Consider the following 42,982-nt stretch of genomic DNA (forward strand, 5'->3'; position numbering starts at 1 on the left):
TGAAAACCCCAAACGAGGTGCATGAAAAAGCCAGTTGGGAGTACCAACTGGCTTAATAAAAACCGTCAACCTATTTTAGGACTAGACACAGTATTGGTTGCAAAGCTTTATAAAGTCGCTAAAAACTGAAAATTTAGTACAAACTGAGGCGCGATTACACTAGCCAAAGCAGGTAATTCAGCTTAGGATCTGAGCAATAACAGATCTCGACTATTAGAATAACCAATCAAGTTGAATCAGTGCGATTGGTACAATGTACATTGCGGAGTGAGCAAATATTATGGGTATCAGAGCCATTGTTGTAGATACAGCCGGTACGACGACTGATCTTAACTTTATTGAAGATGTACTTTTTCCTTATTCAGCTAAGGCATTAGCCGCCTTTCTTGAAGAAAATCGACATAATGTACTTGTAGATAATTGCATTTGTGACGTGCAAGATATCGCCCTTGAGCCTGATGCCGATCTGGCTCGCGTGACTGAAATTTTACTACAGTGGATTGAAGAAGATCGCAAAGCCACACCACTGAAAACCTTACAAGGTTTGATCTGGAAACAAGGCTACGCCAAAGGCGAATTTAAAGGTCATATTTTCCCTGACTTTATCGAAGCTTTAGATGGTTACAAGCAACAAAGCTTACGCGTTTATAGCTTCTCTTCGGGTTCTGTCGATGCGCAAAAGCTGCTGTTTAGCCACAGCGATGCAGGCGACTTAACTGATAAGTTTAACGGCCACTTTGATACCCGCACCGGTAATAAGCGCTTTAAACAAGCCTATTGTAATATCGTTAATACGATTAGCTTAAGCCCGAAGCAAATTCTATTTGTATCTGATGTGCTAGAAGAGCTAAAAGCCGCAAGTGAAGCAGGTTTGAACGTAGTACAAATGGTCCGAGATGACAGCCAGCGTACTGGCGACTTTAGAACCATTAACAGCTTTAGTGAGCTAACTATCGACTAACATTGAGTCGATATAAAGCTAAAAAAAGGGCCTTTGCGGCCCTTTTTTAATGCATTTTATTGAGCGGGAAAAGCGGGAGAAATACACTTCTTCACTTCAAAACGAAAGCCATTTTTTTCGGTATCATCGCGAAAAATTTCAACTATTTCATAGTCATTCAATTCAACGACCCTTGAGCTAATATCCTTTTGGCAACGTGATTTACTATCCGCTTCAAACTCAAATGCAAACAAGGCAATCATTTTCCTTACAGATGATTGATATTTATGGCGAGTTTGCAAATACTCATCTTGAAAATCTGACTCCGCACTACCTGCATCAGCAGTAACCGTAATCAAAGGTTGCTCAATGCCGACTGAAACATCTGAAGTTAAGTTTTTCTTTAACACTTGCCCCTCAAGCTCAGGTAAAATATACAAAACTAAATGCACCAATAGGCCAGTTGCTAACATTAACCTCAGTACCCAAGTGGTTTTTCTAAAATGGGGATTTTCGGTTAACTTTGGTAACGCCACTCCCAAAGGTTTTAGCATAATAAATAGCAAAAAATAAAAAGGGACTAGCATTTGCGCAGCTAAAATCAGCAGCGCAGTAATAAACACAAACCATACTGGGATATACAGCAAAATCGCCAAATTATGGGTGTAAGCAAAGTGTGCGGCCGACACGCCAATAACATCATTAACAACACCGCCAGCCCAGCTCAATGCAAAATTAGCCACTACAGCATAAAACAGTAACAACACAGCCTTACCCAGTAAGCTATGCCAAATACGCTCAAATAGCGGCAGTAACTCTATTGCTAGCGCCAACACTGTTATAGCGGCTACCCAAGAAAAAGAGTCGGAGAAAATAGCGATTAGAAATGCAAATAAATAGAGGTATTGAGCAAAGGTCAATATTGACAGATTTTGAGCAAAACTCTCCATCGTTTGCTGATAAAAGCGCTTAAACGAAGTCGCTATCGTTATTAGTGCCGTTGGCATTTTTATTATTTTTGTTGCCGTCATAGAAGCTGCTAATCCATGCAATTGAAACAGCGTTTTACAATAAACGCTTTTTAACAATTTACCAACACTATCAAGGCGAGCTTTAACTTAAGAGCCCGCTTATTGAGTCAAATCACTGCTGGTTAACCTATCCCAATTGTCGCTTTGACGGCCATACTCTTGCTCGCACATTGCCGCCCTGTCTTCTCTCTGCGCTGAATCCGCCAATAACCCAGCATACTTCTGAGGATCACTGCCGTAAATCAAACATAATGTTGCATGGTAGCGCTGTGCATCTAGGCTATGTTCATTACTAAAATCATCTTCAACTAACTCGTCGATCTCTTCATCTTCAAGGGCAAACAGATCGGCTGTACTCAATGCGATTTCAGTGCCATTGTCGAACGCATTAATCAATAACAATGTTGCTAAGGTATCGACTGCATCTTCTTCACGACCAAGCACTATCACCTCGTTGGCATAAATATAAGCGTGGCCATACTCATGCCCCAATGTGTGCAGTAAAGCATCTTTAGTGGCTTGCTTTGGAGTAACCCCAGTTTGTTGATATTGATCCTTGGTAAAGCGGTTCAGTACCTCGCTGACAAAATGGTAAGGCACTTGGATCTGCATCAGTTCAGGATCAAACAACGGTCCGTCTTGCGCACCATAAACCACAGTGAGTTTTGCTTGCATCGGCAACGCTAAATAAAGCTGCTGAATTTGCGGCTCAATAGTTTTAATTAATCGATATGCCTGCAGCTCTTGGCGAGTTTCTGGCTCAATGAATTTATTCACTGTAGCGGCTTGGCTCTGCTGAGCAAAAATAAGCAGTAACCCTATTATCAAGCTTGTTGTCATTTTGTACATATACACAGATTTACCCTTACCTTGTTGCCAGCCAGACATGCTGTTATGCTGACTAAAAGTTAAACACTCGTTTAAATAACTGCAAACCTACTAGAGATTATTATGGACAACTTTCTCAAGCAATTCCCGATTAACACCCAAATTGTGGTAGCGTGGGGAGAAATGGATGCCTTACAGCACGTTAATAATGTGGTTTATTTTCGCTATTTTGAAACTGCACGTATCGATTTTTTCAATCAAATAAACCTACTTGATGACCTACAAAAAACCGCCGTAGGTCCGGTCATCAGCGAAAACCAAGCCCGCTATAAACGACCGGTGACCTTTCCCGACACCTTGACAATCGGCGTCAGTATTAGTGATATTAAAGATGACCGGTTTATGATGCATTACAGCGTGTATAGTCAAAGCCAGCAAGCCGTAACAACACTTGGTAGCTCGCAAGTGGTGATGTTTAACTTTAAAACAGGCCAAAAAGCAGCCCTTACACCCGAACTTATCGATGCCTTAAACACTTATCAGCAAGCTTAAGGGCAACTCAATTAATTTTGCCGAACAATTGGAGTGTTCTCGATATGTCTGAAATTATCCACCTAGCAGATGAAAGCCGCTTTGTTATTAACCTAGATGGGGCTCAAGCCGTGCTCGCCTACGAGCTTTATGATGATAGCTGCAACTTTAATAATACCTATGTACCGCCAGAGTTACGTGGCAAAGGGTTAGCGGAGAAGTTAGTACGCCATGGTTTCCAATGGGCTAAAGCTGCCGATTATAAAATTGAAGCAAGCTGCTGGTACGTAGAAAAATTTTTAACTAAAACCTAGCAGCTCGCATTTAAGTGCTCTTTTGAATGAGTTACTCGCCAGTAAGCAAGGCTAGCTGAGCTTTGATTTCAGCACTTAAAGGTTGGCTTTTTTCATTGGCGTAATCGTAATGCACCATAGTGGTTTGTGCTTCAGCGGTTTTTTTGCCGTTTTGCCAGCAGCTTTGGGTCAGCTCAAAGCTGCTATTGCCGATACGACTCACCCAAGTTTTCACCTCTACATCGCTAGCAAAGTATGTCGGTGCACTAAAGCCGATGGTGAACCCAGCCACAATCAAGTTCCATTTAGACAAGTCTTGCGTCGGATTAAATATCTTAAAGATCGGCTCCCGAGCGGCCTCAAACCAAACTGGGATCACTGTGTTATTTATATGACCTAAGGCATCAGTTTCACAGAACCTTGGTTGTAGAGTTAAGTTAAATGCTGTTTCAGACACAGGTAACGGTCCTTATTGTTATTATGATCAACTTGTCTTGTCATCATTCTACCGATAAATGACAGCCTTAAAAGCGCTATAAGTTAATTACTAATGATTAAACTGGAATACACCTGCCCCCAATAATTCCTCTAGCAGAATGCATCGACTCCTGTAGAGAGCAGACCTTCAAATAAAAACATGCCAACCTCAAGATTAAACCACCTCATTATTACTAATAAGTAAAAATCATTTTCAATTTAAGCTAATTATCATTTCAACTGCAAAGAGTAAACTCTCTTTATCGGTTAGGCACTACACACTAACTCGTTATCTAAACCCTTTATTTTATCCAGCAATTTTTATTTTTAACTTTTTAACTTTTTAACTTTTTAACTTTTTAACTTTTTAACTTTTAGGAAATTATTATGAGCAGCGTATTTTACATGCCTCCAGTGACTCTTATGGGTCAAAACGCAATTCAATCTCTAGGCGCAGAGCTAGCAAACAAAGAGCTAAGCAAAGCACTTATCGTTACCGACAGCGTATTAGTTGAAATTGGCTTAGTTGATCGACTCACTGATGAACTAAAAAAACATAACATCGACTTTGCTATTTATGGCGGTGTTAAACCAAATCCTACTGAACAAAATATCGAAGATGGCCTTGCGCTACTTGCACAAGAAAAATGTGACTTTGTTATTTCATTCGGTGGTGGCTCTTCACACGACGCAGCAAAAGGTATCGCATTAGTTGCTGCCAACGGTGGCCATATTCGTGACTACTCAAAAGGTGTCCACACATCTAAGAAGCCACAATTACCACTGGTAACCATTAATACTACCGCAGGTACTGCGTCTGAAATGACTGTATTTGCCATCATCACTAACGAAGCTGATGAAACTAAATACCCAGTAGTTGATAAGCACTTTACCCCGATTATTGCGGTAAATGATTCTGAGCTTATGGTCGCTATGCCTAAGTTCCTGACTGCGGCAACCGGTATGGATGCACTCACTCACGCTGTTGAAGCTTATGTTTCTACTGCAGCAACGCCAATTACTGATGCCTCTGCTATCAAGGCTATTGAGTTAATCTCACAGAACTTAGCGACTGCTGTTGAAAATGGTGAAGACCGTCAAGCTCGTGATGCTATGCAATACGGTGAATACCTTGCTGGTATGGCCTTCTCTAACGCTTCACTGGGTTATGTGCACTCTATGGCGCACCAACTCGGTGGTGTTTACGACTTAGTACACGGTCTATGTAACGCTATTCTTCTGCCTGAAGTATCACGTTTCAACGCTATAGCAACACCTGCTCGTTTTGTTGATATCGCTAAAGCTATGGGTGTAGATGTATCAAACATGACCCAAGAGCAAGCTATTGAAGCCGGCATTGCCGCTATCGAAGCACTTTCTCTACAAGTTGGCACTGCACAACGTCTAGCTGACTTAGGTGTTACAGAAGACAAACTGGCATTTATGGCACAAAACGCCCTAAACGATGCATGTTCTTTAACTAACCCACGTAAAGCAAGCCTTGAAGAAATCATCGAAATCTTTAAAGCGCGTTTATAACTAACACTGATACAAACACAAACAAGCTAAGGGGAGAGCATGGCCTTCCCTTAGCCAATTATTTAAGGATTACCATGACAACATTAACTGCTCAAAACAACAAAATTACACTGATCAAATCGGGTTCATTCGCACTGAATGATCTAAGCCAGGTATTAAATATTGAAAACCTAAAAAGTGACATGGCTGAAGTGAGTGTCACTAACAACAGCAATGCACTGACTATTGGTCACTTCACTATGGCGCCAGGCACTGAGTTTGAGTACTTCTATGATTCAGTAGAGTACAAAGTGATCACCAAAGGTAAAATCGTCGTTCGCGATACTGACAACGTTAAATACGTTGCTGAAGTTGGTGATGTATTACTTTTCTCTCCTGATGTCACTGTTATTTTTGATGCAGAAAGCGATGGTGAAGCGATCTACACTGCTCACCGCCTAGCTGCTGCAGACTTTGCACCAAAAGCGTAATTGATCAGCTTAAGCACCAATCTTTGTTTTAAATTAGATTGGTGCTTACCTCCTCACAATAGAGCAATAAAGCCCGCTAACCTTCCTCTTAGCTGCGCAAATCTAAGTTTCGTTATCAAAACTACATTGATACTTAAATTGAAACTTAATCAATCTGTAATGAATTGTTATCTAAAACAAATATCATTCTTACATCAATCAGTATAAACATTTAAATACCTATCGCGCTGAAGAAAGCTTAGCTTTACCTCATTCAAAAAAGAGTGCCCCCTATGACAGAGGGATTGGGCAAAGCTCACAAGTGTTAAGCCAGAGTGAAATGGTATTACAGCTTCTGACGAAAGTCGTTTAGCCTAAAAATAAAAAAGGGATGCAATGCATCCCTTTTGTCGTTTCGCTCGCTTAGTTAGCGGCTGTACATCTTGTCGATTTCACGTGCGTATTTGTTGTAAATAACTTTACGACGTAGCTTCATGGTAGGCGTGATTAAACCCGCTTCCATTGAAAACGCATCGGGTAACAAGGTGAACTTCTTAATCTTTTCAAAGCCAGCAAGCTCACTTTGTAGCGTCTTAAGGCGTTGCTCAAAATGTTCAACTACATGAGAGTGGCGCAGCAATTCAATTTGCGACTCATAGCTTAAGCCTTTCTCTTTAGCCCACGCCTCTAATGACTCAAATGCCGGTACAATCAGTGCTGTTACATAGTTACGCGCATCAGCAACAATAGCCACTTGCTCGATGAATGGGCAACAACCCACTTTACCTTCAACACGTTGCGGCGCAATGTACTTACCATTTGAGGTTTTCATTAGCTCTTTAATGCGGTCGGTAATAAATAGGTTACCATTTTCATCCATACGACCGGCATCACCGGTCTTTAACCAGCCATCTTCAAATGCTTCAGCGGTTTCTTGTGGGCGATTGTAATAACCACGCATAACGGTGTCGCCACGGACTAAAATTTCATTGTCTTTGCCAAGCTTAATTTCCACTTCAGGAATAGCTTGGCCATTTGAGCCCGGAACACGGTTGCCCAAAGTATTACAAGTCGCAGTCGCAGTGGTTTCGGTCATGCCGTAACCACATAAAACTGGCACATCAATGCTTTGGAAGAACGCGCTTACGTTTGGATCCAATGCTGCACCGCCACAAGGCATAAACTTAAGACGACCACCTAATACTTGCTTTAACTTACTGAATACAAGTTTGTTTGCTAGCTTCCACTGTAAGCTCAAGCCGATTGAGGCTTTATGACGCCCTTGGCCAACTTCAGACTGTTTATGGCCAACAGACATCGCCCAAGTGAACATCTTCTGGCGCATTTCCGGCGCTTTGATCACTTTATCTTGTACCGCGCTGTACACTTTTTCTAAGAAGCGTGGCACCACACACAGTGTATGCGGACGCACTTGGACAATAGCCTCTTTAACTGCCATTGGATTAGACAGATAAACGTTATGGCCACCACGCGATAGCACGTAGAAGCTCCAACCACGCTCAAATACGTGGCTTAACGGTAAGAAAGCTAACGACACATCGCCTGGTGTAAATGGTAAGAAGTTATCGTGCTGACGCACCATAGAGGCAATATTGCGGTAATCCAGCATGACGCCTTTTGGATCGCCCGTAGTGCCAGAGGTATAAATAAGGGTTAGCAAATCATCTAAATTAAAGGCTGCTAAGCGCTTTTCAAGTTCCGCGTCTGCTGTTAAATCCGTTTCTTGGGCAAGCAAGTCATCGAGATAGAAGTGATTTTGTGGATCGGTTAACTCAACAGATTTATTGAACACCACAACTTTGGTCAAACTGTCACACTGACTGATTAAATTACACGCCATTGCGTAATGGTCAGCATCACCAACAAAAATCAACTTAGCCGCGGCATCGTTAACAATGTAAGACGCCTGTTCAATTGTGCTAGTTGGGTAGATAGGCACAACGACAGCTTTAGCTTTTAATAAGCCTAAGTCAGCGCAAGTCCACTGTGGGCAGTTTTGCGACAAAATAACTGCACGGTCTTGTGACTCAATACCAAATTGAATCAACACTCGTGCAATTTTTGAAGTAATCGTATCAAATTGAGCCCAGCTCACCTGGTGCCAAGGCGCTAGCATTTCGAAGCCTTCAAGTGCAATCGCATCGCCAAGTGCTTGGCTCTGTTGCTGTATTAATCGTACTACGTGATATTGCTCGAGCGACATAAAATAGCTACCTTTTAGCTTACAAGTGTTCCGCTTTGGCGCAAGTTTACTCGAAGAATCTCTAAACACTAAGAGTTTTTGCTCTATTTTTGTTAACTCAGGCACAAAAAAAGGCCGTCCTGAGAAGTAGGCGGCCCATATTTAACAACTAATCTTTTAAGCTAAGTATCTTAATTAAACAACAAATAATTTATTAACAGCTGTACATTTTGACTGCGATTACTCACGTAACAACTTAGATTAATTTTTAGCCATCTTAGCTTTTCACTTATTTGTCATCGCTCACCCAGCCATCTAGCAAGTAAATTTCCACACCACTAATATTCACACTAGGCCTCTCTATTACTCTAATAAGCGGCCCACTAGAGGAAAAGTTAGCCTCTACATAAAGACATTGATACAGTAATAAGTCTCATTGTTGATACGCTAAATTGCAAAAAGGAATCAGTATCATGCTTCATGGAATGTACTCTCAATTACACGCTCGGGTTGCACCAGCGTTATGGCGCCATAAACGCGTTGCCATTGCTGTGCTGCTTGGAGCAGGCTTTACCATTCCAGCGGCTCACGCTGACTCAGCAACACTGGCAACGACCGCTAGCAATCAACAAGCTTGCTATGTTGACGGTCTATCAGAGCAGATGCAGTGTGGATCTATCTCAGTTCCTGAAAATTACGCCAAACCTAATGGTAAGCAGATCCAAATTCATTACGTGGTAATGCCGTCTACTAAACCAAACAACAAATCCACAGCACTCCTCGCCATTGCTGGCGGACCAGGGCAGTCGGCGATTGAAAATGCCAAAGGCTTTGATCGCATGCTTAGCAAAGTGCGCCAAACAGAAGATGTCATTCTTATCGACCAACGCGGTACCGGCCAATCAAATGCACTGCAATGTGTCGGTGATGCATTTGACAGTGCGCTAGCAATTGATGAAAGCCTTTTTGATACCCGAGTCGAAACCCAAAAGTGTTTAGATGAGCTTGATGCCGATGTCACTCAATACGGCAGCCTAAATGCGCTGAAAGATTTTGAAGCGGTAAGAGCACACCTTGGCTACCAAAAACTGAACCTATACGGCGTATCTTACGGTACACGTATGGCGCAGCTTTATATGCGTCATTACCCGCAAAGCCTAGCAACCGTCACTCTTGATGGTGTCGTGCCTATGCAGCAAAGTGTATTAGCCATAGGGAACGCCATTGCTCGTGCGTTCGATTTATTGATTGAAGATTGTAGTAATAACGAGTTGTGCCATAAGCAGTTTCCAGACTTAAAAGCGGATCTTGATAAAGTTGATGCAGAATTAACCCAAGCGCCGCAAATTAGCCTAGTACCGGACCCATTAACCGGTGAAGCCACTAAGCTCACCATGACTCGTAGCAAATTTAAAGGCGCACTGCGTATGGCCTTGTATTCGCCTGCCACACGTTCGCTTATTCCCCATGCAATCCATCAAGCGGCTAATGGCAACTTTCAACCGATTACCGGTCTGTATGCCATGAGCATGGATAACGTAGGAATCGCAATGGGTATGCATGCATCAGTGGTATGTGGTGAGGACTGGCAACGTCTAACCCCGGAACTACGTGAGCAAACCAATCAAAGTTACTTTGGTCATGAAATGCTAAAAACTTTTGCTCAGTCGTGCGAGGTGTGGAATATGCCAGCGGTTGATGCCAATTTTAGCGATGCAATTGCCAGCGATATTCCAACCTTGCTGCTATCGGGTGAACTCGATCCCGCTACGCCTCCAAGCTGGGGCGAGCTAGCCATGGAAAAGCTGACCAATGCTAAACACTTTGTAGCGCCTTATGCGACACATGGTGTGGCTTATCAGTCTTGTGGTAATGACTTAATCGCTGAACTTGTCGACAAAGGCTCTGTAGCTGACCTCGATGCTGAATGCCTAAGTGAAGATATTCGTCGTAATTTTTATCTTAACGCCAGCACAGTTGAGGCGATCCCGAGTGATGACTCTTCAAAGCCAGACGAACAAACAGCCCTGAATCAGTAAGGAAACCCAAATGATACAAGTATCAAATCTATCAAAACGCATCGGAGATGTGCAGGCGCTGAATGATTTAAGCTTTTCAGCTCTTGATGGCCAAATTACCGGGCTACTTGGCCCTAATGGTGCAGGTAAAACCACCTGTTTGCGTACCGTATTTGGCTTACTAAAAGCCGACCAAGGTAACGCTGAAATCGATGGTATCGATATCGCCGTATCACCAGTCGCAGCCAAACAACAGCTAGGCTTGTTCCCTGACCCTTTTGGTTTATATGAGCGTTTAACCCCGCGGGAATATATTAGCTATTTTGCCGAGCTCAATGGCTTATCACGCAAAGACGCCAAGATTGCCACCAGCAATGTGATCGATAAATTGCATCTGGCCGATATTGCCGACCGTCAATGCAAAGGCTTTTCACAGGGTCAGCGAATGAAAACCGCATTGGCACAAGCCATAGTGCATCAACCAACCAATATCATTCTTGACGAGCCAACCCGTGGTTTAGATGTTATGAGCACCCGTGTGCTACGTGATATTTTGCGCGACCTGAAAAACCAAGGTCACTGTGTATTATTTTCCAGCCATGTAATGCAAGAAGTGGCTGCGCTTTGTGACCAAGTGATAGTGATGGCAGAAGGTCGAGTGGTGGCAATAGGTAGCCCTGATGCGCTTTGCCAACAAACTGGGAAGGACTCGCTTGAAGATGCCTTTATTCAATTAATTGGCACTGACGAAGGCATTGCAGCCTAATAGGGCTGCTAAAAGGATTTTAATATGAGTAATAAAATAATCACCATGGTCCGCAAAGAGCTGATCGATGCCGCTCGCGATAAGCGTTCGGTTATGGCGGGTCTGTACTACGCCATAGGTACACCATTGTTAATGTGTGGCATGTTCTTTTTGCTGATCGGTCAGCTCACCAGCCCAGAAGATCTTAATATCAAAATTGATAATGCCAAAGGCGCTCCCGATCTAGTCAAGTTCCTTGCAAGCCGTGGGATCAGCAATGGTGACAGCGAAGCCAAAGACACCAAAGAGATTCAACTGATAATCAGTGATGACTACGCAGCGAATATGGCAAAGGGCCTAAGCGCAGAGGTAATTTTAGTTGCCGATGCCTCTAATGAAAAACTGCAAAACTCGATTCGTCGTTTAGAAAGAAGTTTGCAGGAATACAGTGGTGAAATGGGCAGTTTACGCCTGATTGCACGCGGTATTGATCCGCGAGTGATGCAACCGATCAAGGTCAACGTCAAAGATGAAGCCACCCCTGATTCTAGAGCTGGCATGATTTTAGGTATCGCCACCATGACCATGATTTATGCGGTATTCATCTCAGGTATGAACCTCGCAATCGACACCAGTGCAGGCGAGCGTGAGCGTAATTCACTGGCATTACTATTAAGTCACCCAGTCTCGACTTGGGAGATTGTGATTGCCAAGATCACCGCGGTTACCATTTTTGCCATGGTTGGCTTAGTGCTCACCTTACTTATTTCGAAGCTCGCCTACAGCTTTGTGCCTTGGCAAGAGCTGGGGTTTGCCGTTAGCGTGAACATGAACTTTATTGCGATGATGCTAATCGTCGGCCTACCCGTAGCCATTATGGCCGCTTGCTTACAGCTGTTTGTTTCCTTTATGGCTAAGAGTTTTAAAGAAGCCCAGTCGTACATCACTATCGTGTTAATGGTACCTATGATGCTCGCCATGGCAGCAAGCTACAACATCGCGCCAGAGACCATTCAATGGTTGCCTATTTCAGGCCAATTACAGGCGTTAATCGAGTTTATTAAAGGCCGTGAACTACCGCTAACTCAAATCGCAGTGTCATCGGCATTCACTTTAACCATTGCCATTGGCCTTGCTATTGGCATGCAAAAATCACTCAAGAGCGAGAAGATAGTGTTTGGTTTATAGCTAGGCGGAAGGGCTTAATCACTCGTTAAGCCCTTGCAAATTTAAATCACTCTTTAAGGATTAAGGATTAAGATTATGGAATTTATCGATAAGATTTTAGCTAGCGACAACACTGGTTTTATGGCGCTACTTGGTTTAGCTGTAGTGGTCATTTGGTTTTTACCTGCGATGCTTGCTTTGGCGTTTAACCGTAAACATTTCAAACTGATCTTGCTGGCATGTATTCCGGCAGGGTTTTCATTAATTGCTTGGGGCGGCGTGATGGTATGGGCGACAACGGGTAAAGCCGTTGATAAGTATGCTAACCGCGCTAATACCTAAAGTTAACTATCACCAATTTTGAATAAAGGAGTATCACGATGGACTTACCTATGATTGTTTTAATTGTCGCTATCGTTGCTATCGCCACAGCAGGAGAAGCGTTTAAGCACTACTTAAAATCACGAAAAATCACCAGTTCAGAGATCACTAACAATGAACTTGAACTGCTGCGTAAACAAAATCGTCATCTTGAACAGCGAGTTGAAGTGCTAGAAAAAATCGTCACAGACAACAGCTACGATCTAAAATCGACCATCAACGCATTGTAAATGTTAGCAACACCGCCTATTACCCATAGGTTAATCAAAACGTGATAAGTAACTGACATCGCAGCATTAACAGCAGTCATGGGTATTAAATTTTTGCCGGTAAGCACTCGGTGATAAGCTCGTCGTTTGTATAAACAACTTTCTGAATGAACTGACATCTTCATAACCCACCTCAACCACGATTTGCTCAATTGCCAACTCTGTAGTTTCCAGTAATCGTTTCGCCTCGTCCACTCTTAGTCGCTGAATATAGCTTGCCGGCGTTTCATTTATCGCCCTTTTAAAGCGACGGATAAGCGTACGTTTTCCTACCGCAAATTTGTCGGCTATATCATCTAACAGTAAATTGGATTTAAGGTGCAATTGCATCCAGTCTTGAATGCGATTAACTAGCTCATCTTTATGTAATGGCTCTGTGTCTAAGGTCATAAAAGCTTGCTGTGAAGTGCGATTAGGGTCAATTAACAGCACTTTGGCCATTTGAGTGGCAATTTGTTCACCAACTAGGTTTTGCACCAACAATAACGCCAAACTCAAATTCGCAGTGGTCGCGCCAGCGGTATAAAACTGACCATCATTAAGTACCACATGCTCACTACACAAATTCACTTGCGGAAAGCTTCGTTTAAACAATTCGGCTAGCCACCAAACACAAGTGGCCTTTTTACCATCTAACAGGCCTGACGCCGCCAGCAATAAGGTACCTGAACAATAAGCCGCTATCGGTTTTTGGCTTTGGGCAAACCTTCTCAAGGTTTCTAGGTGTGGCTTAAACTCTTCCATGTAAGCGTTGAACTGTTTGCGGTTGGTGATAGTTGCAGAGGCAACAACTACCGCGTCAGCGTGACTAAGATAATGTGCTGCATCATCATGAGCGACCACTGGCAACTGCACATTATGATCGCTTTTTATCGGCTCTCCATTCGGTGAAATAACTGCGCATTCAAATAAGAGCTCATCGGCATCAGGATGCGTGATCTGCCAGTAGGTATTACAGAAACTAAACACATCCATAAAACTTAAAATGCCACCAGCAACAGCATTGTCTGCGGCCAATACGACTATCCGTTTCATATTTCCTTGCTCCCAACTCTGTCACTTATCACCTTTATTCTGTCAATAATGACACTTAACGACTGTTTGTCCACTTTTTATACTAATCAGCATTGGAAGCATTATTGATACCGCGCATTGTCTATGTTGCAGGAATAAAGGAGTACATCAATGAAAAACGAGATTCATTTTGAGGTGAGTAATAAGATAACGGTAACCAACCGACTTTTAAGCGTAAGTTACTTACTGCTTAGCTGGAGCCTGCTTATCTGGCTTAATTTCAATATTGAGCCAAACCTATTTGGTCACTTTATCGTGATACCTAGCCTAGGGTTATTAAGTGGTTACAGTGCCTATTTGATAGCAGTTAAAAACAATAAAGCCGCAAGCATTAGCTAGCGGCTTTATTAATGGCAAACTAAGTAAACTATCGCCAGATTTTAAGCCCCTGACTTTGTGTAATTAGCTGAGCACTAGATTTTAAACTCTCGTACCAGTACTGATAAACGCTGCGCCATTAAGGCCAAGTTTTCGCCCTCTTTAGAGCTAACACTGGTACCTTCAGCCGTTTGCTCTGCTGCATTACTAATATTGACAATATTGGTATTTATCTCTTCTGATACCGTGCTTTGTTCTTCAGCAGCTGTGGCGATCTGAGTATTCATATCAGTAATAGTAGCAATCGCAGTGGCGATACTTTGTAACACCTCTCCTGCACTGCGGGCATGGTTTACACTGTCATCAACATATTGGCGGCTATCTGACATAGCATCGGCGGCAAGCTTAGCGCCACCTTGGAGCTTTTCAATCATACGTTGAATTTCTTCAGTCGATTCCTGGGTGCGACTCGCTAATGTTCTCACCTCATCGGCAACCACTGCAAAGCCACGCCCCTGTTCACCCGCTCGCGCAGCTTCAATAGCCGCATTCAAAGCTAACAAGTTAGTTTGCTCGGCAATACCTTTAATCACATCGAGAATTGAGCCGATTTGATTGCTGTCATCTTCCAGATCTTTTACCACCTGTGATGCACGCTCAATGCCCACTGCTAAACCTTCTATCGATTGAACAGTATTATTAACCACTTCCAACCCAGCTTGTGACTGAGTGTCCGTTTGCACTGCCGCATCTGCTGCATCGTTAGCGTTTTTAGCTACTTCAACCACGGTTGCAGTCATCTCGTTCATCGCTGTAGCAACCATTTCCAACTCGTCTCGCTGCATTTGCACTGAAACAGCTGCATCAGCAGTTATCCCCGCCATACCTTGTGAAGATTCAGCCAATGAAGACGAAGTTTCAGCTACGCTATGCAAACTTGTTTGGAATTTATCTAACATTAAATTAAATGAGTTAGAAAGCTGCCCCAACTCATCTTTAGAACCGATATCAATTCTGCGAGTAAGATCTGAATTAGCTTCAATGGCCACTACGGACTGCTGCATGCTTTCAATAGAGCGCAGAATTGCACGCGATACAAAGAATAAAATCAGGCCTGCCAGACCAAATGAAGCTAAGGTAATAGCAAATAGTTGCTGACGGGTGTTTGCCAATGCACTTATCGCTTGTGCTTGAATTTGAGTACGCAGCTCTCCCTCTACTTGAGTTAATTCTCTAAAGGTGGTTCTTGCCTCATTAGCAAATGGACTTGCTCCGACACGGTACTCAGCCCAAGCTTGCTGCAATACTTCTGGTGTGCGCTCAATAGATTTAAGCGCCAACATACGGTTACGGCCATCTTCTAAAAAGGCCTGAGTCGCTTGCTGAGATTTATCAGCCAACTGACGAATATTACGTCTTTCAGCATCATTAACAATGGCATTTATCGAGGTGTCTAACCCTTCAAAATGGTTATAAATATCTTGGATACGTGTATCAAGCAAATCGTAATTTTTACCGAAGTCGTCACCCAACATAATGCTGCGTGATAAACGCGATACATAATTCATATCCCGGTTAATCGACAGTAGATATTTTTGGCTACTTACTGCCGCTTGATCATACTCATTAAAACGCTGCTCGACCTCGGCAGTGGTGTAAACCACATCAACCAAAATCGCGCCTCCAGCTAAACCAAATACCAACATAACTGCCATTAGCTTTCGCTTAATGCTTAAAGAAGCTAGCCAATCCATTTTACTACTCCGAGTTATTTATCAGCGCCTAGCGCAATTTCGAATCAGAATAGATCATACCATGTTAAGTTATTGAGATATAAATGCATATTCGCTATAAAACGTTGTGAAAAAATGTAAAAAACAACTAAGGCAAAAGTTCTGCTATGTCGGGTTACTAACGGCAATATCAGCTTAAAATCAGCAACTTATTATGTTTTAGATCTAAATGGCGTCATTATTGACTCATCTCATTATATGAAGTGCAGATCCCTAATGACTAAGTAATAGGAATCACTGAAAAATTGTTAGCTATAAAACGAGAAAGAACATATAAAACACTCTAAAAACCAACCAAAATATGAGTAAAAGTTCTGGCTTAATAACTGGACTCGTCGCACTCTAATTTTAAGTGAGTAGACCACCCATTAGGTCGATGTAATATCGAATAGGTTGAGTCATTTCAGCTAAATAAAAAGAGCGCATAATGCGCTCTCCAAAACCAATCAAGATATAAGTAAAAATAATTACTTAGCTTTAGGTCTAAATGGCTTGATAACCGACTCATCGCACTCAAGGAACGGTCCGTCCATTAGGTCGATACAGTAAGGGATGGCAGGGAACACTGCGTCTAAACATTCACGAATAGATTTTGGCTTGCCTGGCAAGTTTACAATTAGAGAATCACCACGTAGACCAGCAGTTTGACGTGACAAAATAGCCGTTGGTACAAACTTTAATGATTCAGCGCGCATTAGCTCACCAAAACCTGGCATCATGCGATCACACACAGCTTCAGTCGCTTCAGGTGTTACATCACGCTTAGCTGGGCCTGTGCCGCCAGTTGTGACGATAAGGCTACAGTTTTGCTCATCAGCCATCTTAATTAAGGTTGCCGAAATCACGTCCTGCTCATCAGGGATCACCTCATAGATAGGCTCCCACTCAGATGTCAGGTATTCGTTCAGCACATCGATAATTGCCTTACCAGAAATATCTTCGTAAACACCAGCGCTGGCTCTATCACTTACCGTTACAATACCGATTCTAGCTTTGCTCATTTCTCTTCCTTCAATCTGATCTTAGATAAACTGCTTAATTGAGAGTTTATCGTCAACGTTAGCGTCTCTATAGTCTGGCTTTAAAGTAGCATAAAGTTAACTATTTGGATTTGATTATTGTGGTGTTCGCAGTAAAAACCAATCACAGGCTATTTTATGATCATTTGCTAACCAACCAAGTCTACCTGCGCAAAAAACACACTGAAGTGACGACATTTGCTGCAAACACGATATAGCTCGCATTTTTTTTGAAGTTCCCGCCTCTAGCAACACTTGTTTTCGACAAATTCTACCGTACTCTTGCGTCTTCTCGAATTCAGCTGAATTCACACCATATCAGGGGACAATAATTGAACAGCACATCAGGCTTATGGCAAGCAAGCTTAGCCTTAATCGCAATGCTTTTTTCAACGACGAGTATTGCCACTTCAAGTCAGCAAAACTTACCAACCAAAAGCAGTGAACAGCCTTTTTTCAGCAGCCAACAGCAAGCTGAAGAACGCAGTAAGGCTTACGATGATGCAATTGAAGAACTCGACGCTCAACAAGATAACTGCGCCACAGAACAGGTTTGTGATGAGCTTGACGCTGCAATCACTGATCTTGAGTACGGCAAGCACAATCATATCGCTAAAAATGGCCTGGCCATGTTCGATATTTTGGGCGGCCCAGCCTTTACCCCTGAAAACGGTATGATGATGGCACTCGGCGGCCTGTACTCCTTTAAAACCGAGCGCGAGCAAACAAAATTACAACGCTCGAGCGTGTCACTATTCGGTATTGTAAATAAAGGCGACGGCGATGTGGGTTATAGCATTCGCTCAAAACAGAACCTGTTTTTTGATAACGATGATATTCGTTACAACGGTCTATTTGTATTAGCAGACCAAAGCGAGAACTTTTGGGGAGTCGGTTACAACGCAGGTAAGCAACAGCCTGCATCTGATGACACCTTGCTAAATAAAACCGCACTGAGTTACCACGCCAATTTAGACTTTAACAGTGGCTACGGCTTCTACTTTGGTCCAGCGCTGCGCTTAAACTACTTTAAGCCAGATCAAACTAGTCTGCCGCAAAGTGCGATTGATGATGAAAACTTCCAGCAATACAAAGATAAACCTTTGTCTATTGGTTTAGGCTTTTCGGTCAGCTACGACAGTCGCGATGTGGCGGTTAACGCCTGGCAAGGCCAGTACCTTAACCTAGAGTACATCAACTACAACCCAAGTTTTGGCAGCGATAATCGCTATCAAAAGGCGCTTATCGACCATAGATATTACTTACCGCTGGCACTAGGCAAGGTATTAGCATTTTACAACGTCTACCAATGGAGTGACGGCGATGTATCTTACTATGACTTACCGACTCTAGGCGGCCAAGCATCGCTACGCGGCCTTTATCAAGGGCGTTACCGCGACAGCGAGGCGATTGAACACACACTTGAATATCGCCATACATTTTTACGCCATAACGGCGAATTGTCAGCTCACGGTATGACGCTGTGGGCTGGGGTTGGCTCTATTGCCGGCACAGATACTCACCTTTACGAAAAACTTTTATATAGCTACGGCATAGGCTACCGCCACGAATTACAACCAAGAATGAACGTGCGCGTTGATCTCGGTTTTAGTGACGGCGACAGCGGGTTTTACCTGACCTTTACCGAAGCCTTTTAATTAATACCTTGAGAAAACCTAAATGAACAAACACCTTGTAATTGCAATGCTATTGGCGACGATGGGCCTAAACGCGTGGGCGGACGGCAGTAGCGACACCAGTGATATCGAGCGCAAGCAACCAGCTCATTGGAGTCACCTGCCAATTTGGGGCGACAAGGCACGCGAGCTTGGTTATGAACTCCCCATCCCTGTCGGTTTTAATATTTATTACAACAAACAGTCGGTGGCGTACGACGCGAAAGACAACTTCAACCTAGGATTAACAGGTAGTGGTTGGCTAAATAATATTAATGCCAATGTGGTGATCCCGGCTGAAGACGTGATCATTACCGGTGAAGATGAAAGCATTCAACTAAGAGCAGATGCTTGGGTATTACCGTTTTTAAATATTTACGGTTTAGCGGGTTACACCAAGGGCCATAAAGATATTTTGGCAGATCTGAGTAATGCTGAAGGTTTAGGCCCTAATGGTATCGATATGGTGCTACCGATTCCTATCGAGTACACAGCCTACAACTTAGGTGTAGGTGCTGTACTTGCTGGCCAAGCAGAAGTGATTCCGGGGATGCATCCGTTTATCTTTACCGGTGTAGCTGCATTCACTAACTCTTGGACCACCACCACTGACAGCACGATCCAAACCTATATTGGCTCAATCCGTATGGGACAAAGATACGATGTTGGCGGCGATAAGTTAGCTTTCTTATTAGGCTATAACTACCAGATGATCAACCAGAAAATCGGTGGTAGTTACGACTTCAATATTCCACTCTTTAACAAGAAGGGTGGCCTTGCTATCGATTATGACGTGCACTTAGTCAGCGCAGAAAGCCACAATATGTCGGTGAGTATGGTGTATGACTTCGGTCCTAAAAATGAGTGGAACGTATTTCTCGAGTACGGTTTTTTAAACTGGGACCAAGTATTGTTATCTGTCGGTCGCCGCTTCTAATCGACTTGTAACCTCAAGGTGCTCATTGGCACCTTGAGAGCCTTCTTTAAGGTCTTCTCGACAACCAATATTTTTGTTTCCAGTAGCTGTTATTCAAGCTTGAAATCATCACACCTTGGCTAGTCGAGGCGTGTAAAAACTGCGAATCACCAAGATAAATCCCCACATGGCGCGTACTCCAACCTGTTTTAAAAAACACTAAGTCACCTGGGCGCAACTGGCTTTTACTCACACTATGACCAATCTCTTTCTGCTTAGCCGTGGTTCTCGGCAACTGCACCCCAAACCGATCATCAAAAGTAAGTTGCACAAAACCGGAGCAATCAATACCGGCTTTACTTTTCCCACCTAAACGATAAGGCACGCCTTTCCATTCGCGATGCATTTGTATTAATTGAGTTTTTGTTGCCACAGCACTAGCTAAATCCGCAGTTTTACCGGCATCGCTTGGTGTAGAGGGAGCGCTGGAGCAGGCACTTAATAGCGCTGTTAAAAATAAAACAAATAACAATCTCATCTTTAATCTCGGCTTTTAATAATCAATTGATATTAACTTACTGTTCTAAAAATAAAATTAAAAATCAAAAATAATCCATTTATTACACTTTTAAGCTAACAAACTTTTATTTTTAAACTATACATAAATATACGCGCGCAATAACTTGAAGGACGTGATGATGGAAAGTTATCTATTTAACAAATTTAGTCAAAATGAACTTAAACAAGCTCAAACCAATGAGGAGGAGTCAGCAACCATCGAGGAGCAGAGCAATACTGACGAGTTGGAAGATGAAAATTCAAGCTATATTCTTGGCTATAATTGAGCACTATGCCGCTGTTTATGATCAAAATTAATTACGGCGGCTAGCTTTCAGTTAAATTAATAACTCTGTGTGATAATACCTAAACAGCCTCTTACTATTTAATATCTCAGCTTTAAATAAATGCCTTAAAATAAAAAACCACCTTACTGATAGCTTTATATAACACCACTTCCCATTTGCCTAACAAGCTATTTATTCATCATTTATGCAAATAGCACCAACAATAATCACCTGCAGCCAATATTAATTCAATAGTAACGCTATTTAACCTAAGTTCTTCTTAAAGCGCATTGACGCAATAATCAGCCCAATTACAGTAAATGTGGCCAACCAAGTAACATCATAAGTCATGTCGATAACCTCTACATCTCTTAGCACCACACCACGTATCAAGCGGATAAAGTGCGTCGCAGGTAAGGCTTCTGCAATGTACTGCGCTTCTATCGGCATACCGTCGTACGGGAACATAAATCCAGAAAGTAAAATGGATGGTAACAATACAAAAATCGTCATTTGCATCGACTGTAACTGGCTCTTAGCAATCGTTGATATCACTAAGCCTAAGGTCAGACTCGCCATAATAAACAGTAAGGTCGCCGCAGCAAGTTGCAACAAACTGCCGTTAATTGGCACATTAAAAATGCTATAACCGAGACCTAATATGATGATGACCTGAATAACACCGATAAACATATAGGGAATAATCTTGCCCAGCATTAGCTCGATGGAGCGAATAGGCGTGGTGATCAGCATCTCCAGATTTCCTCGCTCTCGTTCGCGTACTATCGCCGCAGAGGTAAACATAATCATGGTCATGGTTAAGATTACGCCCACCAGCCCGGGGACAATATTCACTGCGGTGCGCTGCTCTGGGTTATAAAACAGTGCCACCTCAAAGGTCGGTATTATTCGATTTGCAGGTAAGCCAAGTAGCTCAGTTAATGGCATAGCTCTAAGCCCCTTAATTGCCGCGGCAATCATGGTATCGGAACCATCAACAATCCACTGGGCAACAGGCCGGCTGGTTTCCTCATCACTGGAAGCCGGCGTACCTAAGCCAACGGCTTTATGCCTGACCAAGCGCTGGCTAACATCCTTGGGGATCACTAATACCGCACGCACTTCGCCTCGCGCAATGGCAGATTGAGCGTCCTCAACATTATAAAAATGCTCAGTAAATTTGACCACTTGAGTTGCTGTGACCGTTTGAATCAACACACGGCTTAAGGCTGTTTTACTTTGATCCACCACCCCTACTGGAATATCGCGAATATTGGTATTGATAGCAAAACCAAATAACATCAACTGGATCAGCGGGATCATTATCACCATGCCAAAGGTCATTCTATCTCGTTTTAGCTGGGTCAGTTCTTTAAGCACAATGGCTTGTAATCGATAAAGTGCTTTCATTGACGCCCCCTGCCGGTACAAGTGACAAATACATCTTCAAGGCTGGGCCTTACAATATTAAGTGCCCCCAGAGGAAGCGAGGCTTGCTCTGCGAGCAAACCTATAGGGTCCTGACAGCTATTTTTAACCAATACACGCAACCGCGAACCAAGTTGAGCAGCACTGATCACCTCGGGCAGTGCTAGCAACAACTGTTTTAATTGGCGCAAATTATTAGACTCCACCTCTATGACCTTTGCGCCCATATTTTGCATTAACTGCTCAGGCGAACCATCGGCTCGCTTAACGCCCGCTTCTAGTATGGCAAGTTTATGGCAACGCTCTGCCTCATCCATATAATGGGTCGACACTAAAATCGTCGTTCCCTGCTCACATAGGTCAAAAAGCTTCTCCCAAAAGTCACGCCTGTTTTCAGGATCAACAGCCGAGGTTGGCTCATCTAAAAACAGTAACTCAGGTTTATGCATCGTGGCCGCAGCCAATGCCAACCGCTGCTTTTGGCCGCCACTCATGCTACCTGCTAACTGATCGGCTTTTTGATCTAAACCATAAGTGTTGAGCAATTCTTGAATTCGCTCGGCTTGATCGCGCCGAGATAGGCCGTATATTTTTGCAATAAAGGTGAGGTTTTCTTTAACCGTTAAATCATCATAGAGTGAAAATTTCTGGGTCATATAACCAATTTTAAGACGTAACTTTTCAGCATCACGTGGCAAGGTGAGCCCGAGAATTTCAATCTCACCAGAGGTGGGTAATAACAACCCTGTTAGCATACGAATAGCCGTGGTTTTACCGCAGCCATTAGGCCCGAGAAAGCCATATATTTGGCCCTTTTCGACTTCAAAATCAAGATTGCTAATCGCTTTTAGGCTACCAAAGTCACGGCACAATTGCGTTGTTTTAATAACAGGTTGATTGCTGTTGAGAATAGTCTGACTCATGGCATAGCAACCTGAGCTGGAACCCCGCTAGGCAAAGATACCGAACTATCGGGCAGTTGCACTTCCGCTAAATACATTAAACGGGCACGCTCTTCTTGGTTGAGTGCATAGTAAGGGGTGAAAGCAGGTTCGTTAGCAATCCAGGTCACACGCCCTTCTATCGGTTCATCAATGCCATCGACATACACCCATAAGCTATCATCAATATTGATTTTTACACGATATGGCTCAGGCACATATACCCGAGCAAAGGGTGCCTTACCAGCAAGCACAACAGCTAATGGGCTGCCTTGAGTCACTCGCTCGCCTAGGTTCCAGGGTAGGTTATCTAAAATGCCATCGCGAGTCGCACGAATCGTTAAATCATCGAGCTTTTTTTGCTCACCAAGCAAAACAGCTTCAGTAGCATCAAGGTTAGCAAGTGCAAATCGAATATCTTCTTCTCGAGATCCCGCCACCAGCTCTCGTAACTGTTCTTGGGCACTTTCAAGGCTAGCTGCATCGGCATCTCGACTGGCTAAAGAACGGTCTAGATTGGCTTTGCTCGCAAGGTTATCTTTGGCCATGCTGGCTATACGGCGGTAATTGGCTTGGCTTTCTTGCAGCGTCGCTTTGGCCCCTGACACTTTTGCTCTAGCGGCAGCAATTTCTTCTTCACGCGCCCCTTTTAATAACTTCTCATAATTGGCGTTAGCCTGCGCGACATCGGCTAATGCCTTAGTCACATGTGCTTTTTGCAAGGTGTCATCCAGTTGAACTAGCACCTCGCCTTTACTGACCATACTGCCTTGGGCTACAGGCAAAGCCACCACAACTTCGTTAGTCGTTGCCGTGAGTGCAATACGTTGTCGCTCAAGGCTTCCTAACGCCATCGACGGTGCACTGTTATCGCAAGCCACTAGCAAAAATAAAACAGAAATAATCAATAGTATGCGCACAGTTACCATCCTTTTGAACTTGTACAAAACCGCTGTTTATCTATCCAAGATACGCTTAATTAATGATTAAGTCATTGAGTGAGTGCAGTGCTCCGCACTCTAGTCATGGTAAAACCTTATCATCTTTAAATTCTGCGAATTTACCAAAATAACTCACTGCTTATTGATAATTAACGCTGGACAAGCAAATGAGTTCAATCACTAAAATTCATCCCAATATGCTGTACCGTGTCCTAGCTTTTCAATCATATAATCCAAAAACACCCTCACCTTCTCTGGCAAATATTGCCGCTCGGGATAGATCGCATGAAGGTTTTTACTCGGCATGGCATAGTCTTTAAATAATGCGATTAACTTTCCCTTTTGAATTGCCGAATAGGCCACAAATGTAGGTAATCGTGCAACTCCCACTCCTGCAATAACAGCCTCTCTAAGAGCAAAGCTATTATTAACTCGATAGTTTCCTGCTACTTTAACCTTGAATTCGCCACCATTTTCATCGTTAAACTGCCACACATCAGCATTTGGGGAATAGCTATAAAGTATGCAGTTTAGCTCCGCTAACTGGGAAGGTGATTTAAGTTGTTCTGTGTGTTTTTGATAAAAAGAAGGAGATACACAAACAACGCTATGCAGCGGAACTAACTGTCTAGCGATTAAGCTCGAATCAGCTAAATCATCGGCACGAATAGCCAAATCAAAACCTTGCTCAATCAGATTTACTTCACCATCGTCCATCAAAAGGTCAATCTTTATACTGGGATAACGCTCAATAAACTCAGGGATAAACGAAGCCAAATGCATTTGCCCTATTGTCATTGGCACTTGAACTTTTAATAAGCCTTTAGGCTCGCCTAGTAGTTCACTCACCGCATCTTCTGCCTGTTTCGCTGCGCGATTAGCTTGAGACGCATATTGATAGTAATGCTCTCCGGCCTCAGTCAGGCTCAGATTACGGGTAGAGCGATGAAATAATCGAGCTCCCAGTTGCAGCTCTAACTGAGTGATACGTTTACTTACTGCCGACTTTGAAATGCCCAATATACGAGCAGCACTCGAAAACCCCGCACTATCAGCCACAGCAACAAAGATCGGAATAGCATTAAAAGTGTCCATCTCGCCTGTCATTGTTGAAAAAAACTCAACTCAGAGTCTACTTGTTACTATATTGTTTATCAAACTCGATGCTCTAAAGTAATACCCTCAAATTTTCTACTGTAATCAACAGGTAATAAAGAGGTATTTATGGTTCGCTTAGAGCATGTAAATCTAGTCGTAAAAGATATTCAACCTACATTAGCGTTTTTGCTAACAGCCTTTCCTGAGTGGCGTATCCGTGGTGAGGGAGAGATGAATTGGGCAGGTGGCGAGCATACATCAAGCCGTCACTGGCTACACATTGGTGACGATGATTATTACCTCACCTTAAACAATGGCGCTATTGGACAAATAAGAGATATTAAAGGCATTGAGCCAGGTGTCGCCCACATTGGATTTATCGTCGATGACCTGCAAGCGGTAATAGACCGTTTAGCGGCTGAAGGGATTAGCCCTGATATTAAAGGTCGTTTACATCCGTTTCGACAAACCGTTTACTACAACGACCCCGCAGGCTTTCAGTTTGAGTTTTTGCAATATGCTAGCGATAAGCCTTCCGAGAAAAATATGTATGGCGGCGAGTCGGGCGAATTGCAGAAAAAAAATTAAGATTGTATTTGTAGCAATTAGGAGATTGATGTGAACAATCAAGAAATCAATAATCTGGTACACCAGTTGTATCAAGCTGTGGATAACAAAGACCTTAACTATCTCGATAGCCATCTCGCTAACAAGGTTCGTTTCCGTCTTGGTAATAACCCTGTAGTCACAGACAAATCCGATATTTTGGAGGGGAATAAACAGTTTTTTAGCAGTATAGAGTCGATGAGACATTGTATAGAAGACATTGTTTATCAGCTCTGCGATCGCTCAGGTACTATTAAGGCAAGCAGCTATGGCACTGTGGATTATGTTCGTTTGGACGGGAGCGAATACTCGATTGTATTCTCTACGTTTTTAAAAGTGCAAAACGGCCTGATTACGGATTACTTAATCTTTGCTGACCTATCGGGTTTGTAAAAGACACTCCCTTCATCAGTTAGAGATAACCCCTATTGAGCTTATATTCCCCCAAAAAACTTATTACTCGGTAGGAGACTAGAAGATAGCGATTCATTCAATGAAGGCAATTAATTCAATTTTAGAAAGAGAATTGCCTTCAATTGAACGTCACAAAAACACCTAAATGTGCAGCGACAAAAGAGTTGGCCCGTAAGAAGAAAACGAGACAATAAAGTTGGCCCGTTAGCAGTCTCACTGTACCGCATTTAATTGTTTTATTACTTTTCTAATCTTCGTTCACAAAACTTTCCAACTCCTGCCAGCTAACCCCGTCACCACTCCTAATAAACATTACTCTAACCATTCCTGCGAAATCACCACTTTCATTCCCCAAACTCAGAATTAATTTCCCAAAAAATCTAGCACTTATATCATCCTCGGCTCCAGCAAAAGCATCGATAGCAAGCCTAGCTGTTTTAGCAATATTAGCTCTTGATTGAAATAAACTCGGTCTATCGAGGCCGCAAGTTCTTATAGTTTCCTTTCCAAATTCACTATTTTCAAAAGGTTCAACTAAGCCAACATCGTTAAGCAATTGAGTCTCGGGTTTATTGGGTGTAAAAAGTGTGGAATTTCTTATTTTTTGGGTGCAAAAAGTGTGGAGACTCAGCTTTATTTTTCATCAATACCTTAGCGCCTAAGGACATTCAATAAAAAATACTCACCTTTCAATCAAGTTGTTTTCGCCAAAAATAAATGAAAGTAGCTTTACTGTATTCAGAGCATCACTTAACGCTCTGTGGTGAGTACCTTCAATACTAATACCTGATATCTCTAAGGCTTTCTTTAGCCCTATCTGAGGCTTAATCCTTTGAGTTTTAGCGAAGGCTTTCTTCAAATTAACTACAGTTGAAGGCTTATATTCTGGAAGTCTATGAAAATCACAATCTATGTTTATCTGTGTTAAATCATAAGATCCCCAAGAACAAAAAACATAGTCATTATCTGCAGGCAACCACGTCTCAAACAGCCGGAAAGCCTGACTAAAAATATCTTGGTTAGCTAGAAGTGATTGTGGTATTCCCGTAAAGTTAGTACAAAACGCGCTCAGTTCTGGATGCCTTACAGGGTGCACTAACCTATTGAACTCTTTAACTATACATAGAGTATCTGTGGAAACTAACACTGCTCCAATTTCTATTGTCTCCCTTTCGTTGGCGGGAACGGAGCCGTCTTCTGTGCAGGTATGCTCTATATCTATAATGAGTAGATACTTATGCTGGCTCAGCAGTCCTCTTAGGCCACCTCTTGTATATTCAAACTCCAATGCAAACACCTGTAATGTCGCTATATGAATAACTAAAGATACTCGCTGTTCCATGCCACTTCAATCTACACTGAAAATGGTTACTTATAGTCTATTGCAGTTAAAAAGAGACCATCCCCCCTAACGCAACAAAACTTGTGTTATCAGACTAGGGAGGTAGGCAACCAAAAAGCGTTAAATATCATACTCATTACTACTAAAAGCTCACATGGTTAATTAGAGTTACTTCAAAACGTGAATCTATCAGCATCCAAAAAGTCTGTTCTACTTCTAACCTTAAATTCAACTCTACGATAGTCTGACCTGCGATATGCAGCATTAACTCTATCGCAATAATTCCCCTCACTAAGATCGACTCTCTGAGGGTTTAAAAATATGCCAATGACTGGAGATAAAGCACAATGCTTATTACTGACAGTACACTTTTTACAATCTCTATCAGTTGAGGTAAGAGCCGGAAATCGCATTGAACCAAATGACTTTATTCCCATAATCCCTTGAGTGATTTCCACTGAATCATTCAAAAATGCAATAACAGGCGCATACTCTTTTTCCTGTAATTGTCTAAACCCCTCTGCAACATCTCTAAACTTTGCTTTCTTAGGTTCTCCAGTCGAATAAAGTAACCTTTTCTCTAAACGCGTCATTATTGAATTTAGTATTGCATCAAACAAACTTTGATCCGCTCTAAAGTAATCAGCAACAAAAAACCTTAACTTGGCTGTTGCTAATTCCAAAAGGCAAGGGGTTGTATAACTATGAAAAATATCATCAGAATATAGGTTCATCTCTTTATGCTTGGCCTCAGCCACTGCGTGATTGGGAGGGAGATATCCTCTTATAATCTGACGGAAAGCACCATTATTTTCGATGCGATTTGATGTATTCATTATGAACAGTGGCGTGTGATGCACACCGCAAACAATGTCGTAATACCAACTTGATTTGAAGTATCCATAACCATATTTAGAAAGACTATCTTTTAGGCACTCGATACAAAATTTGGCTTTGAATTTCTTTCGTAGAAAAGACGCTTTGGCCCCTGACACTTTTGCTCTAGCGGCAGCAATTTCTTCTTCACGCGCCCCTTTTAATAACTTCTCATAATTGGCGTTAGCCTGCGCGACATGGGCTAATGCCTTAGTCACATGTGCTTTTTGCAAGGTGTCATCCAGTTGAACTAGCACCTCGCCTTTACTGACCATACTGCCTTGGGCTACAGGCAAAGCCACCACAACTTCGTTAGTCGTTGCCGTGAGTGCAATACGTTGTCGCTCAAGGCTTCCTAACGCCATCGACGGTGCACCGATATCGCAAGCCACTAGCAAAAATAAAACAGAAATAATCAATAGTATGCGCTCAGTTACCATCCCTTTGAACTTGTACAAAACCGCTGTTTATCTATCCAAGATACGCTTAATTAGTAATGAATCAAGTCATATCCAATAACTGCGTTTAGCGATTAAGTGGCAATAAAAAAGAGCACCTAAGTGCTCTTTTTACATTCATTTGAGTTCGAGTAGCTGGCTGATTTCGCTCCAAGGCACCCACTTAAAGTTTTGGTTTTGATCAGGCATTCGATTACGACCATCTTGCACCACCATCATACCTTGCGCCCAACGACCATTGCCCACAGCTTGCGAAGTGACATCTAGGCCATCGGTTTCGGCGCTGCCATCGTGCCCTTCGCTACCATTAACGCCAATGCGAAAACGACCGACATACTCATAAGGTGCTTGGCTTTGGTATAGCAAATAGCTGTCGTTGCCTTGGCTAGACACAACTAAGTAATCATCGTAACCGGTTTGGTATAAAGCAACGCCTTCAATATCTGCCACCAATGGTCCGCCTTCTTGAATAATCATTTCACCGTTAATTTGCGGATAGCTAGCAGAGGTATCGCCAGCAAGATCAAACAGCCAAATACCACGATTCTCTTCACCTAGAAACAACCGTTGCTGTTTATCGTCAGCCACACAACCTTCGGGCTGACTAGGTACAGTGAGACGGCGAACTTCGGTTGCAGTTAATTGACCACCTTGCCAGCGAAGCGCCATTTGACTGACTTCTCCAGCCTTATTATTAACAAAGGCATACAGCTCATCAGCATGTGGTTGATACAAGCATAAGCCGTAAATATCGGTTAAAGGCGTAGCTTGCTCCGCTAATTGAGTCAGTTCGCCTTCAGGGTTTAACTCAAACAAACTCAAGCTATTACGGTCTCTATTGCTTGCCACCGCAATATCTCTAGGCTTGCCACCTAAGTTAACGCCTTGGCGGATATCAACATTATTCACCCGGCCAACTCCCAAGGCTTGAACTTGTTCGCCTTGCATATTAAAACTGAGTAAGCCCCAACGCTTGTTGGTACCTAAAATTAGGCTTTTTTCTGGTGCCGTTGGATGAACCCAAATTGCTGGGTCATCCATGGTGTCGCCAGCTCTATCAGAGATGGCACTTTCAACTGCAGTTGGCACCTCTTTAATCAATTCTGCAGCGGCTTTTTCAGTCGTAACACTATCGAGCCATTGCCCTTGATAAAAGCGGTCATATTCATCGGAATACGCTTTAATTTGCTCGCCGGTAACGTAAACACTTTCCAGGCTTAAGTCTGCAGCAAAAGGCGAATTTAACTTGGCCCCCAGCTGATTATAAAGCTGACCCGATTCATCTAGCATAACTGGCGAGTCAGATACTAACGTCAGCCCAGACAAGGCATTATCCGCTAAACTGACGACTAACTCAGACTCATCAGGGCTGTTAGGCGCAGCAGGGTAACGCCATAGCCCTTGGCCATTATCGATGACATACAGCTGCTCATGACTGTCGACGCTACATTTTAAGGCGCCCATAGCAACAGACAACGTACGTACCAATTGCGGCTGCCACTGTTGTTTGGTGGTTAATAACCATTGTTCAGCGTGGCCTGCATCATCACCAATCCACGCGTATAGATTTTGGTCAGCAAGCCGTGGTTGCAAGCACAACCATTCCACTTGAAAGCTGCGCTTAGGTAGCAAGGGGAAACGCTGCATATTGCCCATATCGAGTTTAATCCCCTGAACTTGGTCGACTTGGGTGTCGTAGGTCAAGGCAATATCTTGGTAAACCGCTAAGTACTCAAACTGGCCCGGAACTAAAGTCGTTAGCTGTTGCTTATCGGCAAAGACAAGCCCGTTTTTCTCACTGGCATATAACCATTTTTGTTGCCATTTGGCGGTTTCACTGCCACCAGCAAGTTGTGGTCCCATCTCCGCACTTGGAGCCGCACAGCCCACAGAGCTCAGCAGACTGAAGCCTAGCACCGAACTCACGCAAATATGTTTAAAAGTCATTGGCTAGTCCTTAGAAATTAATGTACTGGATACCCAGCTGGAAGGTACGGCCATACTCTTCATACTGTGCGTTGTAACGGTTTTGCCCGGTATAGGCATAAAATGGCTCATCACTCAGATTGATTGCTTTAAAGTAGACGGTGAGATCTTCCGTGATAAACCCCTTGGCAACAAAGTCATATTGCGTGTGTGCATCTTGGTAGATATCAAATGCAGCATCATCTAGTTCGGCAACTTCTAACAGATACTCAGATTTATAGGATGCAGAGAATCGAAAGCTGACATACGGGTTTTCATAGCCAAATGATGCGTTGGCTGACACTTCTGATTGGCTAGGCAGCGGAACATCGCGGGTCTGAGTGCCTTCATCTTGCCAATTAATTTCAGCGGTTGAATCACTCAGGGTTAAGTTGGTGGTAAATATCAACCCACGCCAGCCTTCTGGCATAAAGCCAAACTCTTGCACATATGCCAGCTCCATACCGAGAATGTTGGCATCATCACCGTTGACGAAAGTTTCAGCTTTATCAAAGTCTTGATATTTGCCGTAGCCACCTAAGTCAGCCTCATAAATAAAGTGGCTAATATCTTTATAAAAACCGCTGACTGACACGACGCCTAAACCGCCCATGTAGTGCTCAATGCTGACATCCCAGTTCATTGACTCCAAGGCTTGAAGATCTGGATTACCAAATGCCGCTTCGAGCTCGTCATCCTTTTGCTCAATCAAGTAGCCCGGTGCAAGCTGACCAAATGTCGGTCTCACTATGGTGTTGTTCCAAGAAGCCCTCACTACCGTTTGTTCGCCCCATTTATAGTTAAGGTGTAAACCCGGTAACCAGTGTTGGTAGTCTCTATCGTAGGTAGTTGCCAAGAAGTCATCTAGGCTTTCATCAAAGCCAGTGCCTTTAGAATACATATCGGTATGTTCAAAGCGCACCCCCGCTAAAATCCGTAAATTGTCGATATCGATATGGCCCATTACATAGGCTGCGGCAATATCTTCATCAATATCAAAATCATTAATTTGCGATTCAATATCGTCTATCGCCGCATCACTATCTAAGCTATTGACTAAGTCCCATATGGCATTAGCGTTAATTGATGGTCCGAACCGGCCTAAGTTATAGTCTGGCTCTGCACCGGCAAAGGCCGCCATATTAAGTTGTTGCTCACTAAAACCTAGCTCGTCAAAGTCTTTGTAGATCCATACATCTTCACGATTGCTTTTCTCTCGGCTGCTATATTTAGCACCAAACTTCAGCTCTAACGGGCGAGCATTAATTAAAAAGGTTTTACTAGCATCAAACTTACCCGACACCATGCTATCGTCGGTGCTTGAGTCTGCTATTTCTATCTTATTAAGCTGGTACTCATCAGCGCTATAAAAAGCTTCAGAGGCTGCAATATTAGGCACTTTTGAATCTTGATAACCCACCTCATCAAAGCCCGCTTCAAAGTCAGCCTTGCCAATATACATCGGCTTATCTGCTTTAGCGCGACTCCAACTCGCTTGGTAATTTAAGATCCATTTATCAAAACGTGACTCACCACCAAACACCAATGAAATTATCGACTGGTCTTCTTCACGAGATTTTAGTGAGCGTGTCGCTTCTGCAGGGCTAAGCTGCTCAGGCAAGGTCGCTGTATCCCACTTAATTTCATTCGAATTACGGGTTTCTGAGTCGACAAAGCTGCTATATAAAGTACGCAAATACAGGTCATTATTATCGTTTGGACGATAATCAAAGTTGGCGCCAATACCCACTCTCTCACGATTAATGGCGTAATCTCTTTGCTCTACCTCTTCTAAACGAGCCGGTTCATCAAAGCTCCACTTGCCTCCAGTCTCGACATTATCAGAGCCAAAGTCCCTGTCGTACCAACTTGCGGCAATGGCAACACCGAGTTTTTCTTGGTAAATATCGCTAAAACTGGCGGCTAACTTAGGGTTGGTACTTTCGGTCATCGCATCATAACTGCCCTCGGCACTAACATTGACGTACCTTTCATCTCGGTCAAAAGCAGATAAACTTTTAACTTCAATCGCGCCACCAAGTGAGTCGGCATCCATATCAGGAGTTAAAGTTTTAGTCACTTCCACCGATTGCAGCAGATCTGCTGGTACCACATCTAAAGCAACTGCACGACGATCACTGTCGGGCGAAGGTAAACGGGTACCATTCATCGATACAGAGTTGTAATCAGGTGCCATACCGCGCACTCGCACAAAACGCCCCTCGCCTTGGTCTCGCTCAATCGACACCCCAGGTACTCGTTGCAGCGCTTCACTAATATTGGTGTCGGGGAAATTGCCCAGTGCGTCAGCACTTAATACACTCACCAAATTATCCGCAGCCCGCTGGCGATTTAGCGATTTACTCAGTGCACCGCGTTGACCAATCACTTGAATATGCTCAACACCGTCGCCCCCCAGTTCAATTGCTGTCTGAGTAAGGCTAATTTCACCCACTTGGATCTGCTCTCTATAGGTCTCACCACCAAGATATTGCGCAATTAGGGTGTAGCGTCCCTCTGGCACTTCTTGAAAAAAGAAGCGCCCATCTCGATTAGACTCTTGCTTTAGATTCAGCTCTTCAATGCTGATCATGGCTCCCTCTAGTGGGATTTGAGTGGTGATATCTTTAATTGAGCCCTCAACTCTGCCAGCCCACGATGTATTAGGCATACATAAGCTAGAGGCGAAAAGTGCTAAGTAAAGCGGTGAAAGCGAGCCAGGCTGCTTCATGGTTTCCGTTCCTATTCTGCTAAAGGTGATTTGCAGACAAAACTAGAATAGATAGATGACATTTACATGACGGAGAAATTTACCACCATTTAAAATCAACAGCTTACATAACAACTTGAAAAGAAGTGAGCTTGAATACCTGTACTTAACAGCGAACTGAACGCGATAGTACCTTTAGCCCTCTCTCAGTCAAAAACAACTCAAGCGACTGTTTTTAAAGAATATTGATTTAAGCTACATATTTGCTTTTCGTTGGTTTGTTGCAGAAAAAACGATTAATTGGCAGTGATTGGACTAATCCCTTGAGCTAATTTGACTGCTTTTGCATCATAAATTCGTCATCAAAATCACGTAGCGTGTTCTTTATATTGCAACAATTTTGCTATCAGCCGCGATAAACAGAGGTGTTATGGATAAAAAGATGGCGAACACTAGGCTATATCAAGCAGGTATCACAATTGCGGTAGCCTTTAGTGTATTACTGAGTGTTTGCTTAGCCCAAGCACAAACTAAGCCTTATCAGCTGATAGATGGCTTTGATATTGCGACCGAAGGCGCTCTCCTGTTACTAGGGTTAAGTTGGTTAACCTTAGTATTGCAGGCTCGTCCCGATGGCAACGTCACTCGCTTACTTATCGTCGGTTTACTTGGCTATAGCTTAGGCTGTTATATGGATTTACTGGATGAGTTTTTTATCAATAGCAGCTTACCCGGCTGGTTTAGTTGGCTAGAAAAACTGCCCACCCCCATAGGTTTGCTCACCTTAACCTTAGGTTTATGGCTTTGGCGTGAAGAGCAGAAAACCGTTAATGAGCAATTACGTACTAGAGAGCAATTTTTTCGTCAGCACCAATTGGTTGATCGGGTGACCAAAATATATGACTCGCGGGCAATTAGGCAGCAATTAAACCTGCTGATAAAGCGCGAGGAAAACTTGGGCTTAGTCATGCTAGATATCGACAATTTTGCCAAAGTGAACCAACAGCAAGGCTTTAAAGAAGGCGACATCTTGCTGACCAATATTGCCCAGCTGCTTGCCAGCCAACTTCGCTCACAAGATCTGGTATGCCGTTACGCCGGTGACAGCTTTATTGTGTTATTGCCAAAAGCCTCTGCGGCATTTAATCAGTCAATGGCTGATGAGCTCAAGCAAGCTATTTGTGGTCTAAATTGCCAAGCGAGCTGTGCCGTTTTTCACTATCAGAATAACCAATCAGACACCAAACTCAATGCCAGTCAGCTGATAGCTGAACTCACCAGCGAAATGGATAAAGTTAAGCAAGCCCGTGTTATGTCGAAGGTGAGTTAGGTGCAACGAGTCGCTTATGCTCAAGACAAATGCGTTGACAGTTCGCTATTGGTAGCGAGCTTGATTAGCCTATTTGAATATCGACAATTGGATATTAATCAACTATTGAGTGGCAGTGGCATTTTTGAGCAAGATCTTACCAAGCTAAACCACAAAATAAGCCCGATACAGCTGAGCCAGCTGATCGATAATGCCTTAGCGATATGGCCCGGTGACGATCTCGCCTTTTTACTGGGGCAGCAATGGCTGCCAAGCCAAAGTGGTAGTTTAACAAATGGGTTGTTATGCAGTGGTAACTTGCGCCAAATGCAAAATTTTTGGCAACGTTTTTATTGGCTGACTCAACCTTGGTTGCAAGGATCACACTGGCATACAGATAAGCAACAACACCTAATTTTTCAGCTTGATATCGGTCTTTTCCGTCAACGGCAGTTTTATATCGAACTTGCACTTTCCAGCTTAGTCTCTAGTTATAAACGTTTGGCCAATACGCCGTGGCAAGGAGCCTTCTACTTACCTTTTGCTGAACCTAAACATATCGACCAGTACCAAAAATATTTGGGAAAGCACCTCAGTTTTAATCAACCGCTATGTGTGTTGAGTTATGATCAAGCGCTTAATGACGTGCCCTTTACCATAGCAGATCAACACGGTTTTGCTTTAGCCCAGAGGCAAGCAGAACAACTGCAACAGCAAGCACAATATACCATTGGCTTGCCCGCACTGATCCGCAACATGCTCACTCAAGAAAGTAAGCAGCAATACACGCTACCCGATATCGCTGACCTACTATCACTAAGTCCTGCCACCCTAAAGCGGCGCTTAAAGCCATTTAATATCAGTTTTCAACAACTGCAAGATCAAGCTAATCTGCATAATGCCATCTACTTATTAGCGGTAACGGGTGAAACTAATCTACAAGTCGCGCAACAACTAAAGTTTGCCGATAGCAATAACTTCAGGCGCTCTTTCAAACGCTGGACAGGGCTGTTACCCAGCCAATTTAGGTGCTGGTTAAGCTAGAGAAATAACTCGTTTGTGTGGTGACAATAGAGTTGGCCCATAAGAAGAAAACGAGCCAATAAAGTTGGCCCGTTAACCTGCTTTGCTTCTACTTTTTCAATTTCACATTACTGACTGTTGGGCATTGACCATCTGATAAATCCGTTTGTGCCCCTGCGCTTGGTACTTTAAAGCAAACTCTTGCGCCTACATGTAAGTGAGCAATATTCATCACTTCGCTAAAGCTAAAGTGAAAATCACCATGATTTGAAGTAATAAAGCCAAACTCTCTACTGGTATCCATTTTACGAATAACACCTTCCAAACGAGCACCTGCTTGTGAAGCTATATTTGAGTGCATCGCAATGAAGCATCTATCGCTCCGCTCATCTACTATTTTGAAAAGCTCTGCTTTATCTTTAATTAGTTTCTTTAAGCTTACGAAACTATAGTTTCTAGGGTCAAAGGATGAGTCAAACATTTTGAGCATCTTCCCCATATCACCTAGATAGACAGGTTCATTGCTTTCAGCACATCTCAAATAGGAATCAACCAACAGCACGTTTAAATCTTGGTGACTTAAACGTACTGTAGAATCTGAAAGGTTCTTCGTAAACACAAAGTTATGGCAAGCTTTTCTGAATCTTTCAGGAGTATTTTCCTTACCAATAGCCATCACATGTAGGCCTTTCTCACGAACTCGTTGTGCTAGACTATAAAACCCACCGTCACTTGATACGATGCATATTCCATTAATTCTGTGGTTATTACTGATCAACTCAATTGCATCCATAACTAAAGCATGATCTGCAGCATCCTTACCATAATGGAATTGCTGTTTAGGGCTTGATGCAGTTTCATGAAGAACGTCTTGCCAGCCACTTTGTTGTCGGGATGTCCAATCAGCATAGACCCACTTAATCGCTACTGTGCCATATTTCTCAACTTCCTCAAGCATGGACGAATATTGAGCTTGCGAAGCATTTTCGCCGTCAACCAATACAGCAAAAGTTAAATCCATCATTTTTCACATTCCTTGTTAAATAAGCCTACCAAAGCAGGCTTCCAAATTAATAAACGGCTCTAATACCCGGAACTCTATAACCATTTTGGCTTAGAGCGCTTTTGATTTTTGACAGCAAAGCGGGAAGTTGCTCAGTCCAATTCAAACTTTCAGCCTCAATCTTAATATGCTCTATAAGCTCTATTGCTGAAAGTTGATTTGAGAGCAAAGTGACTTGACGATTCAGCTCTTTACATGGGAATACTATAAGGTAAACAAACTTTCTTGAATTTAATTCATGGATAGTAAGCTGACCATCGCCGAGCGCTTCAGAATGAAAGACTTTTCCACAAACTTGCACAGTTTCTTCATCAACGTCGTACTCTAATCCAGTAGCCCACAGCTCGAATGCTTCACTTAGATTAATTTCATAAGGGGGAGTATTTATATCACGAAAAACTTTCCTAACCATTCCACCAAATAACTCTTGCCCGTAAGAGCCCCATGATGGAAGGCTCCTAGGATCAGTAATTTTTATGTCCTTAATTTTAGTTAAACAATCCTTTTTGAATAACCCTTTCAATCTGAATCTTTGTTGCTTATCCAGCTGATTTTCTTCAAAACTATTTTGATATAATTCCAGTTTTTCTAAAAGTCGTTTAGCATGCTCTGCTGGCGCCAAAACTTGATCTGATTCACTAGAATTTAGGTAGTCTTCTTGCTTATAGTCACTAACTAAAGATGGTAAATTCAAAACATGAGCAGCTTCTCGACATACATTTACAAGTTCAGTCTTCCCATATTCATAGCTGCTAATATGTGCATCTTCATTTTCTTGCTCATATCTTGGCTTAATGTAACGAATTAATGCATCTTCTATTTCAGCCGCTTGATCTGACAGGCCTTCAACTGAAGGTAATGAGTTCAGAATTCGAACCGTCCAGTGCTTAAGCTCTTCATCCCTTTCAGTCTGTCTATCAAACTGTTTTTTCCTCTCAGCTTGATAAGTGTCTAAGCTTTCTCTCACCCTTTCTGCAATAACTTTACTTCTCTTAAAAGTAGTAACAGGAGAGTTATAGGTATTGAATGAACGATATGCTTCACCATTTTCGTCCAACTGTTCCAATACCTGATGATGCTGTTTTGCTATAGTGTCAATATCATCATCACCAAGAGGGTAGCGGCCTTCTTTCGTTTGTTCTGATTCAGCAACTAGACCAGTCATAAGCACTAACTGCTCCCAATCACTCGGTAATATCGGTCTAGCCTCTCGAAAGACGGTATAATTATAAAACCTATCCCCCGGCAACCTAGGTGACAACAGACTTATTAAAGGCTCTAGGTCACTAACTTTTGCCCTACCTTTTCCCGACTTTAACTGGCTCACATAAGATTGGGACCAACCCAGTATCTCACCGATCTTAGTAATGCTAATACCAGACCGCTCAGCTAATTCAATAACTTCTTTGGTATACGGATGCTTTTCTGAAGCATCTATGGGAAATAGAATTTCATTTTTATTATCCATTTAAGTTCTCACATGGTTCCATTAATTTATGGGTATCTTTGCACATAAAAACCGCAAAACAAAGCTCCCAATAACTTATAAATTACTTATACCGAACCAATTAATTACTTAATATACATAAAGATAACAAAGGAATTTACTTATACTACGAATATCTAGCCTGTCTTTAGAAGTTAAATCTAACTCACTAACAGCGATAAAAGACTAAAAAAATCAAGATACATACATAGACCCAACAAAAAGATCATGCCCTAGTTATAAAATGCTTATATAACACCTATAAAAGGCTTATATAGTACTTATGCGCACCTTGGGGGGGATAGTAAAGCCACAGATTATTTGAATAACAATGTTAAAAATCGATAGCACCAACATAGTTAAGATGTCTCCGAAGTTAAGGATGGTAACCCCTTAGAACAGTTGAGACTTCATTGAGTTTTACTTAGCCAAAAATATGAGGTGTTACCTGCGCAGAAAACGATATACAGATGAGTTAAAAATTGAAGCTGTTAAACAAATCAGAAGTGTAAAAGCAAAGAGTATCGACACTTCCAACTATTTGCCTTCGTATAAGCTCTGATACTTCATCAATGATTTTGGGAGCTTATGCTTATTTTTAGTAAACCAACCATGCCCACCTAGCAGTAGATCAAGTTGTGTTCGTGATAACCTATTGTGGTGCTTTCTCATAAGAGAGCTGACTTCAGTTACTAATAGTAAGTCTCTTTGATGCCAATCCACTCTAGGCTTAATTACAGGCCTTTTAGCTTTTGGTAGATTTGCCTCTAACCATTGCTTTTCATATGTATACAACCAAAAAAATGCAGCATTGCATGAAGACTTTATCTGCTGCCGAATGGCACTTGGTTTTTTCTGGATAAACCGGATTATTTGTAGTTTATATTTTCTCCTTTTAGATTCATGCCTGCATTGCTTACGCCATTGAACCAGCACTGGTGATGTTGATATTTGTTGTTCTACACTTCCAACCGACAAACAAACTCGTGCAGCAATGACTTTACGATGAAAGCCCTTTTTGCCGAGGAACATGATCTTTGCCTTCATGCTCTGCGTTATCTGTTTAGGTTTAAGGTTAACGGGTATATCAAACCTTAATGCGAGAGCTTTTATGAAACATCGACTTTTACCCGCTAGCCGACTAACACTAGCCATCGACTCACCTTGATGCAGTAATTCTATGCACTTATTTTCTAGCAAATGTTTAAGATCTTCATTTTTTGAAACTGATACTACCTGCTCAGTTGACTCCGTCTGCAGTGATAACCAAAAACCTAACACAAGGTACTTTAATGGCTGCTGAGCAACCTTTTCAGACAAGAGATAGGAAATGTAGCGATAGTCTGTATCTGATTCAGGCAACCAGTCCTGTGAGTCATAACCGAGCTTTTGCGTAAATTGGTATAGCTCACTAAGTATAAGTTTCCTTCGGTAATACCCCTTCCGAGTAACATAGCCAAGTTTATAAAGCTGATTTTTAATATCACTCAATTCAAACGGCTTATTAGTCTGGCTTACCTTTTGTAATAGATCATATGAATACAGAGCAAAATCACGACTAAAAACACTGCTTCGAATAGGTTTTCCCCCCAAAGGTGGAAGCAAGCTAAGGCTTAACCTAGAGCGCCCCTTTAATGGAAAGTGAACCAACTTTACTTGATGACTTGAACATGACTCTATACCGGGAATTTGATGACTCCGATGCCAATAGGGCACCCCAAAATTTTCAGCATCTGCTTTTGCGCACGCAGGACAATACTTGATCGAGAGAGACTCTTTTTCACGTACACAGACTAACTGACAAGCCCTTATGGCATCCGTTGCGTTGGTGGATATTAAGCCTAGTGAAATAGTAGATGCATGGGACGGCAAAAAATGAATAAACAGCGGAGCCAGCGTCTGTTCGTTTAGCAGTTCTGTAGCACTCTCCTGAGTTAATTGACTAAACTTATCTAGCCCTGCTGTTAAATAGGGGTGAATACTTACTTTATGACTATTCTGTGCAGTTAAAAGATAGTCAGCAGTAGTCATGCCACTCAAAGTAAAATGACGAATAATCCGACTAAACAAGATTTCATCAGGAAAAGTAGGAGGAATCAGCATCATCCCCCCTTCTAGCAAATCTAGTTACACCATGGCTAAATTTTAGACTAGATTCTACGAGTTGTAGAATTAACAGGGTTAATAACTCTGTACTCTGCGCCACTAAAGCAGCTCAGTTAACGGATCATCAAGTATCAACTTTTGCAGCCTTAAAAAACGAATGGGGTCTTTTGAGTCCCCAGCTTGCTGAAATACATCAGGATCTTTTATCCTATCACCAATATCAACGGCCCCAAGCAATTCAATTAAACGAGAGGTAAACTCTGGGTGTTGTGGTTTAGTAATATCTCCAGTTTTATCGACAGTAAACAGCTGTGATGATGTATCGACTTTTTTAATACGTCTTTGTTTCCCACTCGGTAATGCAACCACAGTTTTTAACTCATTAACCTCATTAGTTTGCCGTGATAAACCACATGCCACAGCATTACCAGCTTCAAGAGTCGACACGGTGATCCTTTCATCTGCACAGCCAATCACTAATCGTTGCGCTTCTCTATAGGTACGACTTGCCATATCGATATTGCCAACGGACAGCCTATGAAGAGCCTCATTTAAATCTTGGTTGAGTTCTGTGTACACATTCGTCCACTGATAATTCCAAAGCTGAGCAATGAATGCATTCCACGAAGCACTCTCCTTGCTAAGAACCGACATAGTATGATGATATCCACTTTCTGCTCGCCTAGCGGCTTTTAACTCTTTAATTAAGGTCTGATCAAAGGGAGGGTTAGCCACAAAGAAAAGAGGCACCCCAAGTTTATTTACCAATCTATGTAAAAACTTTAATAAGTTATTCTCGCCACCTGTTCGTTTAAACTGCAGGTTTTGCATTTCATCAATAACCAACATTCCAAGAAAGCTGGATTTAATGCACTGTTCTAGCTGACGAACTAGCGCACCTATCGTTCCAGCTGGTTTTGTCTTTTCTCTGTCTAATGCCAAGTCTAACGAAGCTAAAATCTCTTCACACAAATCTCTAACGCTAGAATTACTGGGGCAGTCAACTTTAATCCAAACGACTTGTTTTCTTAGGTCTAATGATTGGCCTTTATATGAATCATGCTCAATGATGTTTGGAAAGTAACTAAGCACCTGTTCAAGCATCGATGTTTTTCCTACCCCGCTTTCTCCAATCAATGTTAAACCATCACCTTTAGGTTGAAAGAAGCCTGTTCTAGGAGCTATATCAGGCCTTTCATTCACTAAATAATGCAAATACTGTGAGGTTGTTGGACTTAATGGATTTTTGGCTGAGTAACCTTTTTTAATGGCTCTTTCTATCGCTCTAAAACACGCTTCATAGTCGGTCAATGGCTGCCTTAACTCTTCGATTCGATTCAAGTACTCATCACGAACTAAAGGGCTAGGATGCTCTGCAATTTCTTCAGCATAATCCGGATAGTTACTAAATACAGCCATTACCTCTTCCCAAGAACGCTTAGGGGGTAGGGCTTCAATTAATGGATTTCCTTGGTGCTCCGACAGGATTGCATCATGATAGATAGCCTTAACTGCGGTCATGATGGCTCTCCTTTTATTCTTCGTTTTCTACCAGCAGGGAGAGATACAACTTTGCTTACCACTGTTTTGGATTCTTGTATTGCAATGGTTTCTCCATTCCATTTACTGTCTTCAAGCATATTTGTTGTTGCTCTTAGCTCATCGGTGCGATGCTGACGGATGTTATTTATTTTTTGAGGGAAGCTCATGCTTGTAGAGTTCCTATTTCGTTTTTTTGCATCTAACGCCATCTTCTGGCGATACTTATGATCATCTATCGAAGCGACACTTATAGGAGATTGCTCTTTTTTTGAGGCGAGCCAATCTTGCATGAAATCAGATTCAGACATCGATTTACCGCTAAACATACGGCTACGAGGTAGAAGATAACAAAGCGTGAATCCATGATTTTTATCTAATCGCACATAGATATGGTTTGTCGTATTTTCATCAATCCTAGCTTCTAAGCGCCATTGACCAGATGCTCTTGCAACCGATGCAAAATTCCGGTCTTCAATTTCTCTGCAAGAATAATATAGCCCGTTAAAATGTATTCCACTTCGTGTCATACTTACTTTTGCGGGGGGAAGTAAGCGAGCTATAACTTCATCAGGAAGTGCGGCTTGAAGATCGTGTTTATGTTTAGCAACATGAACTTTCCAGTAGTTGATCGGTGTTGGAGGTAAGTCATTCTCGATTAAAAGTGGGCTTGAAAAGGCCAAGTCGTCAAAAATAGATCTATTATGTTCGAGAATGGCTTTTATTATTTCAGTAGTCACTTCTCTAAGAGTGTAGATGGCATCTTTTCTTGGGTCTCGACTCCCTCTAACAACACTGCCCCCTCTAGTCGTCCCCAAAAAGTCATGAATCAGCTCTTTATTCAAGATATCGAACCGCTTTTCAACAACCCCTTTACAATCAGGTCTGTAAGGAGGGGTAAAAGATAGTCTCGTCATTGGAGTAAGGGCTTTTTGTGCCTTTAAGCCAATCAATTCGCCATTATCACAAACCAGCTCCTTTGGAATATGCGAACAAGGCCACTCAGAATCGTGAATATCCACACCGAATTCTTTACAATAATCCGACTTAGGTAAAAAGCTATTTACTAATGCCTGTGTAGTGGTCAAGTAAAACTGGACACGGACTTGTACGTATTCCAAAATCTTCGTTCAGATTCATTTGGGGTCAAGCCGCCATTATAACT

40 protein-coding genes are annotated in these 42,982 nt (G+C 42.5%); 18 read left to right on the plus strand and 22 right to left on the minus strand.

From position 1 onward, the window contains the following. Window positions 1–280 precede the first annotated feature (280 nt). The gene (mtnC, locus tag L2748_RS17975; RefSeq protein WP_220781587.1) at window positions 281–961 is read left to right on the plus strand and encodes an acireductone synthase; all 681 of its coding nucleotides are present in this window, start codon (window positions 281–283) and stop codon (window positions 959–961) included. A 56-nt stretch (window positions 962–1,017) separates the two neighbouring features. Here the strand turns inward: mtnC and L2748_RS17980 are convergent, their stop codons facing one another. After that, on the minus strand, window positions 1,018–1,971 hold the full coding sequence (locus L2748_RS17980) for a hypothetical protein (RefSeq protein ID WP_220781586.1): 954 nt from the start codon (window positions 1,969–1,971) through the stop codon (window positions 1,018–1,020). A gap of 99 nt (window positions 1,972–2,070) precedes the next feature. Beyond that, window positions 2,071–2,859 carry a DUF4344 domain-containing metallopeptidase gene (locus L2748_RS17985; protein WP_246616173.1) on the minus strand — a complete coding sequence of 263 codons (789 nt, stop codon included), beginning with the start codon at window positions 2,857–2,859 and terminating at the stop codon, window positions 2,071–2,073. A 63-nt stretch (window positions 2,860–2,922) separates the two neighbouring features. On the opposite strand from L2748_RS17985, the gene L2748_RS17990 reads away from it, so the two are divergent. Together L2748_RS17990 and L2748_RS17995 are read left to right on the plus strand one after the other, a co-directional pair. Further along, entirely contained in the window at window positions 2,923–3,351 is a 429-nt protein-coding gene (locus tag L2748_RS17990) for an acyl-CoA thioesterase (RefSeq protein WP_220781585.1), read from the plus strand. A 17-nt stretch (window positions 3,352–3,368) separates the two neighbouring features. Beyond that, the gene (locus tag L2748_RS17995) at window positions 3,369–3,644 is read left to right on the plus strand and encodes a GNAT family N-acetyltransferase (RefSeq protein WP_338091014.1); all 276 of its coding nucleotides are present in this window, start codon (window positions 3,369–3,371) and stop codon (window positions 3,642–3,644) included. Between the two features lie 31 nt (window positions 3,645–3,675). Here the strand turns inward: L2748_RS17995 and L2748_RS18000 are convergent, their stop codons facing one another. Continuing rightward, on the minus strand, window positions 3,676–4,080 hold the full coding sequence (locus L2748_RS18000) for an acyl-CoA thioesterase (protein WP_220781583.1): 405 nt from the start codon (window positions 4,078–4,080) through the stop codon (window positions 3,676–3,678). Window positions 4,081–4,487: 407 nt separating this feature from the next. Between L2748_RS18000 and L2748_RS18005 the strand changes: the two genes are divergently transcribed. Continuing rightward, window positions 4,488–5,639: an iron-containing alcohol dehydrogenase gene (locus L2748_RS18005; RefSeq protein WP_220781582.1), complete on the plus strand. Its 1,152-nt coding sequence runs from the start codon at window positions 4,488–4,490 to the stop codon at window positions 5,637–5,639. A gap of 74 nt (window positions 5,640–5,713) precedes the next feature. After that, window positions 5,714–6,109, plus strand: coding sequence for a cupin domain-containing protein (locus tag L2748_RS18010; protein ID WP_220781581.1), 396 nt, complete (start codon window positions 5,714–5,716; stop codon window positions 6,107–6,109). A 406-nt stretch (window positions 6,110–6,515) separates the two neighbouring features. Here the strand turns inward: L2748_RS18010 and L2748_RS18015 are convergent, their stop codons facing one another. Further along, window positions 6,516–8,312 (minus strand): AMP-dependent synthetase/ligase, encoded by a 1,797-nt coding sequence (locus L2748_RS18015; protein ID WP_220781580.1) that lies wholly within the window; start codon window positions 8,310–8,312, stop codon window positions 6,516–6,518. 452 nt (window positions 8,313–8,764) lie between these two features. Between L2748_RS18015 and L2748_RS18020 the strand changes: the two genes are divergently transcribed. From L2748_RS18020 to L2748_RS18040, 5 genes are all read left to right on the plus strand, one after another. Continuing rightward, complete coding sequence (locus L2748_RS18020) at window positions 8,765–10,330, plus strand: alpha/beta hydrolase (protein ID WP_220781579.1); 1,566 nt, start codon at window positions 8,765–8,767, stop codon at window positions 10,328–10,330. A gap of 10 nt (window positions 10,331–10,340) precedes the next feature. Continuing rightward, window positions 10,341–11,075: an ABC transporter ATP-binding protein gene (locus L2748_RS18025; protein WP_220781578.1), complete on the plus strand. Its 735-nt coding sequence runs from the start codon at window positions 10,341–10,343 to the stop codon at window positions 11,073–11,075. A gap of 24 nt (window positions 11,076–11,099) precedes the next feature. Next, window positions 11,100–12,242, plus strand: a complete 1,143-nt coding sequence (locus tag L2748_RS18030; RefSeq protein ID WP_220781577.1) for an ABC transporter permease — start codon at window positions 11,100–11,102, stop codon at window positions 12,240–12,242. 75 nt (window positions 12,243–12,317) lie between these two features. Continuing rightward, window positions 12,318–12,563 carry a superinfection immunity protein gene (locus tag L2748_RS18035; protein ID WP_220781576.1) on the plus strand — a complete coding sequence of 82 codons (246 nt, stop codon included), beginning with the start codon at window positions 12,318–12,320 and terminating at the stop codon, window positions 12,561–12,563. Between the two features lie 38 nt (window positions 12,564–12,601). Next, window positions 12,602–12,832 carry a hypothetical protein gene (locus L2748_RS18040; RefSeq protein ID WP_220781575.1) on the plus strand — a complete coding sequence of 77 codons (231 nt, stop codon included), beginning with the start codon at window positions 12,602–12,604 and terminating at the stop codon, window positions 12,830–12,832. A gap of 66 nt (window positions 12,833–12,898) precedes the next feature. On the opposite strand, the gene L2748_RS18045 is transcribed toward L2748_RS18040, so the two are convergent. Beyond that, a complete protein-coding gene (locus tag L2748_RS18045) occupies window positions 12,899–13,906 on the minus strand; it encodes a GlxA family transcriptional regulator (protein ID WP_220781574.1) in 1,008 nt (335 codons plus the stop codon). A 150-nt stretch (window positions 13,907–14,056) separates the two neighbouring features. Here L2748_RS18045 and L2748_RS18050 point away from each other — a divergent pair, with 150 nt between their 5' ends. Continuing rightward, window positions 14,057–14,284 carry a hypothetical protein gene (locus L2748_RS18050; protein WP_220781573.1) on the plus strand — a complete coding sequence of 76 codons (228 nt, stop codon included), beginning with the start codon at window positions 14,057–14,059 and terminating at the stop codon, window positions 14,282–14,284. A 74-nt stretch (window positions 14,285–14,358) separates the two neighbouring features. Here L2748_RS18050 and L2748_RS18055 read toward each other — a convergent pair whose 3' ends face one another. Then, window positions 14,359–16,017, minus strand: coding sequence for a methyl-accepting chemotaxis protein (locus tag L2748_RS18055; protein WP_220781572.1), 1,659 nt, complete (start codon window positions 16,015–16,017; stop codon window positions 14,359–14,361). Between the two features lie 506 nt (window positions 16,018–16,523). Beyond that, the gene (gene mog / locus L2748_RS18060) at window positions 16,524–17,057 is read right to left on the minus strand and encodes a molybdopterin adenylyltransferase (RefSeq protein WP_220781571.1); all 534 of its coding nucleotides are present in this window, start codon (window positions 17,055–17,057) and stop codon (window positions 16,524–16,526) included. A gap of 350 nt (window positions 17,058–17,407) precedes the next feature. Between mog and L2748_RS18065 the strand changes: the two genes are divergently transcribed. Together L2748_RS18065 and L2748_RS18070 are read left to right on the plus strand one after the other, a co-directional pair. After that, entirely contained in the window at window positions 17,408–18,733 is a 1,326-nt protein-coding gene (locus L2748_RS18065; protein ID WP_246616172.1) for a BamA/TamA family outer membrane protein, read from the plus strand. 22 nt (window positions 18,734–18,755) lie between these two features. After that, entirely contained in the window at window positions 18,756–19,688 is a 933-nt protein-coding gene (locus L2748_RS18070; protein WP_220781570.1) for a hypothetical protein, read from the plus strand. A gap of 46 nt (window positions 19,689–19,734) precedes the next feature. Here the strand turns inward: L2748_RS18070 and L2748_RS18075 are convergent, their stop codons facing one another. Beyond that, entirely contained in the window at window positions 19,735–20,205 is a 471-nt protein-coding gene (locus tag L2748_RS18075) for an NlpC/P60 family protein (RefSeq protein ID WP_220781569.1), read from the minus strand. Between the two features lie 160 nt (window positions 20,206–20,365). On the opposite strand from L2748_RS18075, the gene L2748_RS18080 reads away from it, so the two are divergent. Continuing rightward, window positions 20,366–20,512 carry a hypothetical protein gene (locus tag L2748_RS18080; RefSeq protein ID WP_220781568.1) on the plus strand — a complete coding sequence of 49 codons (147 nt, stop codon included), beginning with the start codon at window positions 20,366–20,368 and terminating at the stop codon, window positions 20,510–20,512. A gap of 264 nt (window positions 20,513–20,776) precedes the next feature. Here L2748_RS18080 and L2748_RS18085 read toward each other — a convergent pair whose 3' ends face one another. The 4 genes from L2748_RS18085 to L2748_RS18100 form a co-directional block, all read right to left on the minus strand. After that, window positions 20,777–21,922: an ABC transporter permease gene (locus L2748_RS18085; RefSeq protein ID WP_220781567.1), complete on the minus strand. Its 1,146-nt coding sequence runs from the start codon at window positions 21,920–21,922 to the stop codon at window positions 20,777–20,779. Further along, the gene (locus L2748_RS18090; protein ID WP_220781566.1) at window positions 21,919–22,863 is read right to left on the minus strand and encodes an ABC transporter ATP-binding protein; all 945 of its coding nucleotides are present in this window, start codon (window positions 22,861–22,863) and stop codon (window positions 21,919–21,921) included. Before L2748_RS18090 ends, L2748_RS18085 begins: the two co-directional genes overlap by 4 nt. Next, a complete protein-coding gene (locus L2748_RS18095; protein WP_220781565.1) occupies window positions 22,860–23,810 on the minus strand; it encodes an HlyD family secretion protein in 951 nt (316 codons plus the stop codon). Before L2748_RS18095 ends, L2748_RS18090 begins: the two co-directional genes overlap by 4 nt. A gap of 192 nt (window positions 23,811–24,002) precedes the next feature. Next, on the minus strand, window positions 24,003–24,917 hold the full coding sequence (locus L2748_RS18100) for a LysR family transcriptional regulator (RefSeq protein ID WP_220781564.1): 915 nt from the start codon (window positions 24,915–24,917) through the stop codon (window positions 24,003–24,005). Window positions 24,918–25,046: 129 nt separating this feature from the next. Here L2748_RS18100 and L2748_RS18105 point away from each other — a divergent pair, with 129 nt between their 5' ends. Both L2748_RS18105 and L2748_RS18110 read left to right on the plus strand, forming a co-directional pair. After that, a complete protein-coding gene (locus tag L2748_RS18105; RefSeq protein WP_220781563.1) occupies window positions 25,047–25,508 on the plus strand; it encodes a VOC family protein in 462 nt (153 codons plus the stop codon). Between the two features lie 30 nt (window positions 25,509–25,538). Beyond that, the gene (locus L2748_RS18110) at window positions 25,539–25,919 is read left to right on the plus strand and encodes a nuclear transport factor 2 family protein (RefSeq protein ID WP_220781562.1); all 381 of its coding nucleotides are present in this window, start codon (window positions 25,539–25,541) and stop codon (window positions 25,917–25,919) included. A gap of 268 nt (window positions 25,920–26,187) precedes the next feature. Here the strand turns inward: L2748_RS18110 and L2748_RS18115 are convergent, their stop codons facing one another. The 5 genes from L2748_RS18115 to L2748_RS18135 all read right to left on the minus strand — a co-directional run bounded on the left by L2748_RS18115 (window position 26,188) and on the right by L2748_RS18135 (window position 33,312). Beyond that, window positions 26,188–26,496, minus strand: coding sequence for a hypothetical protein (locus L2748_RS18115; protein ID WP_220781561.1), 309 nt, complete (start codon window positions 26,494–26,496; stop codon window positions 26,188–26,190). Between the two features lie 126 nt (window positions 26,497–26,622). Next, a complete protein-coding gene (locus L2748_RS18120; protein ID WP_220781560.1) occupies window positions 26,623–27,282 on the minus strand; it encodes a 3'-5' exonuclease in 660 nt (219 codons plus the stop codon). A gap of 173 nt (window positions 27,283–27,455) precedes the next feature. After that, the gene (locus tag L2748_RS18125) at window positions 27,456–28,577 is read right to left on the minus strand and encodes an HlyD family secretion protein (protein ID WP_246616171.1); all 1,122 of its coding nucleotides are present in this window, start codon (window positions 28,575–28,577) and stop codon (window positions 27,456–27,458) included. Between the two features lie 156 nt (window positions 28,578–28,733). After that, window positions 28,734–30,563 (minus strand): phytase, encoded by a 1,830-nt coding sequence (locus L2748_RS18130; protein WP_220781559.1) that lies wholly within the window; start codon window positions 30,561–30,563, stop codon window positions 28,734–28,736. A gap of 10 nt (window positions 30,564–30,573) precedes the next feature. Then, window positions 30,574–33,312: a TonB-dependent receptor gene (locus tag L2748_RS18135; protein WP_220781558.1), complete on the minus strand. Its 2,739-nt coding sequence runs from the start codon at window positions 33,310–33,312 to the stop codon at window positions 30,574–30,576. Between the two features lie 421 nt (window positions 33,313–33,733). On the opposite strand from L2748_RS18135, the gene L2748_RS18140 reads away from it, so the two are divergent. Continuing rightward, the gene (locus tag L2748_RS18140) at window positions 33,734–34,621 is read left to right on the plus strand and encodes a GGDEF domain-containing protein (protein WP_220781557.1); all 888 of its coding nucleotides are present in this window, start codon (window positions 33,734–33,736) and stop codon (window positions 34,619–34,621) included. Beyond that, the gene (locus L2748_RS18145; protein ID WP_220781556.1) at window positions 34,622–35,644 is read left to right on the plus strand and encodes a helix-turn-helix transcriptional regulator; all 1,023 of its coding nucleotides are present in this window, start codon (window positions 34,622–34,624) and stop codon (window positions 35,642–35,644) included. Between the two features lie 88 nt (window positions 35,645–35,732). Here the strand turns inward: L2748_RS18145 and L2748_RS18150 are convergent, their stop codons facing one another. The 5 genes from L2748_RS18150 to L2748_RS18170 form a co-directional block, all read right to left on the minus strand. Next, entirely contained in the window at window positions 35,733–36,647 is a 915-nt protein-coding gene (locus L2748_RS18150) for an NYN domain-containing protein (protein ID WP_220781555.1), read from the minus strand. Between the two features lie 46 nt (window positions 36,648–36,693). Next, the gene (locus L2748_RS18155) at window positions 36,694–38,154 is read right to left on the minus strand and encodes a helix-turn-helix domain-containing protein (RefSeq protein ID WP_220781554.1); all 1,461 of its coding nucleotides are present in this window, start codon (window positions 38,152–38,154) and stop codon (window positions 36,694–36,696) included. Between the two features lie 555 nt (window positions 38,155–38,709). Then, a complete protein-coding gene (locus L2748_RS18160; RefSeq protein WP_220781553.1) occupies window positions 38,710–40,275 on the minus strand; it encodes a TnsD family Tn7-like transposition protein in 1,566 nt (521 codons plus the stop codon). 102 nt (window positions 40,276–40,377) lie between these two features. Next, window positions 40,378–41,799 (minus strand): ATP-binding protein, encoded by a 1,422-nt coding sequence (locus L2748_RS18165; protein ID WP_220781552.1) that lies wholly within the window; start codon window positions 41,797–41,799, stop codon window positions 40,378–40,380. After that, window positions 41,796–42,839, minus strand: a complete 1,044-nt coding sequence (locus tag L2748_RS18170; protein WP_248957723.1) for a hypothetical protein — start codon at window positions 42,837–42,839, stop codon at window positions 41,796–41,798. Before L2748_RS18170 ends, L2748_RS18165 begins: the two co-directional genes overlap by 4 nt. Window positions 42,840–42,982: the final 143 nt, after the last annotated feature.

It is taken from the genome of Shewanella sairae (genome assembly GCF_023283535.1).
In the GTDB taxonomy this organism is placed as follows: Bacteria; Pseudomonadota; Gammaproteobacteria; order Enterobacterales; family Shewanellaceae; genus Shewanella; species Shewanella sairae.

Bases quoted from the DNA above. Each gene is read 5' to 3' on its own strand.
- L2748_RS18045 (WP_220781574.1), bottom strand. From the start codon at position 13,906: ATGAAACGGATAGTCGTATTGGCCGCAGACAATGCTGTTGCTGGTGGC.
- L2748_RS18090 (WP_220781566.1), bottom strand. From the start codon at position 22,863: ATGAGTCAGACTATTCTCAACAGCAATCAACCTGTTATTAAAACAACG.
- L2748_RS18025 (WP_220781578.1), top strand. From the start codon at position 10,341: ATGATACAAGTATCAAATCTATCAAAACGCATCGGAGATGTGCAGGCG.
- L2748_RS18075 (WP_220781569.1), bottom strand. From the start codon at position 20,205: ATGAGATTGTTATTTGTTTTATTTTTAACAGCGCTATTAAGTGCCTGC.
- L2748_RS18160 (WP_220781553.1), bottom strand. From the start codon at position 40,275: ATGCTGATTCCTCCTACTTTTCCTGATGAAATCTTGTTTAGTCGGATT.
- L2748_RS18020 (WP_220781579.1), top strand. From the start codon at position 8,765: ATGCTTCATGGAATGTACTCTCAATTACACGCTCGGGTTGCACCAGCG.
- L2748_RS18130 (WP_220781559.1), bottom strand. From the start codon at position 30,563: ATGACTTTTAAACATATTTGCGTGAGTTCGGTGCTAGGCTTCAGTCTG.
- L2748_RS18135 (WP_220781558.1), bottom strand. From the start codon at position 33,312: ATGAAGCAGCCTGGCTCGCTTTCACCGCTTTACTTAGCACTTTTCGCC.
- L2748_RS17990 (WP_220781585.1), top strand. From the start codon at position 2,923: ATGGACAACTTTCTCAAGCAATTCCCGATTAACACCCAAATTGTGGTA.
- L2748_RS18105 (WP_220781563.1), top strand. From the start codon at position 25,047: ATGGTTCGCTTAGAGCATGTAAATCTAGTCGTAAAAGATATTCAACCT.
- mtnC (WP_220781587.1), top strand. From the start codon at position 281: ATGGGTATCAGAGCCATTGTTGTAGATACAGCCGGTACGACGACTGAT.
- L2748_RS18055 (WP_220781572.1), bottom strand. From the start codon at position 16,017: ATGGATTGGCTAGCTTCTTTAAGCATTAAGCGAAAGCTAATGGCAGTT.
- L2748_RS18085 (WP_220781567.1), bottom strand. From the start codon at position 21,922: ATGAAAGCACTTTATCGATTACAAGCCATTGTGCTTAAAGAACTGACC.
- L2748_RS18050 (WP_220781573.1), top strand. From the start codon at position 14,057: ATGAAAAACGAGATTCATTTTGAGGTGAGTAATAAGATAACGGTAACC.
- L2748_RS17980 (WP_220781586.1), bottom strand. From the start codon at position 1,971: ATGACGGCAACAAAAATAATAAAAATGCCAACGGCACTAATAACGATA.
- L2748_RS18165 (WP_220781552.1), bottom strand. From the start codon at position 41,799: ATGACCGCAGTTAAGGCTATCTATCATGATGCAATCCTGTCGGAGCAC.
- L2748_RS18095 (WP_220781565.1), bottom strand. From the start codon at position 23,810: ATGGTAACTGTGCGCATACTATTGATTATTTCTGTTTTATTTTTGCTA.
- L2748_RS18005 (WP_220781582.1), top strand. From the start codon at position 4,488: ATGAGCAGCGTATTTTACATGCCTCCAGTGACTCTTATGGGTCAAAAC.
- L2748_RS18030 (WP_220781577.1), top strand. From the start codon at position 11,100: ATGAGTAATAAAATAATCACCATGGTCCGCAAAGAGCTGATCGATGCC.
- mog (WP_220781571.1), bottom strand. From the start codon at position 17,057: ATGAGCAAAGCTAGAATCGGTATTGTAACGGTAAGTGATAGAGCCAGC.
- L2748_RS18010 (WP_220781581.1), top strand. From the start codon at position 5,714: ATGACAACATTAACTGCTCAAAACAACAAAATTACACTGATCAAATCG.
- L2748_RS18080 (WP_220781568.1), top strand. From the start codon at position 20,366: ATGGAAAGTTATCTATTTAACAAATTTAGTCAAAATGAACTTAAACAA.
- L2748_RS17985 (WP_246616173.1), bottom strand. From the start codon at position 2,859: ATGTCTGGCTGGCAACAAGGTAAGGGTAAATCTGTGTATATGTACAAA.
- L2748_RS18015 (WP_220781580.1), bottom strand. From the start codon at position 8,312: ATGTCGCTCGAGCAATATCACGTAGTACGATTAATACAGCAACAGAGC.
- L2748_RS18155 (WP_220781554.1), bottom strand. From the start codon at position 38,154: ATGGATAATAAAAATGAAATTCTATTTCCCATAGATGCTTCAGAAAAG.
- L2748_RS18140 (WP_220781557.1), top strand. From the start codon at position 33,734: ATGGCGAACACTAGGCTATATCAAGCAGGTATCACAATTGCGGTAGCC.
- L2748_RS18070 (WP_220781570.1), top strand. From the start codon at position 18,756: ATGAACAAACACCTTGTAATTGCAATGCTATTGGCGACGATGGGCCTA.
- L2748_RS18100 (WP_220781564.1), bottom strand. From the start codon at position 24,917: ATGGACACTTTTAATGCTATTCCGATCTTTGTTGCTGTGGCTGATAGT.
- L2748_RS18040 (WP_220781575.1), top strand. From the start codon at position 12,602: ATGGACTTACCTATGATTGTTTTAATTGTCGCTATCGTTGCTATCGCC.
- L2748_RS18035 (WP_220781576.1), top strand. From the start codon at position 12,318: ATGGAATTTATCGATAAGATTTTAGCTAGCGACAACACTGGTTTTATG.
- L2748_RS18150 (WP_220781555.1), bottom strand. From the start codon at position 36,647: ATGATGGATTTAACTTTTGCTGTATTGGTTGACGGCGAAAATGCTTCG.
- L2748_RS18120 (WP_220781560.1), bottom strand. From the start codon at position 27,282: ATGGAACAGCGAGTATCTTTAGTTATTCATATAGCGACATTACAGGTG.